Here is a 56228-nt window from a genome sequence, read left to right on the forward strand (position 1 = left end):
GCGGAGTCGCAGCGCTTGGGACTGACGAAGCTGGGCATCGTCGGGTCGGAACAGTTCTTGCAATAGACGGTCTGTAAGGATCGGACAGGAAAGGCAGCTTCGGCTGCCTTTCTTTTCTCGAAGCACGCATGGAGAAGTTCAATGAAGATGAAAGCGTTGGCGTTGGCTCTGCTGCTGGCAGGCCAGGCATGGGCGCATGGCGTATCCGGAATCGATGCCGCTAATTTCAATTCCAGCATTCGTCCGCAGGACGATATCTATCTGGCCGTCAACGGCAAGTGGCTCGATACGCATGAAATTCCGGCCAGTGAATCCTGGAGCGGCGCGTTCAAGGATCTGCGGGATCTGAGCGAAGCGCGGAGCCGCGAATTGATCGAGCAGGCTTCGGCTGGCCAGGCGAAGGATGGCAACGCGCAGAGGATCGGCGTCGCTTACGCCAGCTTCATGGATGAGGCCGCGGCGGAGAAAAAGGGCTTGCAGCCGATCGAACCGGATCTGCAGGCGATCACCCTGCTGGCGAGCCGCAATGAGCTGTTGAAATTGATCGGCGGCGGGCAGTCCGGCAACGTCAAGCTGCCGCTGGCCTTGTATGTGGGGATAGACGCCCGCGACGCCACCGCTTATTTGCCTGACCTGTACCAGAGCGGGCTGCTGATGCCTGATCGAGACTACTACTTGAGCAAGGATGCGCGTTTCGCCAAAGCGCGGGATGCCTATCAGGTTTATCTGAGCCGCTTGTTCCGCCTGGCTGGGTATGCACAGCCGGAGAAGCGCGCTAAACGGGTGATCGCGCTAGAAACCAAATTGGCTCAGCTGCAGCGCAGCAGAGTGGAAAACCGCGACCCGCAGAAAACCTACAACAAGACGACGCCGGCTCAATTGGCCAAACTGGCGCCCAAGCTTGATTGGCAGGGCTTTCTGTCCGCGGCCGGGATGTCCGGGATCTCCGCGCTGAATGTCAGCCAGCCCGAGTACGTGGCGGGCCTGGCTCAGCTGCTGCGCAAGGAGCCGTTGCTGAATTGGCAGGATTATCTGATCGCGCATACGCTGGACGGCTATGCGCCATACCTGAGCAAGGCGATGGTCGATGCCCGTTTCGATTTCCACGGCAAGGCCTTGTCCGGCACGCCAGAGCAGCGGCCGCGCTGGAAGCGGGGCGTGCAGTTGGTGGAGTCATCCTTGGGTGAGGCGTTGGGACAGTTGTATGTGTCCAAGTATTTCCCGCCGGAACACAAGCGCAAGATGGAGGAGCTGGTCGGCAATCTGATGCAGGCCTATCGTCAGAGCATCGATGGCTTGAGCTGGATGAGTCCGGCGACCAAGCAGGCTGCGCAGGTCAAGCTGTCCAAATACATGTTGAAAATCGGTTACCCCGATCATTGGCGCGATTATTCCGGCCTGGAACTCAAGTCCGATGATCTGGTGGGCAACGTCAAGCGCGCTAATCAGTTCGATTACCAGTGGCAGCTGTCGCATCTGGGCAAGCCGGTGGACCGGACGGAATGGGGCATGACGCCGCAGACGGTCAATGCCTATTACAATCCTTCCCAGAATGAGATCGTGTTCCCAGCCGCCATTCTGCAGCCGCCGTTCTTCAATGCCGCGGCGGACGATGCGGTCAATTACGGCGGCATCGGCGCGGTGATCGGGCATGAGATCAGCCATGGCTTCGATGATCAAGGCAGCCAGTTCGATGCCGACGGCAATCTGCGGGACTGGTGGACGGCAGAGGACAAGGCGCGCTTCCATGAGCTGACCAGCAAGCTGGTTGCGCAATACGACGCGTACGAGCCGCTGCCGGGCAAGCACATCAACGGCAAGCTGACCCTGGGAGAGAATATCGCCGACAACGTGGGTCTGCAGATCGCCTACAAGGCTTATCAGCTGTCGCTGGGTGGCAAACCCGCCCCGGTGATTGACGGCATGAGCGGCGATCAACGCTTTTTCTATGGCTTTGCCCAGGTTTGGCGCGGCAAGACTCGGGATGAAGCCATGTTGGCCAGGCTGGTATCCGACCCTCATTCGCCGGATGCGTTCCGGGCGATCGGCGCCACCTCGAACAGCGATGCTTTCCAGCACGCTTTCGAAGTGAAGCCGGGAGACAAGATGTATAAGCCGGAAGATCAGCGCATTCGCATCTGGTAAAGCGAATAGTGGCTGAAGAGTAGGGTTGAACGCGGGCAAGCGCTGGAATGAGCGCGCTTGTCTGCGTTTTCTTGTTATGGGCAGTGCGCGCAATGCGCGGCATTGTTTGCCTTGAGTTGCTTGAAGAGGAGCGATCAATAATCTGGCAATGGTATTGCTGTAATTGGTTTCGGTGCATACACTTCGTTGATGCACAAATTCATGCCTTTCATACTTGTCGCAGTCCTAACCGCTTGCGATTCGCATCAAATCAATCAGATAGCAAAATCTCCGGAAGTGAAACAGTTGGCCGCTTTGGGCGAGTCCATCCTGTCATCGGCGGCATCGCAGCAATCCGGCGCCGCGCCATCCCCAGTCAAGGCCGAGCCCTTGGTTAGCGGGGGCAAGGCGATCGGCCATCGCGACTTCGCCGCCGCCAAGCGCATTTTGCCGCGCGTGTACTCAGGCATGGAGGTGGACTTCTATTGCGGTTGCCGCTATCAGGGCAAGGCGGTCGATTGGCAGTCTTGCGGTTACCAGCCGCGCAAGTCCGAAGCGCGCGCCAGCCGCATCGAGTGGGAGCATGTGGTGCCGGCTTGGGTGTTGGGACACCAGCGCCAGTGCTGGCAGCAGGGCGGCCGCAAGGCCTGCGGCGATCAGGACCCGTTGTTCCAGATGGCCGAGGGCGATCTGAACAATCTGGTCCCGGCGGTGGGCGAAGTTAACGGCGACCGTGCCAATTTCGCCTACGGCGCCTGGGAGATTCATCCCCGGCCCATTTATGGGCAGTGCCAATCGCTGGTGGATTTCAAGCAAAAGCGGTTCCAGCCGCGGGAAGAGGTGCGCGGCGCGGCGGCGCGCATTACCTTGTACATGCATCAGCGCTATGGTTTGAGAATGAGTCAGCAGGACCGTCAGTTGATGTGCGCATGGGCGCGGCAACATCCGGTGGATGAGTGGGAGCGCCAGCGCAACAAACGCATCATGCAATGGCAGGGCGAGGGCAATTTCCTGGTTTCCCAGCCGGAGGAATTGAGCAGGGTTTGCGGCTGATCCGCTTTATCTCGACGATAAAAAACGCCACGGCATGCCGTGGCGTTTTTGATTTTCAGATCGAACCAGACTTAGAACGAAACCTTCATGCCCAGGCCGAAGGCTTGCGGGCTGCTGCCTGCGCCAAGGGTATTTTTGCTGGCGTCGGCAGAGTTGATGGTGTCGTATACCGGATTATTGGCAAAGTTGGCATTTGCCTTGGCATTATTGGTGATCTTGGTGTAGTAAGCCAGCAGCTGAGTGGTCTTGGACAGATTGTAAGTGCCGCCCAGAATCCACTGTTTGGCCTTGTAGTCGTCGCCATTGGTGCCTGCGGAGACGTTCTTCAGGCTACCTAATTGACCATAGGCCAGCTTGATGGAGGCTGCGCCGAAGTCTTGGCCCAATGCAATTTGCCAGTCATCTTGTTTCAGCTGCGAGCCTGCGGCGTTGTCGTAAGTGGCCCACTCATAAACACCACCAATGTACGTGCCGAAATCAAACTTGTAGCTGCCGGCGATGTTGTACAGGCTGACGTTTTTGCCGGAATAGCCGGTCTTTACGGAGTTGGAGTTGCCAGACACTGCGCTGTCATAGCGGCGATCCCAGCCAGTGCTCAAATTCAAGCTTTGCCAGTTGTATGCCAAGCCAAGGGACAGACGTTTGGCATCGGTAGCTGAGCCATTGCTAGGTGTGGATAGATCGGTTACACGTGCTTCATCCACGCCCCAAGAGGCTCCGAGCTGGAAGCCGGACCATTTTGGTGAATACCATTGGATAGAGTTCTTCAGGCGTTCTTCGCCACGGCCGTTCACCGAGGACTTGCCGAAGTTGTCTGCTGTTGTGTTCACCATGACGTCGATGCCCAGCGCGCTATTGCTGCTGCCGGACAACGTCTTGTATGCAGAATCATAGTTACCCAACAGCACCTTGCCGAAGTCAGCGCTTTCGAGGCCAACGAAGGTATTGCGGGTTCCAAGCGTTGCAGACTGGCCGGCATCATTGGTGCCGCCTTGCTCGAAATTGCGCAGGCTGCTTTCCACTTGCCAGATGGCCTTCAGGCCATTGCCCAGATCCTCGTTGCCTTTGAATCCAATACGGGAGTTGTGGTCAACGATACGAGTGCGGGTATTGTACGGAGTGAAAGTCACGCCATTGTTGCTGCTGGCGGGCGTGCTTGTGCTGGCCTTGGTGGACTCAATGCCTGCGCTCAGGAAGCCATAGATGGTGACGTCGGCGTGAGCTGCGACCGGTATGACGAAAAGCGATGCAACGATTGCTGCCAGATTCTTCTTTTGCATGATGAACTCCAAGTCAAGTCTGTGGTTCTGTTGTGAAGCAGTGAAGAGACCGTGTCCGGTTTTGGCAACGCTTGCACGGCTGCTTCACGACTTTGTATTAGTTTAGCCACAGAATATGACGGGAGTGTTGCGAAGACTGGTAAAAAGAGTGGTGTCGATGAGACGCCTGTTGCGATTATGCCGAAAACTTGTTCGGATAGACCTCATCGATCAGTGTCCGACAATCGACTACGCGCAGATCATTGTCTTTTGCAAAGTCCATCAGGAACTGAAAGATTTGCGGATAGATTTTTTCCAGCTTCTTGTCCACGGCGACGCAGCGCACGCCCTCCAGCAGCATGGGGCGGACAAAGGCATGGTAGGACAGCTTCTGATTGGTGTCGAAGGAGGCCAGGATGCCCGCCAGTCGCTCAGCCCAATCGCTGGGGCGGAAAGTGCGGCCTTCTGAGGTCAGGCCCTGGATCACGATTTCGTACGGATTGCAGATCATGGCGGTGGAACCAGTGTGTTTGCTTTTGGTGTAGCCTGTTTTGTTGTCCGTGCTAAGACGTTTTTTCTAGGCCGACGACTTTTACTTATGCGAAAGTTTCGTGATCATACCTGAAAATCATATGCGCTTGAATGGCGGCAGCGAAGCCAGCAGCTTTTTGCCGTAACTTTGTCGCGTCAAGCGGTTGTCCAGAATGGTCACCCGACCGTAATCGCGTTCGGTTCTGATCAAACGGCCCACGGCTTGAACCAGCTTGATCGACGCTTCCGGCACTGTCAGCTCGATGAAGGGGTTGCCGCCGCGCTTCTCGATCCAGCGGGACAGCGTTTTGCCCACCGGGTCGTCCGGCATCGCGAACGGCAGCTTGGCGATGATCACGTGCACGCAGCTCTCTCCCGGCAGGTCCAGTCCTTCCGAAAACGAATCCAGCCCGAAAATCACGCTGGCCTGCTGGTCTTTCAGCCGCTGGTGATGGGTGTTCAGCAGTGTGCGCTTGGGAATGTCGCCCTGGATCAACAGTCTGTCCCGCAAGTCCGCGGGCAGACCTGAGCCCACTTCCTGCATCTGTTTGCGTGATGAGAACAGCACCAGCGTGCCCACCGGCTCTTTCAGGTCGATCAGCTTGGGCAGCCATTCGATGATTTCGCGGGTATGGCCGCCGGGGTCTTTGGGGCTGGCCAGCAGCGGCGGCAGGTAGAGCTCGCCCTGTTCGTCGAAGTTGAACGGCGATTCCAGCGCCATGCAGCTGACCTTGGGCAGCCATTTCAGGCCAGTCTGCGACAGCAGCAGCTCGAAATCGCCGAGCGAGCGCAGCGTGGCCGAGGTGAGGATGGCGCCGGCGGCGCGGCGCCACAGCGTGGCGGCCAGGCTGGCGGCGGCGCTGACTGGCGAGGCCGAGAACAGGTAGTCGCCCTTGCCCTCGGCGCGGCGGGTGATCCATTTAGCGATCGGCGGCGCGTTTTCCGGGGTTTCGGTATCGAACAGATCCCATACGGCCATCAGCTGTTCGGCGCGGCCGATCAGGAAACCCAATTCGGTAGCGGTTTTGTCCAGATCCACATCCCCGCTCTTGTCCTTGCGGGCCTCGGATAGCGCGTTGCCCATATCATCCAACTGTTTGGACAGCGCGCGGGCGGAAATCGCCATATTGGCCGCCGAGGTTTTCAGCCGTTCCGGCAATACGCCGTCTTCGATCAGCCAGGAGGGTTCCAGATTGTCGCTGCTGGCGGCCAGCGAGTCTTCGCTGCCCAGCAGCCATTGCCATTCGGTCAGCGTCTCCACGCAGGCGGCGGCGGAGTCGATGGCATTGCTGGCCAGTTCGGCCTTGCCGGTGTGCGCTTCGGCGTGCACGACCACCGCGCCCACCTTGTCCAGCCAGCCCAGCGCCTGGCCCAGCGAGTGCTCGGCGGCGAACTGGTTGACCGCCTTCTTCGCCAGATGGTGCGCCTCGTCTATGCAGTAGAAGCTTTCTTCTGGGGCGGGCAGGATCACGCCGCCTCCCATCGAGACGTCGGCCAGCATCAGGTCATGGTTGGCCACTACCACATCGACGTTTTCAAGGGTGTCGCGGGCGAGGTAGAACGGGCATTCGACGCGGTTGGGACAGGCGGTTTTCAGGCAGCCGTGGCGGTCATTGGTGACGCGCGCCCACAAGCCGTCTTCCACGATGCTGTCCCAGGTGTCGCGGTCGCCGTTCCATTTGCGGTAATGGAAGGCGTCGGCCATCGCGCTCAGCGCGTCCAGCTCGGCCTGTTCCGGCTTGTGGTCCCACAGCGCCATCATCGGGTCGGGCTGCAGCAGGCTCTGCTGCGAGTGCTGGGCGGTGAGGCCGTACAGGCGATACGGGCACAGATAGCGGCCGCGGCCCTTGGCCAGAGCGAAGGTCAGCGGCAGACCGCTGTTTTCGACGACGAAGGGCAGGTCGCGGTTGACCAGTTGTTCCTGCAGCGCCACGGTGGCGCTGGTGACTACCAGCTTTTTACCGCGCGCGCGCGCCATCACGCCGCCAGCCAGCAAATAGGCCAGGCTCTTGCCGACGCCGGTGGGGCCCTCGATCACCGTAATGCTTTCGCCTTCGCGCTCCGGCCAGTCGTCGCCGACCTTTTCCTGGGCGCGCGACAAGGCATTGGCGATTTCAGCCAGCATGCGGCGTTGCGAGGCGCGCGGCCGGAAGCCCGGCAGGCGGTCGGAAATGGCGCGGTAATGGTCGCGGATTGAGTCTTTTTCGGCGTCGGTCAGCATGGGCGCGATTGTACCGCATGCGACCGTTGTGCGCCTGCATAATGACGGCGGGCACAAGATGTGGATAGGATAGGAGACAAACAAAAATACAGAACAGCGCGTACGTCCGGACAGACGCTAAAAACAAGTGCGCGGCAAACAGCAAGAGGAGAAACCTTCATGAAACCCGTTAGCCGCGTTGTCGTGGTCAGCGACGATGTGACATGGCAGGCCGAAGTGCTGGCCGGTCTGGGAGCCGCCGCGGTGCGGCTGGAGAATCCATTTGGCTTGACCTTCGTCCCCGCCTGCACCACGGCGGAGACGATGGATCTGATCGCCCGCGACGGCGAAGTCCAGGTGGTATTGGTGGATCGGCAGCTGAAAGGCACCGCCAACGGCGAGGCCGCGGCCCAGCTGGCGAACCGCATCAGCGATTTTCGCCCGGAGATATCGCTTTACGTCTTCTTGCAGGACGACGACGAGCGGGCGCTGGTGGAAGAGCTGGCCAGCCATGCGGTGGATGGCTATTTCTATCGCGACGAGGCCGATTTCAACGGCTGGTTCCGCATTCTGGTGGCGGAGCTGGCGGAAAAGTCGGCGACGCCGTTCTACGACAAACTCAAGCAATACGTGCGGATGGCCAAGGATTCCTGGCACACGCCCGGCCATTCCGGCGGCGATTCGCTGAAAGGCAGCAACTGGGTCGGCGATTTCCACGATTTCGTCGGCGAGCACCTGTTGCGGGCGGATTTGTCGGTATCGGTGCCGATGCTGGATTCGCTGCTGCACCCGACCGGCGTCATCGCCGAGGCGCAGATGCTGGCGGCCAAGGCCTTCGGCGCGCGCAAGACCTATTTCGCCACCAACGGCACCTCAACCTCCAACAAGGTGATCTTCCAGACGCTGCTGGCGCCGGGCGACAAATTGCTGCTGGACCGCAACTGTCACAAGTCGGTGCATCACGGCGTGATCCTGTCCGGCGCGCGGCCGGTGTATCTGGATTCGTCTATCAATCGCCAGTACGGCATCTTCGGTCCGGTGCCCAAGACCACCATCTACCAGGCGATTGACGACAATCCGGACGCGAGGGTGCTGATTCTTACCTCTTGCACCTACGATGGCCTGCGTTACGACCTCAAGCCCATCATCGAGGCAGCGCATGAGAAGGGCATCAAGGTGATCGTCGACGAGGCCTGGTATGGTTTCGCGCGCTTCCACCCCGCGTTCCGACCGACGGCGCTGGAATCGGGCGCCGACTACGTGACCCAGAGCACGCACAAGGTGCTGTCGGCGTTCTCGCAGGCCAGCATGATCCACGTCAACGACCCGCGTTTCGACGAGCACCTGTTCCGCGAAAACTTCAATATGCACGCGTCCACCAGTCCGCAGTACAGCCTGATCGCCAGCTTGGACGTGGCGCGCAAGCAGGCGGTGACCGAGGGTTACCGTTTGCTGGACCGCACCTTGAAGCTGGCGCAGGAGCTGCGCGAGAAAATCAACTCCACCGGCGCTTTCCGCGTGCTGGAACTCGACGATCTGCTGCCGCCGGAGGTGCAGGAGGACGGCATTCTGCTGGATCCGACCAAGTTGACGGTGGATTTCAGCCGTTCCGGCTTCACCGCCGACGAGCTGCAGCAGGCGCTGTTCGAGCGCTACAACATTCAAGTGGAGAAGTCGACGTTCAGCACCATCACGCTGCTGTTAACCATAGGCACCACCCGCAGCAAGCTGTCCCGCCTGTACGACGCGATGCTGCGCCTGGCCAAGGAGGGGCGTCCGCCGCGGGCGTTGGGGCGCATGCCGGAAATTCCGCATTTCTCGCGCCTGGCCTGCCTGCCGCGCGACGCTTTCTACGAGGCCGGCGAGCGCTTGCCGCTGCTGGACGACGACGGGCGGCCGAATCCGGCGCTGAGCGGGCGGGTGTGCTGCGACCAGATCGTGCCGTATCCGCCCGGCATTCCGGTGCTGGTGCCGGGACAGGTGGTGGACGACACCATCCTGGCCTATCTGGCGCGGCTGCAGAAGACGCAGAAAAGCATTGAAATGCATGGTTTGGCAGAGGACGGCGGCGAATTCTATCTGCGCGTGCTGAAGCCGCAGGAGCTGGCGGAATTGCCGGGACGCAGTTTGTTCAATTGAATGCTTGTCAGGCAGGAGGATTTCCGATAAATATAACAAATGTCGCATTTCTGTAAATCATGCCTTTGTATTTGCAGGGGGCGATATTTGTAAAGTGACTTGAGATTAGCGTGTAGTAATGTGCCGTTGCGCATGAAACCACCTCTCGGTGTTGCACGCGCAGCGGCCTCTTTTTTTGATTGGAGCATCATGACGTCCGTAAGGCATTACCTTCAGTTCAGCGACCTTTCTCCCGACGAGTACCATCATCTCTTCGAGCGAAGCCGGGTTCTGAAGCGACGACAAAGCGCCGGCGAGTTGCATCGGCCGCTGGTCGGCAAGGTGATGTCCATGGTGTTCGAAAAGAATTCCACCCGTACCCGCGTCTCTTTCGAGGCCGGCATGGCGCAGCTGGGCGGCCACGCGATGTTCCTGGACACCAAGAGCTCGCAGATCGGCCGCGGCGAGCCGATCGAGGACACGGCGCGCGTGCTGTCCCGGATGAGCGACATCATCATGATCCGGACCTTCGAGCAGGGCCTGGTCGAGCGGCTGGCCGCGCATTCCCGCGCGCCGGTGATCAATGGCCTGACCAACGAGTACCACCCGTGCCAGATATTGGCCGACATCTTCACCTATGTGGAGCGGCGCGGTTCGATCAAGGGCAAGACCGTTGCCTGGATCGGCGACGGCAACAATGTATGCCGCACCTGGCTGCAGGCCGCGCGCGTGCTCGGCTTCAAGCTGAGGGTAGCGTCGCCGCTTGGTTACGAGCTGAAGCCGCTGGACGGCCATTATTACGGCTCGGACGTGCTGGAACTGACCCAGGATCCGGTACGCGCCGCGCATGGCGCCGACATCGTCACCACCGACGTGTTCACCAGCATGGGCTTCGAGGCCGAGCAGAAGGCCCGCCAGGAGGCTTTCTCCGGCTACCAGGTGACGGCGGAGCTGATGAAGCATGCCAAACCGGACGCGCTGTTCCTGCACTGCCTGCCCGCGCATCGCGGCGAGGAGGTGGCGGCCGAGGTGATAGACGGTCCGCAGAGCGTGGTCTGGGAAGAGGCTGAAAACCGCATGCACGTGCAAAAGGCCCTGATCGAATATCTGTTGCTGGGGCACCGCGAGGACTGAGTCCCGCCCGGCAATCGATAAACAAACAACGAGTGGAAAGAGAAGCAATGTCTGACATCAAGAAAGTGGTTTTGGCGTATTCCGGCGGTCTGGATACCTCGGTGATCCTCAAGTGGCTGCAGGACGAGTACAAGTGCGAAGTGGTGACCTTCACCGCCGACATCGGCCAGGGCGAGGAAGTGGAGCCGGCGCGCCAGAAAGCGGTATCGCTGGGCATCAAGCCGGAGAACATCTTCATTGAGGATCTGCGCGAAGAGTTCGTCCGCGACTATGTCTTTCCGATGTTCCGCGCCAATACCATTTACGAAGGCGAGTACTTGTTGGGCACCTCCATCGCCCGGCCGCTGATAGCCAAGCGCCAGATCGAAATCGCGAACCAAGTGGGCGCCGACGCGGTATCGCACGGCGCCACCGGCAAGGGCAACGACCAGGTGCGCTTCGAGCTGGGCTATTACGCGCTGAAGCCGGACGTGAAGGTGATCGCGCCGTGGCGCGAATGGGACCTGTTGTCGCGCGAGAAACTGCTGGCCTATGCCGAAACCCACGGCATCGACATCAGCAAGAAGAAAAACGGCGGCAGCCCGTACTCGATGGACGCCAATCTGCTGCACATCTCCTACGAAGGCACCGTGCTGGAGGATCCGGCGCAGGAGCCGGAAGAGGATATGTGGCTGTGGAGCGTGAGCCCGGAGAACGCGCCGGATCAGGCCGAGTACGTGGAGCTGGAATACCGCAAGGGCGACATCGTCGCCATCGGCGGCCAGGCGCTGAGCCCGGCCGCGGTGCTGACCGAGCTGAATCGTCTGGGGAACAAGCACGGCATCGGACGGCTGGACATCGTCGAAAACCGCTATGTCGGCATGAAGTCGCGCGGCTGCTATGAAACCCCGGGCGGCACCATCATGCTGAAGGCGCACCGCGCCATCGAGTCCATCACCCTGGACCGCGAAGTGGCCCACCTGAAGGATGAGCTGATGCCCAAGTACGCGCAGCTGATCTACACCGGCTACTGGTGGAGTCCGGAGCGCGCGATGCTGCAGCAGATGATCGACGCCTCGCAAGCCACGGTGAACGGCTGGGTGCGGCTGAAGCTGTACAAGGGCAATGTGATCGTCGTTGGCCGCGAGTCCAAGACCGATTCCCTGTTCGATCCGACCATCGCCACCTTCGACGAGGACGGCGGCGCTTACAACCACGCCGACGCGGCCGGCTTCATCCGCCTGAACGCGCTGCGGATGCGCATCGCCGCCAATGCGCGGAGCAAGCGCGGCTGATATAATTGATTAATACCGTTGACATGGCGGCCATCCGGCCGCCATTTTTCGTTCTTTAAGCAGGCAAAGAGAGGCGTTGCGCATGCGGGCGAGCAGCTGGATACCGTGGGTTTTCGTCGTGTTGTGGAGCACTGGCTTCACCGGCGCCAAGCTCGGCTTGCCGTATTGCGGGCCGTTTACTTTCCTGGCGATCCGGATGGCGCTGACCTTGCTGTGCTTCGCGGCGTTGCTGGCCGTGCTGCGCCCTGCATGGCCGACGTTCGAGCAGGCGCGGCGGCAGTGGGTGAGCGGCGGCATGCTCCATGGCGGCTATCTGGGTTGCCTGTTCGCGGCGATCAAGTTGGGCGTGCCAGCCGGCCTGGCGGCGCTGATCATGGGCATGCAGCCATTGTTGACCGCCCTGATTTCCTGGCGGCTTGGCGAGAAACGTTTTCGCGCTATCCAATGGCTGGGCATGGCGTTGGGGCTTGCCGGCACGGCGCTGGTGATCGCGGGCAGCCAGGGCGTAGCCCTGGCTGGCGGCGCCGGCGCGGCCTTCGTGATCGCCGGCTTGCTGCTGATTACCGGCGGCACGCTGTACCAGCGCTACCGCGGCGGCGGCGCGCATCCGGTCGCGGGCGCGTTTCATCAGTATCTGTCCGCGCTGGCGGTGACTGGCGCATTGGCCTTGCTGTTCGAGCGGGGAGTGCCGGTGGTGTGGAGCGGGGAGTTCATCTTCGCCTTGGGCTGGAGCGTGACGATGTTGTCGGTGCTGGCGGTTCTGCTGTTGTTGCGCATGCTGCGCGACGGTGATGTCAGCCGGGTGGCGGCCTACCTCTATCTGGTGCCGGGTCTGACAGCCGTCCAGGCCTGGTGGTTGTTCGACGAGCGCTTGAGCCCGGCCGCGATGGGGGGTATCGTACTGGCAGCCGTCGGCGTGGTCTTGGTGCTGCGCGGCGGGGATTTTCGTTTACCGGGCCGCCTGAAGAGCGGTCGGAACTGAGCAGAGGCGGAGAAACGTGTCGGAAGAGCAATTCACCAATATTTCGCTGGTGGTGTGCCTGACTGGGCTGATCATTTTCATGGGCTTCATCATCTGGGACTTGGGCAAGAAGTCCAAGGCCGGAAAGACTGGCATGATCGTTTTATTTCTGGTGCTGGGGTTTGGCGTCACCGGATTTGTCTTCAAGAACATCCTGGTGGAGTTTATGCTGAGCAAGTAGGCATGGCTGTGGATTTGGGCGGAAGGTTTCGCCCGGCTGAAGGTTTAAAAGCCAAGCCCCGCATTGCGCGGGGCTTGGCTTTTTTCAGAGGGTCAGGCGATTTTGGCGCAGAGCGCCGTGTCGGTTCTGGGCTTGCGGACCTCCGGATGGTCAATGCGCACCACCTGCATCATCGCCATGTCCTTCAGGCGACGGCGCAAGGGATGAGTGTCGGCCGCGGCCTCAACAATGCCCTCGGCTTCGTCTGCTGAAGCCTGCTGATTATCCTGAATCTGCTGCTTCTCGAACCAGGTCAGGGGGCGCTGCAGGATGGCCTCCAACGGCTCATCCAGTTCGAAGTTGCTGTCAAGCATGGCACTCACCTCTTTGGAAGGGGTCTCCGCCTTTGGCTGATGGCTGGGGCGGGCTGAACATTGCCCTTGTATCTTACGAGGCTAGAAGGGTTTTGTTTATAAGTAGGAACCGCTAGTTTTACGAGGAATGTCCGGAAGAACAGTAATTTAGCGCGCTTGTCCGACAGTGTAATCTGTCAGCGGGCTGCGGCGGGCGATGATCGGTAAGCTGATCCTGTATTCATGACAGGAGGACTGATCATCATGTTTGGCAAGCTGCGCGATTACCGCTTGTATGTGCTGACTCTGCCCGCTTTGGCGGGTTTGTGCTGGATAGACCGCGTCGTCGCCGTCACCTGGCTGCAACTGGGCCTGGCCTTGCCGGTGCTGGTGGGCGTGGCGTTGCTGCTGCGCAAGGTGTTGTTCCATTCCGATGTCAGCCAGGCGGCCGATCTGGCGCTGGCTTCGCCGGTGGGGGCGTCGCTGGTGGTGCTGGCCGACAGGCTGTTCATGGCCGCCGTGTTGCTGGCGGGCGTGCTGTGGCTGCGGGGCTGAGCGTTGGCGCTCTGGCCTTGCTGCCGCTGTTGAATGCCGCCGCGACGCAGCATTGGCCTGACATGCCGTCGCGTTCCGTGCTGGCGGCCCAGGTGGAGCAGGAGAGCGGATGGTGCGAGCGGGCGGTGCTGAAGACTTCCCGCGAGTACGGCGCCGGGCTCGGCCAGTTCACCAAGGCGTATCGGGAAGATGGCGGCGTGCGCTTCGACGCGATCCGGGAGATGGCGGCGCGCCATCCGGAGCTGCGGGGCTGGGGCTGGCAGAACGCCTTCGATCCTCATTATCAGCTGACGGCGATGGTGCTGAAAAATCGCGATAACTATCGGCTGATACGCTGGGCCGAGGGCGAAGACCGGCTGGCGATGATGGACGCCGCCTACAATTCCGGCTTCGGCTCGGTGCTGCAGCGCCGCCGCTTGTGCGCCAATATGACGGCTTGCGATCCGGCGCGCTGGTTCGGCGGGCTGGACAAGGCCAGCGGCCAGTCCAGGCGCAGGCAGGCCGGTTACGGGCAGTCGTTCGCCGACATCACCAACACCCATGTCCGCAACGTGATGGTGGTCAGAAGGGGCAAGTATCGGTCCTATTTCGGCGAAGTGGTCGGGTCGCGTTGAACCGGGCGGCGCTCTTGGGGGCGCTGTCTTTCGCGCGTCGGCTTGCCGGGCGCTTATGGTAGAATCACCGGTTTCGCTTTGCGCCGGGATTGCAAAATGCCGGCTTCGGTCCCATCTTGAAGGACTGTTTTCAAGAATATGACAAGGTAGCCGCATGACAACCATCGTGGCCGTGCGCAAGGGCGACCAGATCGCCATCGCCGCCGACAGCCAGACCACTTTCGGCGACGATCAGAAGCTTCTCGCGCCGTACGACTGTTTCCACAACAAGATTTTCCGCCACGGCGACAACTATCTGGCCGTGTCCGGCTCCGCAGCGCACGACCTGGTGCTGCAGGGCGCGTTGAAAGAGCTGAAGAAAAAGGATTTGAGCAGCCGCCAGGGCATCTTCGAAACCTTCCGCAAGCTTCACCCCAAGCTGAAAGACGCGTTCTATCTGCGTCCGGAGGAAGATGAAGAAGATCCGTACGAATCCAGCCAGATGATGGTGGTGATCGCGAACGCGCACGGCATTTTCGGCGTGTATCCGATGCGCGAGATCTACGAATTCTCCCGCATCTGGGCAATCGGTTCGGGCCGCAAGTTCGCGATGGGCGCGATGCACGCGGTCTACGACCAGGATCTGTCCGCCCGGGAAATCGCCGAAATCGGCGTGCGCGCCGGCTGCGAATTCGACGTCAGCTCCTCGCTGCCGATGTCTGTCTACACCGTTGAAGCGGCCGCCGGGGCGGCCAAGGAAGCATGAATATGAACCATCACGACAAACTGCAACGATTCCTGTTCGACGGCGCGCCGGCGCGCGGCGCGCTGGTGCGCCTGGACGGCGCCTGGCAGCAGGTGCTGGCGCGGCGGGCCTACCCGCAGGCGCTCAAGACCGTGCTGGGCGAGATGATGGCGGCCTCGGTGCTGATGGCGGCCAACTTGAAGTTCGACGGTTCGCTGATTCTGCAGATCCACGGCACCGGCGCGCTGAAGCTGGCGGTGGTCGAGTGCAACAACGACCGCACCGTGCGCGCCACCGCCAAGTGGGATGGCGAGCTGGATGACAAGCCGCTGGCCGAGCTGCTGGGCGAGGGCGGCAAATTCGTGCTGACGCTGGAGCCGCGTCTGGACAAGAACCAGACCTGGCAAGGCATCGTGGCGCTGGAGGGAGATTCCGTCGCCCGGATGCTGGAAAACTACATGCTGCGCTCCGAGCAGCTGGACACCGCGCTGATCCTGGCCAGCGGCGGCAATACCGCCGCCGGCATGCTGCTGCAGCGTCTGCCGGAAGGCCATGGCGAGGCCGAGGGCTGGGATCGCGTCCAGATGCTGGGCCGCACGCTGAAGGCGGAAGAGCTGCTGGAGCTGGGCGCCGAGGACATTCTGCATCGTCTGTTCCATGAGGAGCAGGTGCGGGTGTTCGAGCAGGAAACCGTCAGCTTCAACTGCAACTGCTCGCGCGAGCGCGTCAGCAATATGCTGACCATGCTGGGCGGCCAGGAAGTGGGCGATGTGCTGCTGGAGCAGGGAAGCGTGGAAATCGTCTGCGACTACTGCAACCAGCGTTATGTGTTCGATGAGGAAGACGTCAACCAGTTGTTCGACTACGACGTGGTGGCGGCGGCGCGCGAAGCGCGCCATTAATGCCCGCAACTTCCGTTCAAAAAAGCCGCGCATGCGGCTTTTTTTGTATTTTCTTAAGTCGAAATTGGGCGTGAAAATTAACTGACCTGTTTTGTTGTTTAAGATCACGATCCGGCCTTAAACACAATATTCAATATCAGTGATATCCATTATGCTTCGCGACGCTTGGCCAATTAGCCTGGCGTCATTTGAACAAGCCATTGGATGACTGAATGAATACAACAACACTACCGCGTCGGTATCGGGCGTGGGGACTTTCCGTGATGGTGCCGCTGGCCTTGTCCGCTTGCCTGACGACGACAGGCGGCGAACAAGCCGGCGTGCAGCAACCCGCGCCTCAGGCCAATCAGCCCAGCGCGCGCTATTCCTCCCACTCTCCGGCCTTGTCGGAAAAACCGGATTACCCGCACGGCCTGCCGCCGGCTGCGCCGGATAACGGCGGCGCGCAGCCGCCGGCCAAACCTCAGGGCCAGCAAGGCCAGATCGCGCGCAAGGCGGCCCGGATGGATGTCGCCGCGCCGGCCTATGCCGACTGCGACGAGGCCAAGCTCGGCCAGCTGTCCGGCCAGGCGCTGGTGCGTTACGTGGCCAGCGTGGACGGCACTTGCATGAACCGCCTGTTCCAGGCGGACAACTTCAGCTACCGCGTGGTGTCGCCGGCCAATATGCAGCTGGTGGCGGCCGAAGCGCGCCAACGCGCGACCGCCTGGGATGGGCAGAACGCCAATGGCCTGTGGCCGCTGGCGGTGTTCCTGAAGGCGGGTTACTTCCTGCAGTACAGCCACGCCAAGGAAGTGGGCGACTACGGCCCGGCAGTGGATCAGCCGGTGATGCAGGTGGTGGAGGCGATGGCCGCCAATCCGGCGCTGTGGAACGTCAAGGCCATCGACAGCCGCGGCGACCGCGACGCCTGGTTCCGCGAGCGCGATGCTAGGCAGAGCGTGGCGGAAACGCTGATCCTGGCCGATTCGGTGCGCAAGGCCGAGTATGCGCTGCCGCTGCTGAACCGCTTCTTCGGCCGCTACAACGCCGCCGCCAAGGATAATTGGGCGCGCTTCGCGCTGCATCCGATGCAGACGCTGCTGTTCAATATGCATTACCAGCCCGAGTTCGCCCAGAAGGTGGAAAAGGGCCAGCTCGACGGACTGGTGGCCAGCCTGGCAGGGCTGACTCGCGCCGGCCAGCCGGCTTTCGCCGACGAGCAGATGTTCCTCAACACCCTGCGCGAAACCGGCCGCTTCATGCAATACCCGCGCACCGCGCCGCAAGCTGAATCCGCCGTCGCCCTGCATCTGAAGGGCGAGAAGTTCGGCGCCGCCTGGGCCGAGGCCGTGTACGCGCTGAAGAAGATGGGCAAGGTGCCGTGCGAACGCTACGGCATCTGCCAGGCCGAGCAGGAGCTGCGCGCCAGCCTGTTCCCCAACCGCTGGAGCTTCGACAACGGCAAGCTGGTGTTCGAAACCCCGCTGAGCCTGGCCGAGGTGGAGCCGCTGTACTATGCGATGAAGCAAGTGCAGACCCAGCTGTTCCGCGTGGCCGGCACCAAGGAGGCGGTGGCGAACGATCCCAATGAAAAGCTGAAGATGGTGATCTACGGCACCAAGACCGCCTACCAGCGTTTCCAGGGCCTGCTCAATGAGCTGTCCACCGACAACGGCGGCATCTACATCGAGAAGGACGGCACTTTCTACACCTTCCAGCGCGAAGTCCCGCGCGAAAGCTATCTGACCCTGGAAGAGCTGGTGCGCCACGAGTATGTGCATTATCTGTCCGGCCGCTACATCCAGCCGGGCATGTGGGGCACGTCCGAGTTCTACCGCGACGACCGCCGCATGCCTTGGTACGACGAAGGCTTTGCCGAATTCATGGCCTGGAGCACTTCGCGTGACGGCATCAAGGTGCGCGGCCACGTGGTGGACGTGGTGGCGAACGGCTGGCCGAACAGCTTCCTGGAGCCGTCCCGCATCATGCGCTCCAGCTATAGCGACGGCTGGGACTTCTACAGCCACTCCGCGCTGTGGTTCTACTATCTGAACCAGCAGCAGCCGGGCAAGATCGCCGACATCCTGGCCTCGCTGCGCGCCGACGACGTCAAGCGTTTCGACGCGCTGGTGAACAGCATGGGCGGCGACGCCGCGCTGGTGTCGGGTTTCCGCCAGTACGTGGATCAGCAGGTGCAGTTGGCCAAGTCCGGCCAGATGGGCAACACCTCCACCGCCGAAGGTGTGGACTGGGTGGCCAAGGACAAGTGGCAGGCCGGCGACGCTTCGGTGGTGGAAGCCGCGCTGCGCCGCTCTCTGCCGGTGGGCTGCCAGGTGTGGGCCGATGGCGAAACCAGCGCGCTGCGCCGCTTCGAGTGCGGCGGCACGTTGCCGCTGTCCGCCAGCGACAACACCCGCGCGCGCCAAGAGCTGGACAAGCTGCTGGACGGCGCGCTGCAGAGCCTGGTCAAGACCTCGGGCCTCAACAATCTGATGGCGACCAACTGCTCGGCCACCGACTACGACTTCAAGCGCAAGACCGCGGTGCTGCGCTGCGAAGGCCCGCTGGGCCCGGCCGGCAGCGCCAAGCCGCAGCCGCCGCAAACCGGCGAGCTGAACTTGGCCAAGCTGAGCTACGGCGGCCCGGCGCGCTGCTTGCGCGGCCAGTTTGAAGGCGTGGGCGGCGTCGAGCGCTACCAACTGGTGCAAGCGCCGCAGCTGGGCCGCGCGGCGGTGTCCGACTGGGGTTCGTTCACCTATCGCCGCGACCTCGACCAACCGGGCGTGGCCGACAAGATGACCGTCCGTCTCAGCAAGGGCGCGCTGGTGCGCGATGTGGTGGTGGAGCTGAACGCTACCCCGCGCGACATGCCTGAAGAGCAGTGCTGGGCGCAGGCGGGTTGATTGGTTCCTCTTTATTGGAGAACTAGAAAAGCCGGGTTCGCCCGGCTTTTTCTTTGGTCCGCGGCAAGGTTCAGGCGTTTACAGCGGTTGCACGGCGATGGAGCCGGGCTTCTCCAGCCATTCCAGGAAAGCGTCGCCCAGCCGCTGGCTTTCCGCCGTGGCGGCGCGCCAGTGCTGGCGGCGCAATTCGTCGCGTCCCAGGTAGCGGCGGAAATCCTTGCGGTCAGGCAGGCGGCGGCCGGGGAGGGCGGCCAGGTAGTCGCGCGACGGCGTCAGCAGCACGGTATTGGCGTGATTGGCGGCGCCGGGCTTGCGCCAGGGCAGCGGCTTGTCGAACCATCCGGGCACGATGCGGTCGGTGAAGTGCGGATACAGCGCGATGTCGTCGCCGTGGGCGAAGGGGAAGTCGATGTGGTAATCGGTGAGCCCGCCGTCGCGGTAGATCGCCGCCGGCGCGTCCGGCAACTGCACGCCGTGCAGCACGCCGGGTATCGCCACCGTGCCCATCAGCGCCTGTTCCAGATTTCCGGCGGCTAGCGGATAGAGCCGGGTTGGAATGGCGTCTGTCGGCTGGAAGCGCAGCGCGCTGCGCGGATCGTGGCAGATCACTCGGCTGAAGCTATGGCGGATCAGCGGGCGGGAGACGGCGTTCAGCGCCGCCGCCAGCGCCAGCCCGGGCAGCAGCGAGGATTTGGCCTCGCGGTTGGCCAGCCCGCGCGATTGCACCAGCAGCAGGCTCAGCCGGTGATGGGGATGCGCCAGGATGTGTTCGAAACCATCCGGTCCCAGGATGTCATGCAGCATCCGCCGCGTCTGCGCGGTGATCTGGGCGACGGTGACGTCGGGATGGTAATGCTCCTCGGTGTAGCGCTCGGCCAGCCGCGCCAGCGCCTGGGCGGGATCCGGCTGCAGCGCGCAGGCGAAGCGCCAGCCGCCTATCGACGCGCCCACCAGTTCGCGTTGCCGCGGCGCGCCGACCAGCCAGCCGAACACCGCCTGGTCCAAACCGGTGAGGCCTACGGCCTTGGGGCCGCCGGCCGCGCCGGGAAGCATGCCCACCTGGGAGGGGTGGAGTCCCTGTTGCAGCAATTGGCGCGCGCGGGCGCCGGCCTTGATCACGAGCGGGGCTTGGCGGATATGAATGGCGGTCATTACGATATAAAGTGGCGAAATGGCGAAATGGCGAAGCGTGGTCGGGTTTGATATCCTGTGGCGTTTCGAATTCAAGCGCGCTCCGGCGCGCCGCTGTTCAGGAGTCCTCCCCCATGATACCCGCAAGCCAACTGACCGACTATCTGCGAGAGCAGGCGCTGAAACTCGACATGACCGAACTGCAGATCGCAGTGATGACATTGCAGGCTGTGATCGCCGTGAGCAAGCCGACTCCCAGCCGCGACCTGTACCGCTACAAAGTGCCCAAGCTGGGCGAGGGCGGCAGCTGCTCGCTGTTCGACGAACTGGACGAAACCCCGTACGACCTGCGCGTGGTGCTGGGCGTGGAAACGCCGGAAACCACCGCTGGGCTGGTCAACCTGAATGCCTTGTTGGACTCGGTCAACGCCAAGATCGGCGCCGACTGGCTGGGCATCTACCGCAAGATCGGCAGCGGCAAGAACGCGGTGCTGGTCAAGTTGGCCTACAAGGGGGTGGAAAGCCGCGCCGAGTTCCCGTTGACGGAAGAGTTCGCCGAGTTCAGCAACAACAGCCGCGTGGGCCTCACCGGCTGGGCTGTGGTGGTGGACGACGTAGAGCAATGGCGCGCCGAGGGCGGCGGCTACTACGAGTGCGATCCCAAGGTGAAAAGCGAGATCTGCCTGCCGGTCTTGCGCAGCGACGACAACGTGCTGGGCATCATCGACGCCGAGTCGTTCACCGCCGGCCACTTCACGCCGGAGCGCCAGGTATGGCTGGCGGCGCTGGCCATTGTGCTGCCGCAGATCCTGATCAATCTGCCGCCGCTTGAAAACGGGGAAAGCCTCCCCAACTAAGCATCATCACAGGCCGCCGCGCGGCCTTTTCGCATTGCATTCCTCAGCGTTGGAGAAGTCATGTCGCCGCACCCGCAACCCGCTCCCGAACCCATTATCCAGTACATCGCCAGCTGCAAGCTGCCCACGCCGTGGGGGGAGTTCGCCATGCATGGCTTCGAGGAGGAGAGCGGCCAGGAGCATGTGGCGCTGACGCTGGGCGAGGTGGGCGACGGCCAGCCGGTGCTGGCGCGGCTGCACTCGGAATGCCTGACCGGCGACGCGCTGTTCTCCTTGCGCTGCGACTGCGGCTTTCAGCTGGAGGCGGCGATGGAGGCGATCAGCAAGGCCGGCCGCGGCGCGCTGCTGTATCTGCGCCAGGAAGGCCGGGGGATCGGCCTGATCAACAAGATCCGCGCCTACAAGCTGCAGGATGGCGGCGCCGATACGGTGGAGGCCAACGAGCGGCTGGGCTTCCCGGCCGATATGCGCGATTTCCGCATCGCCCGCCACATGCTGGAGCATCTGGGCATAGGCAGCGTCAAAGTAATGACCAACAATCCCCGCAAGCTGGCCACGCTGGAGAGTGCCGGCATCAAGGTGGTGGAGCGCGTGCCGCTGCAAGTGGGCCGTAATCCGTACAATGACCGTTACCTGGACACCAAGGCCGCCAAGCTGGGGCATATGCTGTTCAAGTAAATGGCGTTTGGCGGCGATGACCGGACTCGCCAAGCGATGATAGTTGTAATATAATGAACATTCTTATCTGGGGGCGACCTGGTTTCGACGGGGGTTGCGAAGCAGATGAGGGCATACCGGGATTTCAGTCACCCCGTAAAACGCTGAATTTATATAGTCGCAAACGACGAAACTTACGCTCTAGCAGCCTAACGGCCGGCTAGACACTACAACGGTTCGCAGATGGGCCGGGGGCGTCAAAACCCTGTAGTGTCACTCTACATCTGCTAGTGCTGTTCCGGGTTACTTGGTTCAGTGCGAAATAATAGGTAACTCGCCAAAGTCCAGCCTGTCCGTCGGCGTGGCGGAGGTTAAATCCAAATGACACGACTAAGTATGTAGAACTCACTGTAGAGGACTTTCGGACGCGGGTTCGATTCCCGCCGCCTCCACCAGTTTCCAGCCCCGGCTTTCGCCGGGGCTTTTCATTGCCTGAAAAGGCGTTCTGTAAAAGCGACAGCTGCTGAGAGGCAGCTTGTTCTGCATCAAGCAATCATGCCATTGATATTTTCTTCGATGACCCAATTCGGCAAACTTTAACATGTGTTAAATATGCATTTTAAGGCGGGCCTTTGCGCCCACGGTGTCAGTCTGGCGTGTCCGGCGGCTGTGTCCTTGCTGCATTCGCCCCCGGCTCGCCGATATCAGGCGAGGAGTGTTGCGGTGAAAAGATTGCTGAAGAACGGATTTTCCATGTCCGGCGTTTTGGCGGCGGCGCTGTCCTGTTTGGCCGCGCCGGCGGGCGCAGGGCCCTTGCCGATCGTCCATCAGACGCTGGTGGCACCGCCCATGATGCCGCCGCCGATCACGCGCAAGACGCCGGCTCGGGTGGTGGTGGATTTGACGGTGGAGGAGGTGGAGCGCGAGATCGCGCCGGGTTCTCGCTACATGTTCTGGACCTTCGGCGGCACGGTGCCGGGCAAGATGATACGGGTGAGGACCGGCGATACCGTGGAGCTGCATCTGAAGAATCTGGCCAGCAACAAGCTGCCGCACAACATCGACCTGCACGCGGTCACCGGGCCGGGAGGCGGCGCGCCGCAGACGCTGGTGGCGCCGGGCAATCAGGCGGTGTTCAGCTTCAAGGCGCTGAATCCGGGCCTCTATGTCTACCACTGCGCCACTGCGCCGGTGGGCATGCACATCGCCAACGGCATGTACGGCATGATTTTGGTGGAGCCGGAAAAGCCGCTGCCCAAGGTGGATCGCGAGTACTACGTGATGCAGGGCGAATTCTACACCGGCACCGGGTATCGGGCCGGCGGGCTGCAGCCCTTCGATATGCAGAAGGCGATAGATGAAAAGCCGACCTATGTGCTGTTCAACGGCGCTGACCGCGCGCTGGCCGGCAACAAGGCGCTGACCGCAAAGGCCGGCGAGAAGGTCCGAATCTATTTCGGCGTCGGCGGGCCCAATCTCGCTTCCAGTTTCCACATCATCGGCGCGATCTTCGACAAGGTGTACAACGAGGGCAGCGCCCATTTCCAGCGCAATGTGCAGACCACGATGGTGCCCGCCGGCGGCTCGGCCATCGTCGAGTTCACGCCCAGGGTGCCGGGCAGCCTGACCCTGGTCGACCACTCGCTGACGCGGGCCTTCAACAAGGGGGCGATCGGCCTGTTGACGGTCAGCGGCCCCGAGCGGCCCGGCATCTATTCCAAGGGCGTGATCAGCGCGCTGGGCGCGGCGTCGCCGGTGTCGGCGAAACCTTCCCCGGGCGAAGACGCGCCGGTCAACGCCGAGCCGCCGCAAACGCATGAAGCCGCGCCGACCGATCATGGCCGGGCGGTCTTCAGCAAAAACTGCGTGGTCTGCCACCAGGCCAATGCCCAGGGGCTGGATGGCGTGTTCCCGCCGCTGGCCAATTCCGATCTGATCCAGAAGCGTCCGCTGGAGGCGGCCAGGATCATCCTGGGCGGCCGCGCGGGACCGATCACCGTCAACGGCGTCAATTACAACGGCGTGATGCCCGCGCTGGACTTGTCGGATCAGGAGGTGGCCGACGTGCTCAACTATGTCAGCACGCAATTCAACCATGGCAAGCCGGTGGTCACGGTGGATGAGGTGAAGACGCTGCGGGCGCAGCGGCAATGAGCGCGCGCCTGGCGCTCGCGCTGGCGTGTTGCGGGCTGTTGGCGTGGCATGCGGCGCGGGCCGCCGATTATGAGGCGGTATCCGGCGGGGCTTTTCGCAGCGCTTTGTCTCCGGATGGTGCGACCGTGGTGGTCAAACCATACCGGCTGAGGGCGAGGCCAGTCACCAACGGCGAGTTCCTGCGCTTCGCGCAGGCGCATCCGGCATGGCGGCGCGGGGTGGTTCCCGCCCTGTATGCCGGGGGTGGATATCTCGCCGACTGGCGCGCCGCTGACGACTTTGGCGATCTGCCTGCAGATGCGCCGGTCACCCGCGTTAGCTGGCATGCGGCGCGCGCCTATTGCCGCAGCGAAGGCGCGCGCCTGCCCGCGTGGTATGAGTGGGAGATGGCGGCGGCGGCCGATGCCGGACGCCGTGACGCCCGCGACGATCCGCAGTGGCGGGCGCGCATTCTGCAATGGTACGCGCAGCCGACTGGACGGCTGCTGGCGCCGGTGGGGCGGGAGCTCAATGTCTGGGGCGTCAGCGACTTGCATGGCTCCATCTACGAGTGGGTGGAGGATTTCAACGGCCTGTTCGTCACCAGCGACAGCCGATCCCAGGGAGAGCAGCGCACGCTGGCCACCTGTGGTGCGGCGGCCTTGTCGCTGGGAGATAGGGAAAACTACGCGATCCTGATGCGTATCGCGATGCTGGCGGCGCTGAACGCCGCCGACACCGTGGGCACGGTGGGCTTTCGCTGCGCCAGGAATGAATCGGAGGAAAGACCATGAGGAGACGGAAAAGCGGCCTGGCCGCATGTTTGCTGGCGCTGGCCTCGAGCGGGGGCTGGGCGGGAAATGATCTGCCGGGCGATTCGTTGTACCGGCTGGACGCGCCGCTGACCACGCAGCGCGGCGACGCGCTGCAGTTCTCGGATCTGGTCGGCAAGCCGGCGCTGATCACCATGTTCTACGGCGATTGCAAACTGGCTTGTCCGATCGTGATGGAGGGTGTGAAATCCATCATCGCCGCGCTTCCGGCCAGGGACAGGGATCGGGCGACGGTGTTGATGGTGAGCCTGAATCCGGGGGCGGACACGCCGGCAAGTTTGTCGCATCTGGCGGGCGAGCACGGAATCCAGGCGCGGAACTGGCTGCTCGCGGTAGGCAAGTCGGATGAGGATACTCGAGGCGTTGCCGCGGCACTGGGCATACGCTACCGACGGCTGGAAAGCGGCGAGATCAATCATTCCACCCGCATTGTGGTGACGGATAAGGAAGGCAGGATTATAGCCTCCACCGAAGAGATCGGGCCTAAGCCCGATCTGGTGGTGGTCCAAAAGTTGCGTGCATTGCTGAAATAGCGGAATGCCGCCGCTGTCTATGCTGCAGGGGTTCCGTCTTGCGTATGGAAAGCGGCGTCGTCGCCTGCTGCTTGGCTCAGCGCCTCCATCAGCGCCGCAAGCTCCTCTGAGGGGAGCGTGAATATGCAGGGAAGCATCAGGCCGCCTGGCGGTCTGGATTTGCCCGAGTCTTTGGTGCGTTGGTAGCAAACATAGGTTTGCCCCATGCCGAGACGGATGACGCCGATGTGCTCGATTTCTTTCCAGCGCGTAGCGCGTTGTATGCGCTTCCTGCCGCCGGTGAGTTGGAATCCGGTTTCGTCCAGGCGAATCTGTGGCGGAGTGCGATTGCCCCAGCTTGCCAGCGCGGCAAGGGGAGGAAAGGCGGCGCCGCCGGCCAGCCAGCCCCAATGGGGGATCAGTAGATACATCAGCGCGGACAGTATGGCGAACGTGAAAATCGCCAGCATCATGTTTCGATGATGGCGAGGAGATGATTGGAGCGTGAGCGGCAGCTCAACGGCGACTTCATCGTCGTTCAAGGCGAGGTCGAAGAAGGTTTGCATTTTAGGACTCGTGGTCTTGTGAATGAAGCGAATGTTCTAGCAGCCATTGCTCCAGTGCGCGCAGTTCCTGAGCGTTCACGGGATCTATGGCGTGGAGGGAGGCGCCGTAGGCCAGATCGACATGAATATTGATGCGCTGATTTCGATACAGGCATAGCAGTATATCGGCCTCAGACATTATGCCTTCGTTCAGCACGGTCAATCGCCGCGTTTCATCGACGCGGGCTATGTTTGTCTGAGCGTCTCGATTTCCAGGCTGGAGAATGGTGGACTGTATGCCATTTATTTCTCCAACTGCCAAAACAGGGGCTGGACGAAAGGGGACCACAGCGCGGTGCGCACGCCGGCCGAGGCCAGCGCGTCGCGCGTCCATTGGTTGCAGGTGATGATGGGGTTGTAGCGGCCATGGGCGGCGTAGAAGGCGTCGTTGTCGCCGTAGTGATAACCCTTTTCCTGTCGTGCCTGGCCGTTGGCGTCGACAGGCGCGCTGCGGCGGATGAAGTCTGCCAGCCGGCGATATTGTTCCGGGCTGAGCAGAATGCGCCGGGTGTCTTTGCCTTCCGTCGGCTGGGACAGGTATTCCACGTGCAGCACGCTTTGGTCGAAAGCCAGCGCGGCCAAGGCTTTGCCGGCGCTCAGGTCTTCCCAGTTTTGAATGGTCAGGAAGAATACCTTGCTGCCCCAGCCGATGGAGATATAGGGCGAGCGCGCGTATTGATCGGGGCGGCGGATGTGTTCAGGAGGAAAGGCGGCGGACCAGTCCATCGCGTCGGTTTTGACCGGCATGATCAGGCTGGTGTGCACGCCATTGCTGTCCAGATAGATGGGGATGCCGCCTGCGGAAGGCTGCCAGCCGCGGTTGGCGGGCAGCCAGCCCAGCGCCAGCGCGGCGAGCAGGTAGCAGATCAGTAGCGCGGGAATAACCAGCAGCAGGCGCAGAAGGTGGCGAAAGGCGATGCCGGAAATGTGCATGGTGTTGGCGAGCTTGTCGGGTATCGGACATCAGGGGAGTCTTATTTACCTTGGGTTGCGGTGGGCTGTCAAATATCCATTTTCATTTCTCTGGCTGGGGTTTGGGACGCGCGCAAGGAGAGTGACATCCATGGTTTGGCATGGTTGTGGCGCAGCGCTGGCGGCCGGAATGCGAAACACCCCGCCTTGGCGGGGTGTTTGCTTCGGGAGTCAGTGGTGGTCGTGCCGGTAGGCGAACACCGGGAGCTGCCATTCGCGCCACAGCGCGACCAGGCGCAGCGCCAGGCCGAAGGCGAAACTGGCGATCACGTTCCAGTCATGGGGCATGGCCAGATGGTTCAGGCCCAGGTATAGGATGGCCACCAGCAGCGACACGCTGGCGTACAGCTCGCGGCGGAATACGATGGGCACGCGGTTGCACAGCACATCGCGCAGAATGCCGCCGGCGATGCCGGTGATCATGCCGGCCATCACGATGATGACCGGGTGGTAGCCCATGCCCAGCGCCACGTCGCAGCCGATGATGGTGAACGCCACCAGGCCCAGCGCGTCCAGGATCAGGAACAGGCGGTTCAGATGGCGCATGTAGCGGGCGACCAGGACCGCGGCCAGGCCGCCGGCCACCACCAGCAGCACGTATTCCGGATGCTGGGTCCAGCCTATCGGATAGCGGCCCAGCACGATGTCGCGCACGGTGCCGCCGCCCAGCGCGGTGAGGAAGGCGATGACGGCTACGCCGAAAATGTCCATGTGGCGGCGGCCGGCCGCCAGCGCGCCGGTCATCGCTTCCGCGGTGATGGCGATCAGGTAGATCAGGGTCAGCATGATGAAATCTTATGGGGGTGGAACGATGGAACGCCAGCCGGAGGGATGGCGCGCGGATGACGGAAAACGGAAATGAGGCGCGAAAGGCTCGCGCCGAGGCATGGATGAGCGGACAAGGCAAACTCCTGGACGGTTTCCGGGTTGGGTAACAGCCTCTCCCCTTGTCCTTTTACCTGAGAGTTGCGCGGCCTTTGGCCGCTTGCCCCTTCGGTGGGCCGCGCGGGACGGCCTCTCTCCAATCGGCTTGAATCGATACTGCGCTGCGGTACGTTTGCCTGAGCGATTATGGGAGCTTGCGTCTTCGGCGGGGGCATGGCCCCTCTCTCCCGCAGAACCGGAATATTAGCTTTCGCTATTGCAATAGTCAATGCGGGAACCGAGTCGCCCCGGTTCCCGCGCATGGCTTACGCCTTGCCTCGCTTGCCGGGCACGGAGGCGACCGTAGACGCACTTGGCGCCTGGCCGTTGGCCTTGCCCGCGGGCTTTTTCGCGGCGCTCGTCCGCGTGGCGGGCTTGGCTATCGGCTTGATTTCCTCCGATGTCGGCTTCGGCGCGGCGGGCTTGGCGGCTTTTACCGGCGTTTTGGCTGCCGGCGAGGGTTTCGCCGTGGCCGGTTTGCTTGTCGGAGTGGTCTTGCGCGCTGCCGGCTTGACGGTTTTGGCCGATGGTTTGGCGGCGGATGCAGGCTTCGCCGGGGCAGCTTTGCTTGTCGCGGCCTTCGCGGAAACGGTTTTGCCGGAGGCGGGCTTGGCCACGGGGAGCGAAACGGCGGGAGCGGCCTCGACCGGGACCGGCGAGAGGACCGCAGGCTCCGCTTCAGCCCGAGCTGCGGGAGAGGCGGCGTGGATCGCGGCGTCGAGCTCCAGCGTTTTGGCCACCTCATTCAGCCGCGACTGGTGCTCGGCCGGAATGGGACCGTTCAGCGCCATCAAATCGCGGGCCAGCAGCCAGGCCTGATGGCGGCGACGGGCATCCGGCAGCAGCAGGGGCAGGCCGCGCAGCGCGCGCGGCGCGTCCAGCCGTACCAGCGCCACCTGATGGCGGACGATGTCCTTCAACTGCATCAGCGTCAGCGGATACTCGTGGCGCACGTCGCGCATCACCCGGCGGATGGCGTTGAACGGCCGCTCGTCCACTACGCCGATGCCGATGCTGACGTAAAGCAGCAGCCGCACGAAGCCGTCGGCCAGCGTGCCTTGCTCGAAGCTGGGGTCCAGCGCTTCGCGCTTCAGGCGCGCCAGTTCCCGGGTTTCCCAGGTCAAGGCTTGGTTGCGCGGCTCGCCGGCGGGGGCGACGCCGACCAGGGTGGCGAGCTGCGGAGATTCGTAGACGGCGCGGAACAGCTGCTCTTGCGCGGCGTCGCGCAGGTCGCGGTAGTGGTCCAGCGACTGGACGATGAAGCCGGACAGCTGTTCCTGCCATAGCCACAGCGGATTGTCCGCCGCGACGGGCCGGCGTTGCTCGCGCACCTTGGCTGCGAGGTCCGGCAGCCACCATAGCCACGGGTTTTTCGGCGAGACCAGCGTCCGCTCTAGGCGGGCGGGGTGCAGCTCGCGTAGCAGGCGGGCGCTGGCCTCATTGCTGGCGGCGCGCAGCGCGGGGGAGACGTAGCGGTCGTACACGCCTTGGTTGATCTCGGACACGCGCTTCACCACCTCGAACGCGCGCTCGTCGTCGCGGCCGTCGTCCAGCGCCAGGATGTCGGACACGTCGCGGGCCTCGAAGCGGATGATGTAGCGCCCCTCGATGTATTCCTGGCCGGGCGCGTCCGGCGCGATGTCCTCGATGATGGCCTCGTACAGGCCGGGCGCCAGCACGTCGACCAGGTCCAGCGCGCTGGCGAATTCGCTGTGTTCCTTGTTGGCCACGCCGGCGGACACGAAGATGCCCAGGTGGCCGACCTTGTTGTGCAGGCAGTAGACGATGGTCTGCTCGTTGTTGCGGATGTCCTCGACGTTGTCGTAGAGGTCGGCGATCCAGTTCAGCGCCTGCTGCGGCGGCGTGATGTTGTCGCCCCAGGAGGCGAACACCATGATGGGCGAGCGGATGTTGCGCATGTCTACCCGCACCTTGCCGTCGTGGCTGGTGATCTTGCCGTGCACCAGCTCGTTGCCGACGAACAGCTTCTGGGCGATCCACTCCATTTCCGCCTTGTTCAGCAGGTAATGGCCGCCCCACCAGCGCTCGAAATCCAGGTAGCGCTGCGGTTCGGTGTCCACCTTGGCGTACAGATTGTAGGACTTCTTCCACAGCGTGTTGGCCGGGTCCAGCTTTTCGAAATTCTCCACCAGGTGGGCGCCGTCGAAATGGCCGTTGCCCAGGTCGCCGGCCAGCGAGGCGGTCCAGGTGCCGCCGGTCAGTCCGCCGGCGTAGCGCATCGGATTCTTGCCGCGCACGCCGGCCCAGTAGGACAGAGGCGATCCGGCCAGCAGGATGGGGCCGACCAGTTCCGGCGCGACGGACGCGAGCATGGCCAGCGCCCAGCCGCCCTGGCAGTTGCCGATCACGAAAGGCTTGCCGTCGCTGTCCGGATGCAGCTCGTTGACGCGCTTGAGGAAATGCCCCTCGGCCTTGGCCACGCTTTCTATGGTCTGGCCAGGCACCGGCTGCGGGAAGAACATCACGAAATAGCAGGGGTGGCCTTGCTGCAGCGCGATGCCGATCTCGCTGTCCATCTTGAAGCCGCCGATGCCGGGGCCGTGGCCGGCGCGCGGGTCGATGACGACGAAGGGGCGCTTGGCGGGATCGGTGGGCGGGCAGGCTGCGGGCGGCACGATGGCCGCCAGTGCGTAGTTGGCCGGGTCGGGGAGTTCCCGGCCGTCCATGATGATCCGGTAGTCGAAGACCAGCACCGGCGGCTTGCCGCTCTCGCAGTGCTCCAGATAGGTGGCGCCGCGCCGGTACAGCGTATCCCAGTACAGGACGCCGCGCTGGCAGGCGTCCAGCCAGTAATCAAACAACGGTTGAGGAAACGGGAGCTTCCCGCCTTGAACTGCAGCAGTCGACCACATTGCAACCCCTTGTTCTTGAACGGTAGGAAAAGACGCGATGCGACGGCCCGTTGAGAGCCCTGGCCGTCACTGTACTCGTTATTTGCTGCGATGCAATAAATGCGAATGGTCTGGCGACGATGTGTGGCGCGCAGCCCTCAATTTGTTGCGGTGCAAACAAGGGTTCGAGTCGCGGCGGCCGCTTCCAGTTCCTTCACCATCACCACGCTGGCGTAGGCTTTGTCCGGCCATTGCAGCGGCGCTTCGACGCGGTAGCCGCGCTTGAGGTAACGCTCCACCAGATGGGTAGCGGGTTCGGCGGTGTCCAGGCGAATGCGGCGATAGCCCTGGTGGCGGGCCCAGTCCTCGGCGGCGTCCATCAGCCGCGAGCCCAGTCTTTGCCCTTGCCAGGCGGGATCAACGGCAAACTGCATCAGCACCGCGCCGTCCGGCTGGCGGAATTGCGGACAGGACGAGGCGGGCCGCGGATGATGCACCGTAACCGTGCCGACCAGCTCGTCTCCATGCCACGCCAGCAGGCAGTAGCCGCCAGCGATGCGGCGGCGGGTGACGGCCGCGCGCTGGTCCACCGCGGTGTAACGCAGGCCCATCGCCGCCAGCTGGGCGTAGGCGCGGTGCAGCAGCGCGGTCAGTTGTTCGATCGAGTCGGTTTCGGCCAGCGGGCGCAGCGTGAACATGTCTTCGGCAATCCTGTATGGAAAAGCGGGACTGAAGCAATTGTCATGCCGGGCGGATATCGGCGCGCTGCCAGTCGCCGGCCATCTCTTCGCTGATCAACTGCTCCGAGACGAAATCGATGAAGGCGCGCACCGCCGGCGACAAGCCGCGCCGGGTGGGGAAGGCCGCATGCAGGATGCCCCAGGGGAAGTCGTACTGCGGCAGGATGTGCCGCAGCCGTCCATCCGCGAGCGCCTGGTGGCAGACGTTGGCCGGCAGCGCGGCGACCCCGACGCCGGCGGCGGCGGCTTCCAGCAGCACGATCATATCGTCGGTCATCAGCCGCGGCGCGTCCAGGTGGATGGTGTAGCTCTGGCCGACATTGTCCAGCAACACCCATTGGCCGCGGCCGTCCGGCCGGCTCATGGTCAGCGCCGGCAGCGCGGCCAGCCGCTCCGGCGTCTTCGGCTCGCCATGGATTTCGAGGAAGGCGGGGCTGGCCACCAGGATCACCCGGCTTCTGCCCAGCCGGCGCACCACCAGGCTGGCGCTGTCTTCGATCACGTTGCGGACCCGGATCGCCACGTCCACGCCTTCCTCCACCAGGTCAACCCGGCGGTTGGTGGAGTCCAGCGTGACCCGCACCTGCGGGTGAAGGGCGAGAAACCGCGGCAGGACCAGGCTGAGCATGGTCTTGCATAGCAGTTCCGGGCAGCTGACGCGGATCAGGCCGCGCGGCTCGGCGCTGCTGTGCAGCACCGCTTCGTCGGCGGCCTCGGCTTCAGCCAGCATGGCCTGGCAGTGCTGGTAGTACTGACCGCCGATCTCGGTCAGCGACAGCCGGCGCGTGGTTCGCTGCAGCAGGCGCACGCCCAGCCTGGTTTCCAGTTCGGCCACGCGGCGGGACAGTTTGGATTTGGGAATGCCCAGAACCCGTCCGGCAGCCATGAAGCCGCCGTGTTCGACGACTTTGGCGAAATACAGGAGATCGTTCAGGTCCTGCATGATTGTCTCGCTGATGGAACAATGTTTTCGATTTTAGCAGACTAGTCCAGATTGTTGCGGATATCTATCATCCACTCATCGCAATCGAACCCCGAAGGAACCGAACCATGAAACTGCTCCACCTCGACTCCAGCATCCTTGCCGACAACTCCGTGACCCGCGAACTGTCCGCCGTCGTCGCCGACACCCTGCGCCAGCGCCACGCCAATGTGGAAACCAGCTACCGTGACCTGGCCGCCAACCCGATCGCCCACCTGTCCGGCGAGATCGTCGGCGCGCGTTTCGCCCCCGAGTCCGACTGGACCGCGACCCAGCGCAGCGAAGCCGCGCTCAGCGAGCAGCTGATCGAGGAATTCATCGCCGCCGACGTGCTGGTGATCGGCGCGCCGATGTACAACTTCTCGATCCCGACGCAGCTGAAGAGCTGGATCGACCGCGTGGCCGCCGCCGGCCGCACTTTCAAATACACCGAGAACGGCCCGGTGGGCCTGGTGCCGAACAAGAAGGTGGTGCTGGTGTCCGCTCGCGGCGGCGTGCACAGCAGCGAGCAGGGCAGCCTGATGGATTTTCAGGAGGATTACGTTGTGAAGGTGCTGGGTTTCCTGGGCGTCAGCGACGTGGAGATCATTCGCGCCGAAGCCATCGGCATGGGCCCGGACAAGCGCGCCACTTCCATTCACCTGGCCAAGGAGGCCATCGCCAAGTTGGCGCTGTAATACCGGCTGGCCATGAAAAAGCCCGGCTTTCGAGCCGGGCTTTTTTGCGTCCATGTCATTCCAGCGGCTGCTTCAGCACTTGATCCACGCTGGCTTCGCTCAAGTAGCGGCGCAGGATCGCGCGCAAGGCGCCGTCGCGGTACATCTTGCGCAGCTCCTGGTGCCAGAGCTCGGCGGCGGCCGGCGTGAACCGCGCCTTGCTCAGCGCGATGGAGCCGGCGATGGTTTCGCCGTCGGGGAAGAAGTCGCGCGCGTTGACCAGTTGCTCGGCGTGGTGGGCGCGAAACCATGGGTCGTAGCTGATGGGGTGCGCGAGAACGACGTCTACCAAACCGTTGACCAGCATGCGGTACAGGTCGTCTTCGCTTTCCGCGATCACCAGCTTGTGTTGCTGGGCGAGGTCGTTCAGCAGCCGATCCTGGGCGGGGCTGTGTCGATAGCCGCGTATCGCTCCCCAGCGCAGGGAGGAGGACCTGAGCAGGTCGTCGAGCGAGTCGGCCCGGCTGGCGCGCGGCAGCAGCACCATGTTCTTGCTGTGGTTGTAGGGATACAGCCACAGATAGCGCTGGCGCTCCGGCGTGATCAGGGTGGAGGAGCCGATGTCCGCCAAGCCGAGTTCCAGTTGCTTGAGCGCGCGGATGCGCGGGTAGTCAGTCTCCGCGCGGATCGGGCAATCCAGCCGCCGCGCCAGCTCGCGCACCAGGTCGACATCGTAGCCCTTTCCTTGGTGGTAGGCGACGCCGAAATCATAGTAGGCGATGGCCAGCGGTCCCTGCGGGCAGGCGGGATTGCCAGCCTGGGCGGTTAGCGGCAGGAGGAGCGGAATCAGCCAGCCGGCCAGGCGCTGTAGGAAGGGGGTGCGCATCATTCCAGCGGCTTCTGCATCATCTGCTTAGCGGCGCTCTCGTTCAGATAGCGGCGCAGGATGTCGTACAGGCTGCCGTCCTGATACATCTTCAGCAGCTCCTGATGCCATTTCTCGGCGGCGGCGCGGCCGAAGCGCGCCTTGCTCAGCGCCAGGCCGCTGGCGACCATGTCGGTTTCCGGATACAGGTCCAGCACCACGATCTGGCCGGCGTTGGGCAGCTCGCGCAGCCAGCGTCCGTAGCTGAACGGCTGGGCGAAAATCGCGGTGACCACGCCGCTGTTCAGCATCTTGTACAGATCGTCCTCGTCAGTGGCGATCACCACTTTGCGCTGGGCGCTCAGTTCTTCCAGCAGCTTGTCTTGCGAGGGGCCGTGATGGTAGCCGCGTATCGCTCCCCAGCGCAGCGCCGGGTCTTCGCGCAGCGCGGCCAAGGTTCTGGCCTGGACGGCCGGGTTCAGCAGCACCATGTTCTTGGTGTGGTTGTATTGGTAAATCCATGAGTATTGCAGCCGGTCCGGCGAGGCCAAGGTGGAGGGGCTGACGTCTATCTGTCCGCTGGACAGCATTTTCAGCGCGCGCAGCCGGGGCAATTCGGTCTCGCTGGCGATGGGGCAGCCCAGCCGGCGGGACAGCTCCCTGACCATGTCCACATCGTAGCCCTTGCCGTCGCGGTAGGCGGCGCCGATCTTGTAGTAGCCGATCTTGAGCGGGCCGTTGGGGCAGGCCGGGTTGGCCGCGGCCAGGCTGGTCGCGGAGAGCAGCAGGGCAAGTAAGGGTGGAATGTTTCGCCGCATTTGGTATGTCACCTCTGAATATTGCTTCTTCTTCCCCTGGGCATATCGCTGACACACCGGTTTTCATTGCCGCCGCAGGCCTGGGCGTGGACGGCTTGGCTATCGTCAGAGAACCGGCGCGCGCAACAGGTAGTCCGTGGTTTCCTCGCTCAGGAAGCGGCGGAATATCTCGCGCAGGCTTCCGTCGCGGTACATTTTTTTCAGTTCCGCGTGCCAGAGTTCGGCCGCCGACTCAGGAAAACGTTTTTTGCTGAGCGCCACGCCGCCGGCAGTCGCTTCGACATCGGGAAACAGATCCAGCACGAGGACTTGCTTGCGGATGCCGGGCGCCTGGAGCCAATCGTCATAACTGGTCGGGTGCGCAAGCGCGCCGGTGATCACGCCGGTAGTCAGCATTTTGTACAGATCATTTTCATCGATGGCCGTCACCACCTTGTTTCTTTTCGCCAGCTCGGCCAGCAACTGGTCCTGCATCGGGCTGAATTTCCAGCCGCGGATCACCCCCCATCGGAGTTTCGGATCGTTCGGCAAGGCGGCCAGCGTGCGGGCCTGAACGTCCGCGCGCAACAGCACCATGCTTTTGCTGTGTTTGTAGGTGTAGATCCAGGCGTATTGGAGGCGGTCCGGCGTAGGGGTGGCGGAGGTGGCGATGTCGATTTCGCCGATTTGCAGCAGCTTGAGGGTGCGGATCCATGGAAAGACGCTTTCGCTGGCGATGGGGCAATGCAGGCGGCGCGCGATTTCGCGTATCAGGTCCACGTCGTAGCCTCGTCCATCGTGGTAGGCCAGGCCATATTCGTAAAATCCCACTTTTGGCGGCCCGGAGGGGCAGGCGGGATTGCTTTCCGTCGCATGGGCAAAGGTCGTCAGCCATAACAGGCCGACAAGGACAAGTCTGTAGATTCGCTGCATGCTAACGCGCCATCCGGAAGTCTTTGATTTCAATCATAGCCGCGCTGTCGGCGGCTGCTACCCCCGGCTGGAGGCGGCAAGGGCGCTTGTCGAGCCAGGCGCGGCGGCTTTGGGATGGGCTAAGCGGAAAAGCGGGCGAGATGGATGCTCTGCGATGGGATGCGGCCGGCTTGGAGAGGGCGCCATCCGGCGCGGGCGGGACAGGCCGCCGGCCGGGACGGAACCCGGCCGGCGCGAAGGATTACAGCTTGATCAGCGTGCTCTTCAGCTCGGTGTATTTCTCCAGCGCGTGCAGCGATTTGTCGCGGCCGTTGCCGGATTGCTTGTAGCCGCCGAAGGGGAAGTTCATGTCGCCGCCCTCGTCATAGCAGTTCACCCACACGGTGCCGGCGCGCAGGCGGCGCGACACCTGGTGGGCGGTGCTGACGTTGGAGGTCCACACCGCGGCAGCCAGACCGTAGGCGGTGTCGTTGGCGATGCGGATGGCATCGTCCAGCTCGCTGAAGGTGATCACCGACAGCACTGGTCCGAAGATCTCCTCGCGGCAGATGGTCAGATCGTCGCTCGGGCAGTCGAAGGCGGTGGGCTCGATGAACAGGCCCTTGTCGGTGTGCACGGCCTTGCCGCCCAACAGCAGGTTGGCGCCTTCGCTCAGACCCTTGTCGATGTAGTTCAACACCTTACGGTACTGGATCTCGTCGACGATGGCCCCCATGCTGGTGGCCGGATCGAGCGGATCTCCGGGGAAGAAGCCGGCGGCGGCTTTCTTGAACTCCTCGAGGAAGCGCTCCTTGATGTCCTTGTGCACCAGCACGCGGGAGCCGGCGGTGCAGACCTCGCCCATATTGTAGAAGATGCCGCTGGCGGCGGAACGCGCGGCGCGGGCCAGGTCCGGGCAGTCCGGCAGGATGATGTTGGGCGACTTGCCGCCCAGCTCCAGCCACGCCCGCTTCAGATTGGACTGGGCGGCGTAGCCGGCGATCAGCTTGCCCACATTGGTGGAGCCGGTGAAGGCGACGCAGTCGACGTCCATGTGCAGCGCCAGCAGGCGACCGACGTCGCCGGCGCCGGGCAGCACTTGGAAGATGCCGTCCGGGATGCCGGCCTGTTTGGCCAGCGCGGCGACGCGGATCGCGGTCAGCGGCGATTTCTCCGACGGCTTGACGATGACGGCGTTGCCGGCGGCCAGCGCCGGGCCGAATTTCCAGCTCGCCATCAGGATGGGAAAGTTCCACGGCACCACCGCGGCCACCACGCCTATCGGCTCGCGGGTCACCAGACCGACCAGTTTGGGATCGACCGGCACCACTTCGCCCCCCACCTTGTCTATCGCCTCGGCGAACCATTCCACGCAGTAGGCGGAGGCCGGCACGTCGACGGCTGTGGTGTCGCCGATGGGTTTGCCGGCGTCCAGCGTCTCCAGCAACGACAGCTCGTCGGCGTGCTCGCGAATCAGCGCGGCGAAGCGCTTGAGCACGGCGGCGCGCTTGAGCGGCGCGAGTTCGGACCAGACGCCGGATTCGAACGCGCGGCGGGCGGCCTTGACAGCGGCTTCCACGTCGGCTTCGCCGCAGTGGGCGATCTCGGCCAGCTTGGCGCCGTTGGCTGGGTTGACGCAATCGAAGCGCTTGTCCTCGGCGGCGGCGCGGTATTCGCCATTTATGAAGGCGCGGCCTTCAATCTTCAGTTCTGCTGCAAGTTGCTTCCATTCGGCGTGACTGCGGGCCATGCTGCTCTCCTCGTCGAGTGATGTTGTTGAGCGGAATTAAGCTTTCAGGCTGAAACGGGACTGCAAAGTTCGATCAGCGCGCCGTCGGGCGCGCGCACGTAGGACACGGTTTGTCCCCAGGGTTTTGTTTTCGGCGGCGACAGCTCGACCGCGCCGTGGGCCAGCGCCTTCGCGTGGGCGGCTGCCACATCGCCGGTGACCAAGCCGATCTCCATTCCCAGCGGTTTGGCGGATTCGTCGGCGCGGACGTGGCCGTCGGGGAGATTGCCGGCGGCCAGCTCATGCTGGGCGAAGGACAGCGTGGTTTCGCCGGTGTCCAGCTCGCCGTAGGTTTCGGATTCGTGCAGGAATTTGCGCTTGAAGCCGAAGGCGGATTCGAAGAAGCGCAGCGAAGCCGGCACGTCCGGCACGTAAATAATGGTGTAAGCCAGCTTCAAGACGTTTCCCCTCTGTTTAGAATGTGGGCGGCGAACTGGCGCTCACCACCTCGCAAATGTCGTCGCCGACATTGCGGAAGCGATGCGGCAGCTTGCTGTCGAAGTAGTAGGCGTCGCCCGGGCCCAGCACCCGGCTCTCGCTCCCCACCGTCACTTCTATGCTGCCGCGGATGATCACGCCGCCTTCCTGGCCTTCGTGCTCCAGCATGTCCGGACCGGTGTCGGCGCCGGGCACGTAGCGTTCGCGCAGGATGGCGATGTCGCGCTTGTCGTGGGCGGTGCCCACCAGCATCAGATTGATGTCGTCGTTGCCGAGGTTGGGCAGCTCGTCCGCCTGGTAGAACACGCGCGGCTGCGCCGGCTCGGCGTCGAAAGTGAAGAATTCTGCCAGGGTGATCGGCAATCCTTCCAGCACCTTCTTGAGGGAACTGACCGAAGGGCTTACCCGGTTCTGTTCGATCAGAGAGATGGTGCCGTTGGTGACGCCCGCGCGTTTGGCCAGCTCTCTTTGCGACAATCCGAACCGCGTTCTGACCATTCTCAAGCGTGCGCCGACATCCATTCTTCCTGCTCCATCAGTATGTTAATAATTTTAGACAACTGCGGCATTGTAGCGCGATAGAAGGCAAATGTGCTTGCTGCGTCGCAAAATCGAATATCTTTGCAACGGCCAGATTTTATAGTCAGAATCAAGTTGAAAGGGCAAGCGCGATGTGAATTTTCTTAAACGGCGTTTGTCTGCCTGTACAGGGCAAAAACCAGTTGGAGACGACTATGTTGATCGGCGTTCCGAAGGAAATCAAAAACCATGAGTACCGCGTGGGTCTGACCCCGTCCGGTGTCCGCGAGCTGGTGGCGAACGGGCACAAGGTACTGGTGCAGACCCACGCGGGTCTCGCGATCGGCTTTACCGACGAGCAATACATCCAGGCCGGCGCATCCATCGCTTCCAACGCGGAAGAGGTGTTCGAGCGCGCCGACATGATCGTCAAGGTCAAGGAGCCGCAGCCGGTGGAATGCCGGCTGCTGCGCCCGGGCCAGATTCTTTTCACTTATCTGCACTTGGCGCCGGACCCGGAGCAGACCAAGCTGCTGATCGAGTCCGACTCGGTGGCCATCGCCTACGAAACCGTCACCGACGAGCGCGGCGGCCTGCCGCTGCTGGCGCCGATGTCCGAAGTGGCCGGCCGGATGGCGATCCAGGCCGGAGCGCACGCGCTGGAAAAGGCGCAGGGCGGCCGCGGCGTGCTGCTGGGCGGCGTGCCCGGCGTGGCGCCGGCCAAGGTGGTGGTGATAGGCGGCGGGGTGGTGGGGCTGAATGCCGCGCGGATGGCGATGGGCGCAGGCGCCGACGTCGCCATCCTCGATAAATCGCTGGCCCGGCTCAAAGAGATAGACATGGTGTTCGGCGGCCGCATCAAGACTCTGATGTCCAACGGCGCCAACATCGACGACAGCATCCGCGACGCCGATCTGGTGATCGGCGCGGTGCTGATTCCCGGCGCGGCCGCGCCCAAGCTGGTGACGCGCGCGATGCTGAAGACGATGAAGCCGGGCGCGGTGCTGGTGGACGTGGCGATAGACCAGGGCGGCTGTTTCGAGACCAGCCGGGCCACCACCCACCAGGACCCGATCTACACCGTGGACGGCATCGTCCACTACTGCGTGGCCAATATGCCGGGCGGCGTCGCCCGCACCTCCACCCAGGCGTTGACCAACGCCACGCTGCCGTACACGCTGGAGCTGGCCAACAAGGGTTGGCGCCAGGCGCTGCTGGACAACGCCCACCTGCGCAACGGACTTAACGTCTGCCGCGGACGGGTCACCTACCAGGCGGTGGCGCGGGACCTGGGCCACGCTTACGTCGATCCGATAGAGGCCATCAAGGCCGCAAGCTGATAGGAGCGCAGCAAGCCATGTCGCAAGCAATGATAGGCATCCCGTGTGATCTGAAAATGATCGGCCTGCTGCCGTTTCACGCGGTGGGCGACAAATACATCGCCGCCGCGGCCGGCGGAGCGGGCGGCCTGCCGGTGTTGATTCCGTCGCTGGGGGACGACGCGCTGTTGCGCGCCACGCTGGCGACGCTGGACGGCGTGCTGCTGCCGGGCTCGCCGTCCAATGTGGAGCCTCGCCATTACGGCGGGCCGGCCAGCCGCACGGGCACGCTGCACGATCCGCGCCGCGACGCCACCACGCTGCCTTTGATCCGCCTGGCGCTGGAGGAGGGCGTGCCGCTGCTGGGCATCTGCCGCGGTTTCCAGGAGATCAACGTCGCGCTGGGCGGAGAGCTGCACCAACACGTGCAGGAAGAGCCGGGTCTGCGCGACCACCGCGAGGCGGAGGGCGACGACATCGCCGCGATGTACGCGCCGGCGCACCGGGTGGATTTCGTCGAAGGCGGTTTGCTCGCGGAATGGTCCGGCGCGCGCGAGGCGATGGTCAATTCTCTGCACCAGCAGGGCATCAAGCGGCTGGCGCCCAGTCTGATCGCCGAGGCGCACGCCGAGGACGGACTGGTGGAGGCCTACCGCGTGCGCAACTCCAAAGGCTTCGCCTTCGCCGTGCAATGGCACCCAGAATGGCTGTACTGGGACAATCCGTTGTCCCAGGCCATCTTCCATGCCTTCGGCGAGGCTTGCCGGATGAGGAGGGAAAGCCGCAAGGGATGAATCCCATACGCGCCGGACGAGGAACCCGGCGCGAGTCTCGATGACTCATAAAGTAGCACCTCCCGATCCAGAGCCGCAGCCCAGCGGCCGGGGAGACCATAGAGGAAGCGTTATGAATCACCAGATCAACGAGTGGTTGCGAGAGCACCGCATCACCGAAGTGGAATGCATCGTGCCGGACATGACCGGCATCGCCCGTGGAAAGATCGTGCCCAAGGACAAGTTCGTTTCCGATCCGGAAATGCGCCTGCCCGAGGCGGTGCTAATCCAGACCGTGACCGGCGACTATCCAGACGACAGCCTGCTGGACCTGACCGATCCCGACATGGTGCTGGAGCCCGATCCGAACACGCTGCGCTACGTGCCGTGGGCGGTGGACCCGACGGCCCAGCTGATTTACGACTGCTGCCGCGCCGACGGCAGCCCGGTCGACGTGGCGCCGCGCAATGTGCTCAAGCGCGTGCTGGGCCTGTTCGACGAGATGGGTCTGGAGCCGGTGCTGGCTCCGGAGATGGAGTTCTACCTGCTGTCGCCGAATCCCGACCCCGACATCCCGCTGGCCGCGCCGATCGGCCGCACCGGCCGGGCGGAGTTCGGCCGCCGTTCCTATTCGATCGACGCGGTCAACGAGTTCGACCCGTTGTTCGAGGACATCTACGATTACTGCCACGCGCAGAATCTGGAAGTGGACACGCTGATCCATGAGATCGGCACCGCGCAGATGGAAATCAACTTCCTGCATGGCAACCCGCTGGACTTGGCCGACCAGGTATTCCTGTTCAAGCGCACCGTGCGCGAGGCTGCGTTCCGTCATAATATGTACGCCACCTTCATGGCCAAGCCGATGGAGAACGAGCCTGGCAGCGCCATGCACATCCACCAGAGCCTGGTGGACAAGAACACCGGCCGCAACGTGTTCACCAACGAGGACGGCAGCCCGTCCGACATCTTCTTCCACTTCATCGCCGGCCTGCAGAAATACGTGCCGCAGACCATGCCGCTGTTCGCTCCCTACGTGAACTCATTCCGTCGTTTGTCTCGCTACACCGCGGCGCCGACCAATGTCGAATGGGGTTACGACAACCGCACCGTGGGCCTGCGCATCCCGCACTCGTCGCCGGCCGCGCGCCGCATCGAAAACCGGGTGCCGGGCGTGGACGTCAATCCCTACATCGCCATCGCCGCCACGTTGGCCTGCGGCTACCTGGGCATGGTGAACAAGCTGCGGCCGACCGAGCCCAGACAGACTGACGCCTACGAACTGCCTTACCAATTCCCTAACAGCTCGGAAGAATCGCTGCTGCAGCTGGCCGGCTGCAGCGAGATCGCCGAGGTGCTGGGGCCGCGCTTCGTCAAGATGTACGTGGCGATGAAGGAAAAGGAGTTCGCCGAGTATTTCCGCGTGATCAGTCCGTGGGAGCGCAAGTTCCTGCTGCTGCACGTGTGATGCGCGGATCATCCGCGCAAGGTTAGAATCGCGGAACAGACAGGACAAACGAATAGAACGACGCCGCAGGCGCAGGAGGGGCGGGCAAGGGCCCGCCCCGTCGGAGAAAACTGGAAGGAAGTGTTATGCAGAAGCAACGTACGACCAGCCAATGGCGCGAACTGGATGCCGCCCATCACCTGCATCCGTTTACCGATACCGCATCGCTGAACCAGGCGGGCGCGCGCGTGATGACGCGCGGAGAAGGCATCTATCTGTGGGATTCGGACGGCAACAAGATCATCGACGGCATGGCCGGCCTATGGTGTGTGAACGTCGGCTACGGCCGCAAGGATTTCTCCGAGGTGGCGCGCCGCCAGATGGAAGAGCTGCCGTTCTACAACACCTTCTTCAAGACCACGCATCCGGCGGTGGTCGAACTGTCCCGCCTGCTGGCCGAAGTGACGCCAGCCGGCTTCGACCACGTGTTTTACACCAACTCCGGCTCCGAGTCGGTGGACACCATGATCCGCATGGTGCGCCGCTACTGGGACGTGCAGGGCAAGCCGGAGAAGAAGACGCTGATCGGCCGTTGGAACGGCTATCACGGCTCCACCATCGGCGGCGCCAGTCTGGGAGGCATGAAGTACATGCATGAGCAGGGCGATCTGCCGATTCCGGGCATGGCCCATATCGAGCAGCCGTGGTGGTACAAGCACGGCAAGGACATGACGCCGGACGAATTCGGCGTGGTGGCCGCGCGCTGGCTGGACGAGAAGATCCAGGAGATCGGCGCCGACAAGGTGGCCGCTTTTGTCGCCGAACCCATCCAGGGCGCTGGCGGGGTGATCATACCGCCAGCCACCTACTGGCCGGAAATCGAGCGCATCTGCCGCAAGCACGATGTGTTGATTGTGGCGGATGAAGTGATCTGCGGTTTCGGCCGCACCGGCGAATGGTTCGGCCATCAGCATTTCGGCTTCCAGCCTGACCTGTTCACCGCGGCCAAGGGCTTGTCGTCGGGCTACTTGCCGATCGGCGCGGTGTTCGTCGGCAAGCGCGTGGCGGAAGGCCTGATCGCCGGCGGCGACTTCAACCACGGCTTCACCTATTCCGGCCATCCGGTCTGCGCCGCGGTGGCGCACGCCAATGTGGTGGCGCTGCGAGACGAGGGCATCGTCCAGCGCGTCAAGGACGACATCGGTCCTTACATGCAGAAGCGTTGGCGCGAGACCTTCAGTCAGTTCGAGCACGTGGACGACGTGCGCGGCGTCGGCCTGATCCAGGCCTTCACGCTGGTGAAGAACAAGGCGAAGCGCGAGCTGTTCCCTGATTTCGGCGAGGTCGGCACGCTATGCCGCGACATCTTCTTCCGCAACAACCTGATCATGCGCGCTTGCGGCGACCATATCGTATGTTCGCCGCCGCTGGTGATGACGCGAGCCGAAGTGGATGAAATGCTGGGGGTGGCGGCGCGTTGCCTGGCCGAGTTCGAGCAGGCGCTGAAGGCGCGCGGACTGGCCTAGCGCCGGCTATGCTGGTGTGGGGGCGGCCTCGCCCCCGCCTTTTTTGCAGGGAATGAAGCGGGTTGATACAATTCCACCCGCTTTTTCTATTATTTCTATAATGAATTGCAAAAAGGCATGCTGTAATACAAATAACGGCATGAGGCAATAAAACAAATACAGGACTTGGCGCATGTTCGTCGCAATCGGGTATCTCATCATTCTGGGCTCGGTGCTTGGGGGCTTCATCGCTGCGGGGGGACATGTCGCCGCGCTGATGCAACCGCTGGAGGTCGTGATGATCGCCGGCGCGGCCATTGGCGCTTTCGTCGTCGCCAATGGCGGCGCGCCGCTGAAGGCCACCACCAAGGCGCTTCCCACCGTATTCAAGGGCAGTTCCTACGGCAAGGCTTTCTACATGGATCTGTTTTCCTTGCTGTTCGAGATACTGACCAAGGTGCGCAAGGAAGGCCTGATGTCGATCGAAGCCGACGTTGAAAATCCCGAATCCAGCCCGGTTTTCTCCAAGTACCCCACCGTCATGCATGACCACCATGTGGTCGAGTTCATTTGCGACTACCTGCGGCTGATGGTTGGCGGCAACCTCAACGCCTTCGAGATCGAGAACCTGATGGACGTCGAGATCGAAACCCACCACCACGAGGGCGAGGTGCCTGTGTCGGCGGTCAAGGGCCTGGCCGACGGCCTGCCGGCTTTCGGTATCGTGGCCGCGGTGATGGGCGTGGTGCACACGATGGAATCAGTGGGCGCGCCGCCGTCCGAACTCGGCATGCTGATCGCGCACGCGCTGGTGGGCACCTTCCTCGGTATTTTGCTCGCCTACGGCTTCGTCGGCCCGCTGGGCACCATTCTTGAGCACAAGCTGGCCGAGGGCACCCGCGTCTATCAGACGATCAAAGTCACGTTGCTGGCCAGTCTGAACGGCTACGCTCCGCAGGTGGCGGTGGAGTTCGGCCGCAAGGCGCTGTCCTCGATGGACCGCCCGTCGTTCAAGGAACTGGAAGATCACGTCAAGCAGAAGAAATAAGCCGGGCAGGGGACAGAAATGGCCGATGAATCGCAACGACCGATAATCGTCAAGAAAATCAAGAAGGGGGGGCACGGCCATCACGGCGGCGCCTGGAAAATCGCCTATGCCGACTTCGTGACGGCGATGATGGCGTTCTTCCTGTTGATGTGGCTGCTGGGGTCCGCGTCGCAAGGCACCTTGAGCGGGATTTCCGAATACTTCAAGACGCCGCTGAAAGTCGCCATGTCCGGCGGGGCGGGCGCGGGCGACGCCACCTCGGTGATCAAGGGCGGTGGCAACGATCTGACCAAGCAGGCCGGCCAGGTCAACAAGGCCGGCTCCAAGCAGGAAGAGATCATGCAGAAGCAGAAGGAGCAGGCCAGCCTGAACCAACTGCAGCAGAAAATCCAGCAGACCATAGACCAGAGCGATCTGTTCAAGCAGTACAAGAACCAGCTGAAGCTGGAAATGACGCCGGAAGGGCTGAAAATCCAGATCGTCGACGAGCAGAACCGGCCGATGTTCGATTCCGGCAGCTCGCGCATGCTGCCGCATACCCGGGTGCTGCTGCAGCAACTGGCTTCGGAACTGAACCAGCTGCCCAACAGGATCAGCATTTCCGGCCACACCGACGCCAAGCCTTTCGCCGGCGGACAAGGCGGCTACAGCAACTGGGAGCTGTCGGCCGACCGGGCCAACACCGCCCGCCGCGAGCTGGTGGCCGGCGGCCTCTCCGAGAACAAGATCCTGCGCGTGGTGGGCTTGTCGTCCGCCAATCCGCTGATCAAGAGCGATGTATTCAGCCCTGAGAACCGCCGCATCACCATCGTGGTGCTGAACAAGGACGCCGAGTCGTCGATACTCAACGACGGGTTCAAGCCGCAGATGAATCAGGAAGTGATAGGCGGGCCGCAGCAAGGCGGCGAAGCGGCTCCGCAGCCGAACGAGCCCTGAGCGCATGAGGCGGCTGCGCCATCCGCTGCTTCAATTGCTCGCCTGCGTCGGCGCTTGGATTTTCATCGCGCCGGCTTTGCATTTGTTGCCTTGGGCCGCGCTGCAGGGGCTGTTGGCGGGCTTGTGCGCCGTCGCCTTGCGCTTGCCGGGCTGGCAGCGCCTCGCGCATGGATTGTTCATGCCTGCGGTGGCGCTGGCCAGCCTGGCTGGCGTCGCGCCGGGCTGGTACCTGGCGGCGTTGCTGCTGACGCTGGCTCTGGGGCGCAACGCGCTGGTGGAGCGGGTGCCGCTTTACCGTTCCGCGGCCGCGGTGGCGGAACGGCTGGCGGAGCGGCTGGCCGGCGGCGTGTCTTTGCTCGAGGCCGGCTGCGGCGATGGCCGGCTGGCCCTGCAATTGACGCTTCGCCGGCCGGACCTGCGCATGCTGGCATTGGAGAATGCTCTGGGTAGCTGGCTGCTGGCCCGTTTGCGTTGGTGGCGGGCAGGGCGGCCAGTCCGACTGGTGTTTGCCTGCCGCAATTTTTGGAGCGAGGATTGGGGGGGGTATGACGCGATTTACGTGTTCTTGTCGCCGGAGCCCATGCCTAGGGTCTGGAGCAAGTTCGTTGCCGAGGGCCGGGCCGACAGCCTGCTCATCAGCAACACCTTTTCCGTGCCCGGCATCGAACCGGACGAATGCATTCCTCTCGACGGCCCTTTGCAAAAAGAACTATTGATCTGGCACCATCCAAATGGACCTCGATAACTGGACCAAGACCATCGCGGAACGGCGGTGGCCGATTCTGCCCGACACGTTGTTGGAGCTGCGCGACGCTTGCGCCCGCCACAGCGATCTGATCAATTTCACCGACCTGGCCAATCTGTGCCTGTCCGATCCTTTTCTGCTGCTGGATCTGTTCCGGGTGGTGGGCAATTCGCGCGCGCTGCAGCGCAACGAGAGCATCCCCGCGGTGGAGCAGACGCTGCTGCTGATGGGGTTGGAGGCGGTGGTGGTGCGTTTCAATCGCATCGAGCCGCTGGACGCCGCCGAGGGCAAGTTGGACGCGGATGTTTACGAAGCGGTTGGCGACTGGATGGCGCGCAGCCGGGTGGCGGCCCTGATCGTCAAGGAGTGGCTGTCCATCATGGGCGATTTGAAAGTAGAGGACTGCTTCGTCTCCGCGCTGCTGTACAACCTGCCGGCCTGCATCTACATGATTCAGCGCAACCGCTTGCCGGACAAGCCGCTGCTGCAGGAGATGTCCGAGGCGTTCAACGCCGATTACGGCAAGATCCTGCAATCCTTCGTGAAGCACATGCCGCTGCCGAGCGGATTCAACACGCTGTTGGGGCCGGGCGTGCCCAACAAGCGGCGCCAGTTGCTGAAGCTGGCCATTGCCACGGCGAACTCGCTGGATCATGGCATCGCGCGCAGCACCTGGCTGGTGGGGGTGGACACCGCGGCCAAGATGATCAATTGCATGCCGGAGATGGCTTACAACGCCGTGGTGCATGCCGCGCTAAAGGTGGCTAAGCGTCCGCATGTGGTCGGCTATACCTTCCCGGCGCGCGCGCTGCTGCTGCTGACCGATAACGGCAAGAAGCCGGAAATGAAGAAGGCTCAGGCGCTGTCCGACGCCGACCAGCTTGAGAATGCGATTCGGGAGTCGATACGCTTTCTGGCCAACGATCTCAAGTTCGAACGCGTGCTGTATTACCATTACGAGCACGATCTGCACGCGTTGAAGCTGCGCTATCAGGTAGGCGTGGAGGCGGACAACCCGCTGCGCAAGCTCCAGGTGGAGCTGGAGCCGGGCAGCTTCTTCGGCGTGTTCACCGGCAAGCCGCAAAGCTTCCACGCGCCGTCCGATGTCCGCCAGCAGCTGAGCCGGCGTTATGAGGACGAATTCTTCCAGCACATCGGCGACGGCGAATTCGCGCTGATGACCTTGTTCGGCGGACACAGGCTCGGCGGCGTGTTTTATGTCGACAACGCGCGCACCGGCCGCGCGATAGACGACGCTACCTACCATCGCTTCAAGGATCTGATCAGCCGACTGGCCCAGCATTGATGCAAGAAGGCGCGGGGGCGGGTAAACTCTGCCCCTTCGCTTAGCGCCGCATCGGCAGAATCGACATGCATCACATCTCCAAGACCATCACGTCTCCCCACAACGACGAAGTCAAGGCGCTGGCCAGATTGGTCCAGCACAGCCGCGACCGCCGCAAGGAAGGCGTGATGGTGTTGGAGGGCATCCACCTGGCCGAATCCTGTCTGCAGGCGGGCGGCATCTTGTCGCGGGTCTATCTGAACGAGGCGATGGCCGGCAAGCCGGAAGTGCAGAGGCTGCTGGCTGGCTTGCCCGCCGGGTGCGCGGTGATCGCGATGCCTGAAGCGGTGATGGCCAAGGTGACAGCGCTGTCCAGCGCCGGCGAGCTGCTGGCGCTGAGCCCGCGGCCGAGCCCGGAGCAGCCGCCGGCGGCAGCCGCCCGGGTGTTGCTGGAAGACATCCAGGACCCGGGCAATCTAGGTACCATCCTGCGCACGGCCGCCGCGGCCGGCGTGTACGACGTTTTCCTGTCCAAGGGCTGTGTGGACGTGTTCTCTCCCAAGGTGCTGCGCGCTGGCATGGGCGCGCATTTCGCGCTGCGCATACATGAGCACGCCGACCTCGCCGATGAGCTGCGCCGCTTCGGCGGACGCCGGCTGGTCACGCATCTGGAGGGTTCCAGCTCCTTGTACGGTCATGACCTGACCGGGCCGGTGGCCTTCGTGTTCGGCAACGAGGGAGCGGGCGTCAGCGACGCGCTGCTGGCGCTGGCGGACGCGCGCATCCGCATCCCGATGCCCGGCCACGCGGAGTCGTTGAATGTGGCGATGGCGGCGACGATCTGCCTGTTCGAGCGGGTGAGGCAGCAGGAAAAGCCGGCCTGACGCGGCATCGGCCGCGCTCCGCTTGCTTTCATGTCCGGCCGGCAGGACAGCTCAGTCCAGCGGGATGAACACCTCGCCGCGCATCAGCGGACGCGCGGTGCGGGTCAGCACCACCTCGTCCACTTTCCAGCCCAGCGAATCCAGGCCCAGCACGGCTTCCAAAGTCAGCCGGCCGCTGGGGTGGCTGAAGGTCAGCGGCATGCCGCGCACGGGTCCGCCGGCCAGTTCGGCCGGCAGCGTGCCCTCGGTCGCGCAGGCGCAGGCGAGGGCGATGGCGTCGGTGCCGGGATAGGCGGGATGCAGCTTGCCCATCGACAGCGCGCGGGCGTGCAGCGCGCAGTCCGGATCGCCGTCTTGCGACAGGAAGCTGATCTTGGGCGTGGCCGGATATTCGCGTCCGGCGGCGAAGATGTCATCGGCCAAGCCGATGGCCACCGTGGCGGCGGCGCGCGCCATCTCCAGCCGGCGCATGATGGCGGGATCGATCTCGGCGGCGGTTTCGCGGCCCTTCAGGCCGAAGTCGCGGGCGCGGACGAACAGGGTGGGGTTGCCGGCGTCTATCAGCGTGGCGTCCACCTGGCTGCCGTCGGGCAGCTTCAATTTGTCCATCAGCAGGCCGGTGGGGAACATCTCGCTGCAGTCGCCGGCCGGATCCAGATAGCGCAGCCGGATTGGCGCGCCGGGGAAGGCGACGCCGTCGATGAGGAAGTCGCCCTGCCAGACGGCCTGGCCTTCGAATATTTCCAGTTCGGCCAGGATGCGTTTGCCGACATTGGCTTGCCAGATGGCGATGGTGGCGACGCCGTCTTCCGGCCGGGCCAATTTTTCCATCACCGCGAACAGCGGCACGGCGGCGGCAAGGTTGCCGCAATTGCCGGACCAGTCTATCCGCGCCTCGTCGGTGAACACGTGGCCGAACAGCGCGTCCACGTCGCAATCGTCGCGGCGGGAAGGGCTGACGATCACCACCTTGCTGGAGCGGGTGGTGCCGTTGCCCAGGCCATCGGTTTGCCGGCCGTAAGGATCGGGACTGCCGATCGCGCGCAACAGCAAGCTTTGCCATTGCTCGGTGTCGTCGGGCAGCGCGTCGGCCCGGATGAACAGGCCCTTGCTGGTGCCGCCGCGCATCAGCGTGGCGGGAAGGCGATAGTCAGTGTCCATCAGTCCTCCTCCCATTCCTCCTTGCATTTGGAGATGACGGCGATGCGCGCGGCGTCTATCGTGGCCGGGATGGAGGCCTTGTCGGCGCAGCCGGCGGCTATGGCGCCGGCATCAATTTGCAGCGTAGCAGCCAGTTGCGCGCGCAGGTAGTCCTTTTGCGGGTAGGCCGCGTTTTCAAAGCTCAGCCGGCCGCGGGCATCGGCCAGGCAGGCGTCCAGCATCAGCAGGAAACGTTCTGGCCGGCGCAGCGCGTCGCAGTCCTTGAGCATGCGCAGCACCGTTTCCGGTTTCAGCTCCAGCGCCCGGTGGACCTTGGTGTGATGCACCACGGTGATGTGGGCGAGGTCGCGGCAGTCGTTGGGCACGCGGAGCCGGCGGCACAGCTCGGACAGCGGCGCGATGCCGCCTTCCTCGTGGCCGATGTGGCGCGGAAGCACGTCGGCCGGCGTCAGCGCCTTGCCCAAGTCGTGGCCCAGCGCGGCGAAGCGCACCGCCAGCGGCTGGCCGGCCGCCGCGGCGTAGTCCAGCACCCGCATCACGTGGTCGCCGCAATCTATCTCGGGGTGATAGTCGGCGCGTTGCGGCACCCCGAACAGCGCGTCCACCTCGGGCAGGATGCGCGCCAGCGCGCCGCACTCGCGCAGCGTCAGGAACATTCGCGACGGCTTGTCTTCCATCAGCCCCTTGGCCAGCTCCTGCCACACCCGCTCAGCGACCAGCGCGTCCGCCTCGCCGTCGTCCACCATCTGCCGCATCAGCGCCATGGTTTCCGGCGCGACCGCGAAGTCGAAGCGGGCGGCGAAGCGCGCCAGCCGCAGGATGCGCACCGGGTCTTCGGCGAAGGCCGGGCTGACGTGGCGCAGCAGGCGCGCCTTCAGGTCTTCCTGGCCGCCGTACGGGTCGGTCAGGCTGCCGTCGGCCGCCTCGGCGATGGCGTTGATGGTCAGGTCGCGCCGGGCTAGATCCTCTTCCAGCGTCACATCGGGCGAGGTGTGGAAGGTGAAGCCGTGGTAGCCCCTGGCCACCTTGCGCTCGGTGCGGGCCAGCGCGTATTCCTCATGGGTTTCCGGGTGCAGGAACACCGGGAAGTCCTTGCCCACCGGGCGGTAGCCCTGCGCCAGCATGTCATCCGGGGTGGCGCCCACCACCACCCAATCCCGGTCCTTGACCGGGAGGTTCAGCAAGCGGTCGCGCACGGCGCCGCCGACGATGTAGATTTCCATCTCAGCGCGCCGCCTTCGCGCGGTAGCGTGACGCGGTAGCGTTGCGGCCGCGGCCGGCCAGCCAATCAGGCGCCAGCGCCGACAGCGCGGCGGGCTCGAAGCCCAGCAGGCTGGACGGGAAAGGCTGGTCGCTGACGTTGTCCCATTGCAGCGAGCGCACATTGTCGCGGCTCATCAGCGTCGGGCCCGGCAGCCATTCCATCAGCGCCGCCTGCAGCATGGCCAGGCTGTCTGGCAGGCCGACTACCGGGCGGGGATGGCCGCTGGCGCGGCCGGCCAGCCGGGCCAGATCGGCCAGGGTATGGATCTCAGGGCCGGCCAGATCCAGTTTCTTGCCCACGGTTTCCTTGCGCGCCAGGCATTCGCACGCGGCGCGGGCGACGTCGTCCACCCATACCGGCGCCATTTTGCACCCGGCGCCGGCCAGCGGCAGCACCGGCAGCATCTTTTGCAGGTCGGCGAACATATTGAGAAAGGCGTCGTCGCGGCCGAACACGACAGACGGGCGCAATATGGTCCAGTTTAGTCCGCTGGATTCCACCGCCAGCTCGCCCAGCGCCTTGGTCTGCTGATAGTCGCTGGGCGCGTCCTGGGCAGCGCCCAAGGCGCTGATGTGCAGCAGCCGACGCACGTTCTGCCGCCGGCAGGCGGCGACGATCTTTTCCGGCAGCTGGGCGTGGGCTTTTTCAAACTGTGCCCGGCTGCCGTGCAGGATGCCCGCCATGCTGACCACCGCGTCGTGGCCATCGACCAGCATGGCCAGCTGGGCTGGGTCGTGGATGTCGACCGAAACCAGCTCGGCCGACGGCAGCACGCGGAAACCGGGCGGCGGGGCGCGGCGGCTGGCGATGGTGAGCCGGTGGCCGCGGCTGGCCAACTGGGCGGCGAGATGGCGGCCGATGAAGCCGCTGCCGCCTATCAGGCAAATTCTCTGCGAGGTCATGTCGTTTTCCTCAGCGCGCCGGCACGATTCCCATGCGGTTTCTCAGGGAGATGTTGGCATGGCCGAAGGTGCTGGAGTAGTAGGCGGCGTTGGCCATCACCTTCTGCACGTAATCGCGCGTCTCGCTGAAGGGAATGGTTTCGGCGTAGATGGTGCCGTCCAGCGCGCGGTCGGCCTGCCAGTTGCGGGCGCGGCCGGGGCCGGCGTTGTAGGCGGCGGTGGCCATCACTTGGTTGCCGGACAGGTTGTCCAGCACGTAGCGCAGATACCAGGTGCCGAGCTGGACATTGGTGTCGATGTCGTTGACCGCGAAGTGGGTGAGGCCGATCTTCTTGGCCGCCCACTTGGCGGTGGCCGGCATCAGCTGCATCAGGCCGGAAGCGCCGACGCCGGAGCGGGCCATGGTGATGAAGCGGCTTTCCTGGCGGATCAGGCCGTAAACCCAGGCGTCGTCGATATCCAGCTGGCGCGCGTATTTCTGCGTGACTTCGCGGTAGGGCGTCAGGTAACGCAGCGAGAAATCGTGTTCTTCCTTGGTGCGCTCGGCGCTGTAGATCGCCATGTCGTAGAAGTTTTCCTTGCGCGCGATCTCGGCGGCGGCCAGCAGCTCCATATCGTTGCGGCCGCGCATCGCCCAGCGCCATTCGCGCTGCGCGTCGGTGCGGAACTCCGGCTTGGTGTAGATTTCGGCGACGCTGAGCAGCGCCAGAGAGCGGCGAACGGCCGGGTCGGCCTTCATCCGGGCGACGTCGTCGCTGCTCGGGCCGGTTTTGCTGGCGGACGCGGATAGGCTGTTGCCCAGCTCTTCCAGCGACAGCAGCGCGTAATAGTTGTGGCCGACGCTGGCCTGGCTGAACAGCGGAGCTGCTTCGGCCGGCTTGCCTTGCTGCTTCAGCGAGCGGGCCAGCCAGTAGCGCCAGGCAGGCTTGGCGGCCAGCTCCTGAGGCATGCGGCGGATGACGCCGTCCAGCTGGCTCCATTGCTCCAGCCGCAGCGCCGAGCGCGCCCACCATTCCCATTGGTCAGTGGTCAACTGGCGCGGGTCGGCTTTTTCAAACCATTGCAGCGCCTGGCCGGCCTGCTGCTTGCGGGCGGACAGCAGCGCCAGCTGGCCCCAGCCGAAGCCGGCGCGGTCGGGCGTCAGTTGGCTTTCCACGCGGGACAGCATCGCCGCCGCGCCGTTCAGATCGGTCTTGCCCTTGCGCACGGTGTCGTAGAGGATGGCTTCCTGGCCGCCCGGGGTGTCCGGGCTGGCGAGAGAGGGCTTGTTGAGCGCGGCGTTGTCCAGCGGCAACTGGGTGTCGCTGGCCAGCTGGCGTGCCTGGGTGAGGTAGTTGCCGGCCAGCAGCAGGCGGGCGCGGCGCCACAGCCAGTCCTGGCTTAGCGCGCCGCGGGCATAGGCCATGTCTATCAGCCGGTTGCAGCCATCCGGCGCCGGCTTGCCTTCCAGGAACCGGTCCAGATTGCCCGGTTTTTGCCCCTGGCGCATTTGCAGCAGCTCGCCGTAGCAGCTCGATTCCTCATCGCGGCCTTCGGGCGGCAGCTTTTTCCATTCATTGGCGAAGGCGGCCCAGTCTTCGCGCAGGCCCAGTTTCTTCACCCATTCATTGCGTATCCGTTCCGGCATCAGGCCTTCCGGCGTCCGGGCCAGGAAGCGCAGCACCTGGGCGTCGTCGTTGCGGTCCAGCGCCTTCCAGGTTTGCCAGTATTCCGGATAGTCCTTCAGCGGGTAATTGTCGGGCAGCTTGTCGCCCAGGCTGGCCAGTTTGGCCAGATCGTTGGCGCGGAAGGCGTCGCGGGCGGCGAGCAGGGCGTCGTCGGGGCCGGCCAGCGCAGGCAGGGCGGCGCCCAGGGCCAGGGTCAGGCCCGCCAGGCGGATGGGGGTGGTCAAAGCTTTCATTTGCGTTCCGTCTGTTGGGGTCTCCGCGCCGACTGGCGGCGCGGCGGCGGCGGGGCGTCCCGCGCGCTCAATGCTTATTTCAATATGACAGGCCGCGGCGCGGAGCGCTCGCTTTCATGGCCCGCGTTTTCAGGCCGTCGGCGCGGCCTGGTAGAACTCGATCGGCAAGCCGTCCGGATCGGCGCAGAAGAAAAAACTCGCGCCGGTGTATTCGTCCACCCTGATGCCTTCCACGCTCACGCCTTGGTCTTGCAGATGGCCGCGCATCGCTTCCGCGTCGTCGCAGGCTAGCGCCAGGTGGCGCAGGCCGCAGGCTTCCGGCCGGCTGGGACGGGGCGGCGGGGAGGGGAAGCTGAACAGTTCGATCTGGCCGCCGCCCGGCAGCGCCAGGTCCAACTTCCAGGACAGTCTTTCCTCGCGCCAGTTCTCGGCGATGACTTTAAAACCGAGCGCGCGGCAGTAGAAGTCGCGCGAGCGCGCGTAGTCGGACGCGATGATGGCGACGTGGTGCAGGCCGGTGATATGCATGGCTGTTGAGGCTGGGTGTTGCCGGATGCCGCCATTTTAGCGTCGCTGCGGGCGGGCTGCCCAGCGGCGGAGATGGGCATTGAAAAAGACAATCAAAAGTCTTGTGACAATCAATTAGACGAATTTTGCCTTGGCTATCAGAATGCACCCATCGATAGCTAACAACCGCAGTCAACCCTCAAGGAGATAGCCATGCTGCAAAATCGTGAAGGCCAACGCGTACCGAACGTCACTTTCCGCATCCGTGAAAACAACGAGTGGAAGAATGTCACCACCGCCGAGCTGTTCGACGGCAAGACCGTCGCCCTGTTCTCGCTGCCGGGCGCGTTCACCCCGACCTGCTCGTCCACCCACCTGCCGCGCTTCAACGAACTGGCGCCGTCCTTCTTCGCCAACGGCGTGGACGCCATCCTGTGCGTGTCGGTCAACGACACCTTCGTGATGAACGAATGGGCTAAGGACCAGGAAGCGCAGAACATCGTGATGATCCCGGACGGCAACGGCGACTTCACCGAAGGCATGGGCATGCTGGTGGACAAGCAGGACCTGGGCTTCGGCAAGCGCAGCTGGCGCTACTCGATGCTGGTCAAGGACGGCGTGGTGGACAAGATGTTCGTCGAGCCGCAAGAGCCGGGCGATCCGTTCAAAGTGTCCGACGCCGACACCATGCTGAACTACATCAACCCGGCCGCCAAGAAGCCTGACCAGGTCGTGGTGTTCACCAAGGTTGGCTGCCCGCACTGCGCCCGCGCCAAGGCCGTGCTGGCCGAAAACGGCTACGACTTCGTCGAAGTCCCGCTGGACAACAAGATCCGCGGCAAGGTGCTGGGCGCGGTGTCCGGCGCGATGACCGCTCCGCAGGTGTTCATCAACGGCGAGCTGATCGGCTCCGCCGACGAAGTGGAAAAGCGCTTCGCCAAATAAGACGTTCGACTCCGGCGGCTTCGGGCCCTGACGCCGCCGGATGGCTTGGGCCGGTACTCCTGCCGGCCGTTTTTTCCAGCCGGGATGCGGGACGGCATGCTCGCCATGCGCAGCGTGCCGCGCCGCATCCCCGCCAGATAGAGGATAAGAACCATGAAAACCATCCACATCGACGTAGCCGTCATCGGCGCCGGCACAGCCGGCCTTGCCGCCTACCGCGCCGCCAAGGCCGGCGGCGCCTCTGCCCTGATCATAGAGGGCGGCCCTTACGGCACCACTTGCGCCCGGGTCGGCTGCATGCCGTCCAAGCTGCTTATCGCCGCGGCCGAGGCCGCCCATCACGCGAGCCATACCGAACTGTTCGGCGTGCATGTGGATGGCGAAGTCCGCATCGACGGCCGCGAGGTGATGGCCCGCGTCAAGAGCGAACGCGACCGTTTCGTCGGCTTCGTGGTGCGCAGCGTGGATGGCATTCCGGCTGAGGACAAGCTGCCTGGCTATGCCCATTTCGTCGACAACACCACGCTTCAAGTCGATGACCACACCATCGTCCAGGCCAAGCGGGTGGTGATCGCCACCGGCTCGTCGCCGGCCATTCCCGCGCCGTTCAAGGCTTTCGGCGACCGGCTGATCGTCAACGACGACGTGTTCGACTGGGACACGCTGCCGCAAAGCGTGGCGGTGTTCGGCCCCGGCGTGATCGGTTTGGAGCTGGGCCAGGCGCTGGCGCGGCTGGGCGTGAGGGTTAAGGTGTTCGGTGCCCGAGGCGGCGTGGGGCCGCTGAGCGATCCGGCGGTGCGCGAATACGCCCGCCAGGCATTGTCCGAACAGTTCTATCTGGACCCGGACGCCAAGGTGCTGGAAATGGCCTGCGACGCTGACGCCGCGCGCATCCGCTATGTCAATCTGGACGGCGAAGAGGTAGAGGAGCGTTTCGATTACGTGCTGGCGGCCACCGGCCGCGCGCCCAATGTCCGCGGCCTGGGACTGGAAAACACCAGTCTGAGGCTGGATGCCGGCGGCGTGCCGCTGTTCGACGCCAAGACGCTGCAGTGCGGAGATTCCCCGGTATTCATCGCCGGTGACGCCAACAACATCCTGCCGTTGCTGCACGAAGCGGCCGACGAGGGCAAGACGGCCGGCGCCAACGCCGCCGCCTACCCGGCGGTATCCGCCGGCCTGCGCCGCTCCACCATCGCGGTGGTGTTCTCCGATCCGCAGATGATGATGGTGGGCAGCCGCTTCGCCGATCTGCAGATGGGCAGCTTCGTCACCGGCGAGATCAGCTTCGAAGACCAGGGCCGCAGCCGGGTGATGGGTATCAACAAGGGCCTGTTGCACGTGTACGCCGACAAGGCGACCGGCCGATTCCTGGGCGCGGAGATGATAGGCCCGCGCGCCGAGAACCTGGCCCACCTGCTGGCCTGGAGCCATCAGCAGGGGCTGACCATCGCGCAGATGCTGGACATGCCGTTCTACCATCCGGTGATAGAAGAAGGCCTGCGCACCGCGCTGCGCGACGCGGC

Annotated in this window: 52 protein-coding genes, 1 other RNA gene and 2 riboswitches (1 of these 55 running past the window's edge); of the genes, 30 read left to right on the top strand and 23 right to left on the bottom strand. The window is 63.6% G+C overall.

The genetic code is table 11. The features are described from left to right. The first annotated feature begins 141 nt into the window (after positions 1 to 141). Positions 142 to 2145 (top strand): M13 family metallopeptidase, encoded by a 2004-nt coding sequence (locus tag LQR33_RS16815; RefSeq protein ID WP_166440837.1) that lies wholly within the window; start codon positions 142 to 144, stop codon positions 2143 to 2145. A gap of 276 nt (positions 2146 to 2421) precedes the next feature. Beyond that, positions 2422 to 3177 carry an endonuclease gene (locus LQR33_RS16820; protein WP_231469816.1) on the top strand — a complete coding sequence of 252 codons (756 nt, stop codon included), beginning with the start codon at positions 2422 to 2424 and terminating at the stop codon, positions 3175 to 3177. A gap of 71 nt (positions 3178 to 3248) precedes the next feature. Here LQR33_RS16820 and LQR33_RS16825 read toward each other — a convergent pair whose 3' ends face one another. The 3 genes from LQR33_RS16825 to dinG form a co-directional block, all read right to left on the bottom strand. Beyond that, positions 3249 to 4457, bottom strand: coding sequence for a porin (locus LQR33_RS16825; RefSeq protein WP_221666382.1), 1209 nt, complete (start codon positions 4455 to 4457; stop codon positions 3249 to 3251). A gap of 175 nt (positions 4458 to 4632) precedes the next feature. Beyond that, positions 4633 to 4947 carry a DUF3579 domain-containing protein gene (locus LQR33_RS16830; RefSeq protein ID WP_046167115.1) on the bottom strand — a complete coding sequence of 105 codons (315 nt, stop codon included), beginning with the start codon at positions 4945 to 4947 and terminating at the stop codon, positions 4633 to 4635. A gap of 117 nt (positions 4948 to 5064) precedes the next feature. Then, a complete protein-coding gene (dinG, locus tag LQR33_RS16835) occupies positions 5065 to 7188 on the bottom strand; it encodes an ATP-dependent DNA helicase DinG (RefSeq protein ID WP_166440834.1) in 2124 nt (707 codons plus the stop codon). A gap of 159 nt (positions 7189 to 7347) precedes the next feature. Between dinG and LQR33_RS16840 the strand changes: the two genes are divergently transcribed. From LQR33_RS16840 to LQR33_RS16860, 5 genes are all read left to right on the top strand, one after another. Beyond that, positions 7348 to 9306, top strand: a complete 1959-nt coding sequence (locus tag LQR33_RS16840; protein ID WP_221667885.1) for an aminotransferase class I/II-fold pyridoxal phosphate-dependent enzyme — start codon at positions 7348 to 7350, stop codon at positions 9304 to 9306. Between the two features lie 189 nt (positions 9307 to 9495). Beyond that, complete coding sequence (gene argF, locus LQR33_RS16845; protein WP_221666381.1) at positions 9496 to 10419, top strand: ornithine carbamoyltransferase; 924 nt, start codon at positions 9496 to 9498, stop codon at positions 10417 to 10419. A gap of 47 nt (positions 10420 to 10466) precedes the next feature. Continuing rightward, the gene (locus LQR33_RS16850) at positions 10467 to 11693 is read left to right on the top strand and encodes an argininosuccinate synthase (protein ID WP_166440832.1); all 1227 of its coding nucleotides are present in this window, start codon (positions 10467 to 10469) and stop codon (positions 11691 to 11693) included. An 82-nt stretch (positions 11694 to 11775) separates the two neighbouring features. Continuing rightward, a complete protein-coding gene (locus LQR33_RS16855; RefSeq protein WP_231469817.1) occupies positions 11776 to 12675 on the top strand; it encodes a DMT family transporter in 900 nt (299 codons plus the stop codon). 16 nt (positions 12676 to 12691) lie between these two features. Then, positions 12692 to 12895, top strand: a complete 204-nt coding sequence (locus LQR33_RS16860) for a DUF2788 domain-containing protein (RefSeq protein ID WP_021478097.1) — start codon at positions 12692 to 12694, stop codon at positions 12893 to 12895. Positions 12896 to 12987: 92 nt separating this feature from the next. Here LQR33_RS16860 and LQR33_RS16865 read toward each other — a convergent pair whose 3' ends face one another. Then, positions 12988 to 13248, bottom strand: coding sequence for a hypothetical protein (locus tag LQR33_RS16865; protein WP_166440830.1), 261 nt, complete (start codon positions 13246 to 13248; stop codon positions 12988 to 12990). A gap of 243 nt (positions 13249 to 13491) precedes the next feature. Between LQR33_RS16865 and LQR33_RS16870 the strand changes: the two genes are divergently transcribed. The 5 genes from LQR33_RS16870 to LQR33_RS16890 all read left to right on the top strand — a co-directional run bounded on the left by LQR33_RS16870 (position 13492) and on the right by LQR33_RS16890 (position 18907). Continuing rightward, a complete protein-coding gene (locus LQR33_RS16870) occupies positions 13492 to 13782 on the top strand; it encodes a hypothetical protein (protein WP_221667882.1) in 291 nt (96 codons plus the stop codon). Positions 13783 to 13844: 62 nt separating this feature from the next. After that, complete coding sequence (locus LQR33_RS16875; protein WP_231469818.1) at positions 13845 to 14396, top strand: transglycosylase SLT domain-containing protein; 552 nt, start codon at positions 13845 to 13847, stop codon at positions 14394 to 14396. Between the two features lie 154 nt (positions 14397 to 14550). Beyond that, complete coding sequence (locus tag LQR33_RS16880; protein WP_166440828.1) at positions 14551 to 15141, top strand: Ntn hydrolase family protein; 591 nt, start codon at positions 14551 to 14553, stop codon at positions 15139 to 15141. Further along, positions 15138 to 16022: an Hsp33 family molecular chaperone HslO gene (gene hslO, locus LQR33_RS16885; RefSeq protein ID WP_221666378.1), complete on the top strand. Its 885-nt coding sequence runs from the start codon at positions 15138 to 15140 to the stop codon at positions 16020 to 16022. Before LQR33_RS16880 ends, hslO begins: the two co-directional genes overlap by 4 nt. A 263-nt stretch (positions 16023 to 16285) precedes the next feature. Further along, a complete protein-coding gene (locus tag LQR33_RS16890; RefSeq protein WP_231469836.1) occupies positions 16286 to 18907 on the top strand; it encodes a M9 family metallopeptidase N-terminal domain-containing protein in 2622 nt (873 codons plus the stop codon). 78 nt (positions 18908 to 18985) lie between these two features. On the opposite strand, the gene LQR33_RS16895 is transcribed toward LQR33_RS16890, so the two are convergent. Next, positions 18986 to 20059: a hypothetical protein gene (locus LQR33_RS16895; protein WP_231469819.1), complete on the bottom strand. Its 1074-nt coding sequence runs from the start codon at positions 20057 to 20059 to the stop codon at positions 18986 to 18988. Positions 20060 to 20172: 113 nt separating this feature from the next. On the opposite strand from LQR33_RS16895, the gene LQR33_RS16900 reads away from it, so the two are divergent. The 6 genes from LQR33_RS16900 to LQR33_RS16925 all read left to right on the top strand — a co-directional run bounded on the left by LQR33_RS16900 (position 20173) and on the right by LQR33_RS16925 (position 25051). Beyond that, positions 20173 to 20895 (top strand): GAF domain-containing protein, encoded by a 723-nt coding sequence (locus LQR33_RS16900; RefSeq protein ID WP_166440824.1) that lies wholly within the window; start codon positions 20173 to 20175, stop codon positions 20893 to 20895. 60 nt (positions 20896 to 20955) lie between these two features. Further along, positions 20956 to 21573: a GTP cyclohydrolase II gene (ribA, locus tag LQR33_RS16905; protein ID WP_166440823.1), complete on the top strand. Its 618-nt coding sequence runs from the start codon at positions 20956 to 20958 to the stop codon at positions 21571 to 21573. Between the two features lie 69 nt (positions 21574 to 21642). Continuing rightward, positions 21643 to 22007: a transfer-messenger RNA gene (ssrA, locus tag LQR33_RS16910) on the top strand. A 268-nt stretch (positions 22008 to 22275) separates the two neighbouring features. After that, on the top strand, positions 22276 to 23706 hold the full coding sequence (gene nirK, locus LQR33_RS16915) for a copper-containing nitrite reductase (protein ID WP_231469820.1): 1431 nt from the start codon (positions 22276 to 22278) through the stop codon (positions 23704 to 23706). Beyond that, a complete protein-coding gene (locus LQR33_RS16920; protein ID WP_231177918.1) occupies positions 23703 to 24479 on the top strand; it encodes a formylglycine-generating enzyme family protein in 777 nt (258 codons plus the stop codon). The genes nirK and LQR33_RS16920 overlap by 4 nt, the downstream gene beginning before the upstream one ends. 29 nt (positions 24480 to 24508) lie before the next feature. Then, positions 24509 to 25051, top strand: a complete 543-nt coding sequence (locus LQR33_RS16925; protein WP_231469821.1) for an SCO family protein — start codon at positions 24509 to 24511, stop codon at positions 25049 to 25051. A gap of 17 nt (positions 25052 to 25068) precedes the next feature. Here the strand turns inward: LQR33_RS16925 and LQR33_RS16930 are convergent, their stop codons facing one another. The 7 genes from LQR33_RS16930 to LQR33_RS16960 all read right to left on the bottom strand — a co-directional run bounded on the left by LQR33_RS16930 (position 25069) and on the right by LQR33_RS16960 (position 32066). After that, positions 25069 to 25596, bottom strand: a complete 528-nt coding sequence (locus LQR33_RS16930) for a hypothetical protein (protein ID WP_231469822.1) — start codon at positions 25594 to 25596, stop codon at positions 25069 to 25071. 1 nt (position 25597) lies between these two features. Then, on the bottom strand, positions 25598 to 25798 hold the full coding sequence (locus tag LQR33_RS16935) for a hypothetical protein (RefSeq protein WP_221667874.1): 201 nt from the start codon (positions 25796 to 25798) through the stop codon (positions 25598 to 25600). 80 nt (positions 25799 to 25878) lie between these two features. Next, on the bottom strand, positions 25879 to 26568 hold the full coding sequence (locus LQR33_RS16940; RefSeq protein WP_221667873.1) for a TIGR02117 family protein: 690 nt from the start codon (positions 26566 to 26568) through the stop codon (positions 25879 to 25881). 210 nt (positions 26569 to 26778) lie between these two features. After that, positions 26779 to 27393 (bottom strand): trimeric intracellular cation channel family protein, encoded by a 615-nt coding sequence (locus LQR33_RS16945; protein ID WP_021478083.1) that lies wholly within the window; start codon positions 27391 to 27393, stop codon positions 26779 to 26781. A gap of 151 nt (positions 27394 to 27544) precedes the next feature. Further along, a riboswitch (glycine riboswitch) is annotated at positions 27545 to 27642 on the bottom strand. A gap of 4 nt (positions 27643 to 27646) precedes the next feature. Beyond that, positions 27647 to 27732: riboswitch (glycine riboswitch) on the bottom strand. A gap of 65 nt (positions 27733 to 27797) precedes the next feature. Continuing rightward, positions 27798 to 30353, bottom strand: a complete 2556-nt coding sequence (locus LQR33_RS16950; RefSeq protein WP_231469823.1) for a DUF3141 domain-containing protein — start codon at positions 30351 to 30353, stop codon at positions 27798 to 27800. A gap of 188 nt (positions 30354 to 30541) precedes the next feature. After that, complete coding sequence (locus LQR33_RS16955) at positions 30542 to 31081, bottom strand: GNAT family N-acetyltransferase (RefSeq protein WP_231469824.1); 540 nt, start codon at positions 31079 to 31081, stop codon at positions 30542 to 30544. Between the two features lie 43 nt (positions 31082 to 31124). Next, positions 31125 to 32066, bottom strand: a complete 942-nt coding sequence (locus LQR33_RS16960; protein ID WP_045051867.1) for a LysR substrate-binding domain-containing protein — start codon at positions 32064 to 32066, stop codon at positions 31125 to 31127. A gap of 107 nt (positions 32067 to 32173) precedes the next feature. On the opposite strand from LQR33_RS16960, the gene LQR33_RS16965 reads away from it, so the two are divergent. Then, positions 32174 to 32782 carry an FMN-dependent NADH-azoreductase gene (locus LQR33_RS16965; protein WP_221666369.1) on the top strand — a complete coding sequence of 203 codons (609 nt, stop codon included), beginning with the start codon at positions 32174 to 32176 and terminating at the stop codon, positions 32780 to 32782. 55 nt (positions 32783 to 32837) lie between these two features. Here the strand turns inward: LQR33_RS16965 and LQR33_RS16970 are convergent, their stop codons facing one another. The 6 genes from LQR33_RS16970 to LQR33_RS16995 all read right to left on the bottom strand — a co-directional run bounded on the left by LQR33_RS16970 (position 32838) and on the right by LQR33_RS16995 (position 38084). Further along, a complete protein-coding gene (locus tag LQR33_RS16970) occupies positions 32838 to 33650 on the bottom strand; it encodes a substrate-binding periplasmic protein (RefSeq protein WP_221666368.1) in 813 nt (270 codons plus the stop codon). After that, on the bottom strand, positions 33647 to 34444 hold the full coding sequence (locus tag LQR33_RS16975) for a substrate-binding periplasmic protein (RefSeq protein ID WP_166440813.1): 798 nt from the start codon (positions 34442 to 34444) through the stop codon (positions 33647 to 33649). The genes LQR33_RS16970 and LQR33_RS16975 overlap by 4 nt, the downstream gene beginning before the upstream one ends. Before the next feature lie 105 nt (positions 34445 to 34549). Further along, positions 34550 to 35389 carry a substrate-binding periplasmic protein gene (locus tag LQR33_RS16980; protein WP_231469825.1) on the bottom strand — a complete coding sequence of 280 codons (840 nt, stop codon included), beginning with the start codon at positions 35387 to 35389 and terminating at the stop codon, positions 34550 to 34552. A 208-nt stretch (positions 35390 to 35597) separates the two neighbouring features. Continuing rightward, complete coding sequence (locus tag LQR33_RS16985) at positions 35598 to 37085, bottom strand: aldehyde dehydrogenase (RefSeq protein WP_221666366.1); 1488 nt, start codon at positions 37083 to 37085, stop codon at positions 35598 to 35600. Between the two features lie 44 nt (positions 37086 to 37129). Next, positions 37130 to 37522, bottom strand: coding sequence for a VOC family protein (locus LQR33_RS16990; RefSeq protein ID WP_166440810.1), 393 nt, complete (start codon positions 37520 to 37522; stop codon positions 37130 to 37132). 16 nt (positions 37523 to 37538) lie between these two features. Then, the gene (locus tag LQR33_RS16995) at positions 37539 to 38084 is read right to left on the bottom strand and encodes a cupin domain-containing protein (RefSeq protein ID WP_166440809.1); all 546 of its coding nucleotides are present in this window, start codon (positions 38082 to 38084) and stop codon (positions 37539 to 37541) included. A gap of 212 nt (positions 38085 to 38296) precedes the next feature. Between LQR33_RS16995 and ald the strand changes: the two genes are divergently transcribed. From ald to LQR33_RS17040, 9 genes are all read left to right on the top strand, one after another. After that, the gene (gene ald / locus LQR33_RS17000; protein ID WP_221666364.1) at positions 38297 to 39421 is read left to right on the top strand and encodes an alanine dehydrogenase; all 1125 of its coding nucleotides are present in this window, start codon (positions 38297 to 38299) and stop codon (positions 39419 to 39421) included. 17 nt (positions 39422 to 39438) lie between these two features. Next, positions 39439 to 40194 (top strand): gamma-glutamyl-gamma-aminobutyrate hydrolase family protein, encoded by a 756-nt coding sequence (locus LQR33_RS17005; RefSeq protein ID WP_104946996.1) that lies wholly within the window; start codon positions 39439 to 39441, stop codon positions 40192 to 40194. A gap of 112 nt (positions 40195 to 40306) precedes the next feature. Further along, positions 40307 to 41641 (top strand): glutamine synthetase family protein, encoded by a 1335-nt coding sequence (locus LQR33_RS17010; RefSeq protein ID WP_021478069.1) that lies wholly within the window; start codon positions 40307 to 40309, stop codon positions 41639 to 41641. Positions 41642 to 41766: 125 nt separating this feature from the next. After that, on the top strand, positions 41767 to 43146 hold the full coding sequence (locus LQR33_RS17015; RefSeq protein WP_231469828.1) for an aspartate aminotransferase family protein: 1380 nt from the start codon (positions 41767 to 41769) through the stop codon (positions 43144 to 43146). A 172-nt stretch (positions 43147 to 43318) separates the two neighbouring features. After that, entirely contained in the window at positions 43319 to 44173 is an 855-nt protein-coding gene (motA, locus tag LQR33_RS17020; protein ID WP_021478067.1) for a flagellar motor stator protein MotA, read from the top strand. A gap of 18 nt (positions 44174 to 44191) precedes the next feature. Further along, on the top strand, positions 44192 to 45109 hold the full coding sequence (gene motB, locus LQR33_RS17025) for a flagellar motor protein MotB (RefSeq protein WP_046167100.1): 918 nt from the start codon (positions 44192 to 44194) through the stop codon (positions 45107 to 45109). A gap of 4 nt (positions 45110 to 45113) precedes the next feature. Beyond that, entirely contained in the window at positions 45114 to 45854 is a 741-nt protein-coding gene (locus LQR33_RS17030; protein ID WP_231469830.1) for a class I SAM-dependent methyltransferase, read from the top strand. Then, positions 45841 to 47160, top strand: a complete 1320-nt coding sequence (locus LQR33_RS17035) for an HDOD domain-containing protein (protein WP_166440805.1) — start codon at positions 45841 to 45843, stop codon at positions 47158 to 47160. The genes LQR33_RS17030 and LQR33_RS17035 overlap by 14 nt, the downstream gene beginning before the upstream one ends. A 65-nt stretch (positions 47161 to 47225) precedes the next feature. Further along, positions 47226 to 48023 carry a TrmH family RNA methyltransferase gene (locus LQR33_RS17040; RefSeq protein WP_231469832.1) on the top strand — a complete coding sequence of 266 codons (798 nt, stop codon included), beginning with the start codon at positions 47226 to 47228 and terminating at the stop codon, positions 48021 to 48023. 51 nt (positions 48024 to 48074) lie between these two features. Here LQR33_RS17040 and LQR33_RS17045 read toward each other — a convergent pair whose 3' ends face one another. From LQR33_RS17045 to gloA2, 5 genes are all read right to left on the bottom strand, one after another. Next, on the bottom strand, positions 48075 to 49184 hold the full coding sequence (locus LQR33_RS17045) for a 2-methylaconitate cis-trans isomerase PrpF family protein (protein ID WP_046156372.1): 1110 nt from the start codon (positions 49182 to 49184) through the stop codon (positions 48075 to 48077). Continuing rightward, positions 49184 to 50407 carry a multifunctional CCA addition/repair protein gene (locus tag LQR33_RS17050; RefSeq protein ID WP_221666362.1) on the bottom strand — a complete coding sequence of 408 codons (1224 nt, stop codon included), beginning with the start codon at positions 50405 to 50407 and terminating at the stop codon, positions 49184 to 49186. Before LQR33_RS17050 ends, LQR33_RS17045 begins: the two co-directional genes overlap by 1 nt. A 1-nt stretch (position 50408) precedes the next feature. After that, on the bottom strand, positions 50409 to 51350 hold the full coding sequence (locus LQR33_RS17055; RefSeq protein ID WP_221667864.1) for a complex I NDUFA9 subunit family protein: 942 nt from the start codon (positions 51348 to 51350) through the stop codon (positions 50409 to 50411). 10 nt (positions 51351 to 51360) lie between these two features. Further along, the gene (locus LQR33_RS17060; protein WP_166440801.1) at positions 51361 to 53250 is read right to left on the bottom strand and encodes a lytic transglycosylase domain-containing protein; all 1890 of its coding nucleotides are present in this window, start codon (positions 53248 to 53250) and stop codon (positions 51361 to 51363) included. Positions 53251 to 53379: 129 nt separating this feature from the next. Continuing rightward, on the bottom strand, positions 53380 to 53778 hold the full coding sequence (gloA2, locus tag LQR33_RS17065) for an SMU1112c/YaeR family gloxylase I-like metalloprotein (RefSeq protein WP_231177946.1): 399 nt from the start codon (positions 53776 to 53778) through the stop codon (positions 53380 to 53382). A gap of 192 nt (positions 53779 to 53970) precedes the next feature. On the opposite strand from gloA2, the gene LQR33_RS17070 reads away from it, so the two are divergent. Continuing rightward, entirely contained in the window at positions 53971 to 54702 is a 732-nt protein-coding gene (locus LQR33_RS17070) for a redoxin family protein (protein WP_221668792.1), read from the top strand. 153 nt (positions 54703 to 54855) lie between these two features. Beyond that, positions 54856 to 56228, top strand: the 5' portion of a protein-coding gene (locus tag LQR33_RS17075; RefSeq protein WP_221666359.1) for a dihydrolipoyl dehydrogenase. 16 nt of this gene lie beyond the right edge of the window; only the first 1373 of its 1389 coding nucleotides appear in the window; it begins with the start codon at positions 54856 to 54858; the stop codon falls past the right edge of the window.

This window comes from Chromobacterium piscinae (genome assembly GCF_021129175.1).
GTDB classification, from domain to species: Bacteria; Pseudomonadota; Gammaproteobacteria; order Burkholderiales; family Chromobacteriaceae; genus Chromobacterium; species Chromobacterium piscinae.

Bases quoted from the DNA above. Each gene is read 5' to 3' on its own strand.
- LQR33_RS16970 (WP_221666368.1), bottom strand. From the start codon at position 33,650: ATGATGCGCACCCCCTTCCTACAGCGCCTGGCCGGCTGGCTGATTCCG.
- LQR33_RS17070 (WP_221668792.1), top strand. From the start codon at position 53,971: ATGCTGCAAAATCGTGAAGGCCAACGCGTACCGAACGTCACTTTCCGC.
- motB (WP_046167100.1), top strand. From the start codon at position 44,192: ATGGCCGATGAATCGCAACGACCGATAATCGTCAAGAAAATCAAGAAG.
- LQR33_RS16995 (WP_166440809.1), bottom strand. From the start codon at position 38,084: ATGGATGTCGGCGCACGCTTGAGAATGGTCAGAACGCGGTTCGGATTG.
- LQR33_RS17045 (WP_046156372.1), bottom strand. From the start codon at position 49,184: ATGGACACTGACTATCGCCTTCCCGCCACGCTGATGCGCGGCGGCACC.
- LQR33_RS17015 (WP_231469828.1), top strand. From the start codon at position 41,767: ATGCAGAAGCAACGTACGACCAGCCAATGGCGCGAACTGGATGCCGCC.
- LQR33_RS17040 (WP_231469832.1), top strand. From the start codon at position 47,226: ATGCATCACATCTCCAAGACCATCACGTCTCCCCACAACGACGAAGTC.
- LQR33_RS16955 (WP_231469824.1), bottom strand. From the start codon at position 31,081: ATGTTCACGCTGCGCCCGCTGGCCGAAACCGACTCGATCGAACAACTG.
- hslO (WP_221666378.1), top strand. From the start codon at position 15,138: ATGAATATGAACCATCACGACAAACTGCAACGATTCCTGTTCGACGGC.
- LQR33_RS16870 (WP_221667882.1), top strand. From the start codon at position 13,492: ATGTTTGGCAAGCTGCGCGATTACCGCTTGTATGTGCTGACTCTGCCC.
- LQR33_RS16975 (WP_166440813.1), bottom strand. From the start codon at position 34,444: ATGCGGCGAAACATTCCACCCTTACTTGCCCTGCTGCTCTCCGCGACC.
- LQR33_RS16855 (WP_231469817.1), top strand. From the start codon at position 11,776: ATGCGGGCGAGCAGCTGGATACCGTGGGTTTTCGTCGTGTTGTGGAGC.
- LQR33_RS16965 (WP_221666369.1), top strand. From the start codon at position 32,174: ATGAAACTGCTCCACCTCGACTCCAGCATCCTTGCCGACAACTCCGTG.
- argF (WP_221666381.1), top strand. From the start codon at position 9,496: ATGACGTCCGTAAGGCATTACCTTCAGTTCAGCGACCTTTCTCCCGAC.
- LQR33_RS17050 (WP_221666362.1), bottom strand. From the start codon at position 50,407: ATGGAAATCTACATCGTCGGCGGCGCCGTGCGCGACCGCTTGCTGAAC.
- LQR33_RS17055 (WP_221667864.1), bottom strand. From the start codon at position 51,350: ATGACCTCGCAGAGAATTTGCCTGATAGGCGGCAGCGGCTTCATCGGC.
- motA (WP_021478067.1), top strand. From the start codon at position 43,319: ATGTTCGTCGCAATCGGGTATCTCATCATTCTGGGCTCGGTGCTTGGG.
- LQR33_RS17030 (WP_231469830.1), top strand. From the start codon at position 45,114: ATGAGGCGGCTGCGCCATCCGCTGCTTCAATTGCTCGCCTGCGTCGGC.
- LQR33_RS16945 (WP_021478083.1), bottom strand. From the start codon at position 27,393: ATGCTGACCCTGATCTACCTGATCGCCATCACCGCGGAAGCGATGACC.
- LQR33_RS16875 (WP_231469818.1), top strand. From the start codon at position 13,845: ATGCCGTCGCGTTCCGTGCTGGCGGCCCAGGTGGAGCAGGAGAGCGGA.
- LQR33_RS16865 (WP_166440830.1), bottom strand. From the start codon at position 13,248: ATGCTTGACAGCAACTTCGAACTGGATGAGCCGTTGGAGGCCATCCTG.
- LQR33_RS17035 (WP_166440805.1), top strand. From the start codon at position 45,841: ATGGACCTCGATAACTGGACCAAGACCATCGCGGAACGGCGGTGGCCG.
- LQR33_RS17010 (WP_021478069.1), top strand. From the start codon at position 40,307: ATGAATCACCAGATCAACGAGTGGTTGCGAGAGCACCGCATCACCGAA.
- dinG (WP_166440834.1), bottom strand. From the start codon at position 7,188: ATGCTGACCGACGCCGAAAAAGACTCAATCCGCGACCATTACCGCGCC.
- LQR33_RS16825 (WP_221666382.1), bottom strand. From the start codon at position 4,457: ATGCAAAAGAAGAATCTGGCAGCAATCGTTGCATCGCTTTTCGTCATA.
- LQR33_RS16900 (WP_166440824.1), top strand. From the start codon at position 20,173: ATGATACCCGCAAGCCAACTGACCGACTATCTGCGAGAGCAGGCGCTG.
- LQR33_RS16895 (WP_231469819.1), bottom strand. From the start codon at position 20,059: ATGACCGCCATTCATATCCGCCAAGCCCCGCTCGTGATCAAGGCCGGC.
- LQR33_RS16940 (WP_221667873.1), bottom strand. From the start codon at position 26,568: ATGCACATTTCCGGCATCGCCTTTCGCCACCTTCTGCGCCTGCTGCTG.
- LQR33_RS16840 (WP_221667885.1), top strand. From the start codon at position 7,348: ATGAAACCCGTTAGCCGCGTTGTCGTGGTCAGCGACGATGTGACATGG.
- LQR33_RS16930 (WP_231469822.1), bottom strand. From the start codon at position 25,596: ATGCAAACCTTCTTCGACCTCGCCTTGAACGACGATGAAGTCGCCGTT.
- LQR33_RS16815 (WP_166440837.1), top strand. From the start codon at position 142: ATGAAGATGAAAGCGTTGGCGTTGGCTCTGCTGCTGGCAGGCCAGGCA.
- ald (WP_221666364.1), top strand. From the start codon at position 38,297: ATGTTGATCGGCGTTCCGAAGGAAATCAAAAACCATGAGTACCGCGTG.
- LQR33_RS16890 (WP_231469836.1), top strand. From the start codon at position 16,286: ATGGTGCCGCTGGCCTTGTCCGCTTGCCTGACGACGACAGGCGGCGAA.
- gloA2 (WP_231177946.1), bottom strand. From the start codon at position 53,778: ATGCATATCACCGGCCTGCACCACGTCGCCATCATCGCGTCCGACTAC.
- LQR33_RS16880 (WP_166440828.1), top strand. From the start codon at position 14,551: ATGACAACCATCGTGGCCGTGCGCAAGGGCGACCAGATCGCCATCGCC.
- LQR33_RS16920 (WP_231177918.1), top strand. From the start codon at position 23,703: ATGAGCGCGCGCCTGGCGCTCGCGCTGGCGTGTTGCGGGCTGTTGGCG.
- LQR33_RS16985 (WP_221666366.1), bottom strand. From the start codon at position 37,085: ATGGCCCGCAGTCACGCCGAATGGAAGCAACTTGCAGCAGAACTGAAG.
- ribA (WP_166440823.1), top strand. From the start codon at position 20,956: ATGTCGCCGCACCCGCAACCCGCTCCCGAACCCATTATCCAGTACATC.
- LQR33_RS17005 (WP_104946996.1), top strand. From the start codon at position 39,439: ATGTCGCAAGCAATGATAGGCATCCCGTGTGATCTGAAAATGATCGGC.
- LQR33_RS16830 (WP_046167115.1), bottom strand. From the start codon at position 4,947: ATGATCTGCAATCCGTACGAAATCGTGATCCAGGGCCTGACCTCAGAA.
- LQR33_RS17060 (WP_166440801.1), bottom strand. From the start codon at position 53,250: ATGAAAGCTTTGACCACCCCCATCCGCCTGGCGGGCCTGACCCTGGCC.
- LQR33_RS16850 (WP_166440832.1), top strand. From the start codon at position 10,467: ATGTCTGACATCAAGAAAGTGGTTTTGGCGTATTCCGGCGGTCTGGAT.
- LQR33_RS16960 (WP_045051867.1), bottom strand. From the start codon at position 32,066: ATGCAGGACCTGAACGATCTCCTGTATTTCGCCAAAGTCGTCGAACAC.